41 protein-coding genes and 1 tRNA gene are annotated in these 41,649 nt (G+C 72.6%); 14 read left to right on the top strand and 28 right to left on the bottom strand.

Annotation, left to right across the window (positions count from 1 at the left end):
- A partial coding sequence (locus TR46_RS43565) for a DUF2510 domain-containing protein (protein WP_042406970.1) occupies positions 1-748 on the bottom strand: 748 nt, incomplete at its 3' end.
- Between the two features lie 239 nt (positions 749-987).
- Here TR46_RS43565 and TR46_RS28895 point away from each other — a divergent pair.
- Positions 988-1,518, top strand: coding sequence for an SsgA family sporulation/cell division regulator (locus TR46_RS28895; protein ID WP_084719018.1), 531 nt, complete (start codon positions 988-990; stop codon positions 1,516-1,518).
- 72 nt (positions 1,519-1,590) lie between these two features.
- Here the strand turns inward: TR46_RS28895 and TR46_RS28900 are convergent, their stop codons facing one another.
- The 5 genes from TR46_RS28900 to TR46_RS44640 all read right to left on the bottom strand — a co-directional run bounded on the left by TR46_RS28900 (position 1,591) and on the right by TR46_RS44640 (position 7,690).
- A complete protein-coding gene (locus tag TR46_RS28900; RefSeq protein ID WP_236655561.1) occupies positions 1,591-3,000 on the bottom strand; it encodes a glycosyltransferase 87 family protein in 1,410 nt (469 codons plus the stop codon).
- A 183-nt stretch (positions 3,001-3,183) separates the two neighbouring features.
- Positions 3,184-4,737 carry a cellulose binding domain-containing protein gene (locus TR46_RS28905; RefSeq protein WP_042406973.1) on the bottom strand — a complete coding sequence of 518 codons (1,554 nt, stop codon included), beginning with the start codon at positions 4,735-4,737 and terminating at the stop codon, positions 3,184-3,186.
- A gap of 345 nt (positions 4,738-5,082) precedes the next feature.
- Positions 5,083-6,558, bottom strand: coding sequence for a sensor histidine kinase (locus TR46_RS28910; RefSeq protein WP_042406975.1), 1,476 nt, complete (start codon positions 6,556-6,558; stop codon positions 5,083-5,085).
- Positions 6,555-7,268 (bottom strand): response regulator transcription factor, encoded by a 714-nt coding sequence (locus TR46_RS28915; protein WP_042406978.1) that lies wholly within the window; start codon positions 7,266-7,268, stop codon positions 6,555-6,557. The genes TR46_RS28910 and TR46_RS28915 overlap by 4 nt, the downstream gene beginning before the upstream one ends.
- 158 nt (positions 7,269-7,426) lie before the next feature.
- Positions 7,427-7,690 (bottom strand): hypothetical protein, encoded by a 264-nt coding sequence (locus TR46_RS44640; RefSeq protein ID WP_236655562.1) that lies wholly within the window; start codon positions 7,688-7,690, stop codon positions 7,427-7,429.
- Between TR46_RS44640 and TR46_RS44645 the strand changes: the two genes are divergently transcribed.
- Entirely contained in the window at positions 7,689-7,868 is a 180-nt protein-coding gene (locus TR46_RS44645) for a hypothetical protein (protein WP_052433176.1), read from the top strand. The genes TR46_RS44640 and TR46_RS44645 overlap by 2 nt on opposite strands.
- Before the next feature lie 66 nt (positions 7,869-7,934).
- Here TR46_RS44645 and TR46_RS28925 read toward each other — a convergent pair whose 3' ends face one another.
- From TR46_RS28925 to hppD, 3 genes are all read right to left on the bottom strand, one after another.
- Entirely contained in the window at positions 7,935-9,299 is a 1,365-nt protein-coding gene (locus TR46_RS28925) for an FAD-binding oxidoreductase (RefSeq protein ID WP_042406982.1), read from the bottom strand.
- Positions 9,300-9,322: 23 nt separating this feature from the next.
- Complete coding sequence (locus tag TR46_RS28930) at positions 9,323-10,711, bottom strand: M1 family metallopeptidase (RefSeq protein WP_042406984.1); 1,389 nt, start codon at positions 10,709-10,711, stop codon at positions 9,323-9,325.
- 63 nt (positions 10,712-10,774) lie between these two features.
- Positions 10,775-11,911, bottom strand: a complete 1,137-nt coding sequence (gene hppD, locus TR46_RS28935) for a 4-hydroxyphenylpyruvate dioxygenase (RefSeq protein WP_042406987.1) — start codon at positions 11,909-11,911, stop codon at positions 10,775-10,777.
- A gap of 148 nt (positions 11,912-12,059) precedes the next feature.
- Between hppD and TR46_RS28940 the strand changes: the two genes are divergently transcribed.
- Genes TR46_RS28940 through TR46_RS28960 form a run of 5 tightly spaced genes read left to right on the top strand, consistent with a single transcriptional unit; the run spans position 12,060 to position 16,462 of the window.
- Positions 12,060-12,539 (top strand): Lrp/AsnC family transcriptional regulator, encoded by a 480-nt coding sequence (locus TR46_RS28940; protein WP_042406989.1) that lies wholly within the window; start codon positions 12,060-12,062, stop codon positions 12,537-12,539.
- A 45-nt stretch (positions 12,540-12,584) separates the two neighbouring features.
- Positions 12,585-13,232 (top strand): ABC transporter permease, encoded by a 648-nt coding sequence (locus TR46_RS28945; RefSeq protein ID WP_042406992.1) that lies wholly within the window; start codon positions 12,585-12,587, stop codon positions 13,230-13,232.
- A 46-nt stretch (positions 13,233-13,278) separates the two neighbouring features.
- On the top strand, positions 13,279-14,652 hold the full coding sequence (locus TR46_RS28950; RefSeq protein ID WP_236655565.1) for a betaine/proline/choline family ABC transporter ATP-binding protein: 1,374 nt from the start codon (positions 13,279-13,281) through the stop codon (positions 14,650-14,652).
- Entirely contained in the window at positions 14,649-15,470 is an 822-nt protein-coding gene (locus TR46_RS28955; RefSeq protein WP_236655563.1) for an ABC transporter permease, read from the top strand. Before TR46_RS28950 ends, TR46_RS28955 begins: the two co-directional genes overlap by 4 nt.
- A complete protein-coding gene (locus TR46_RS28960; RefSeq protein WP_042406998.1) occupies positions 15,467-16,462 on the top strand; it encodes a glycine betaine ABC transporter substrate-binding protein in 996 nt (331 codons plus the stop codon). The genes TR46_RS28955 and TR46_RS28960 overlap by 4 nt, the downstream gene beginning before the upstream one ends.
- Before the next feature lie 112 nt (positions 16,463-16,574).
- Here TR46_RS28960 and TR46_RS28965 read toward each other — a convergent pair whose 3' ends face one another.
- Together TR46_RS28965 and TR46_RS28970 are read right to left on the bottom strand one after the other, a co-directional pair.
- Positions 16,575-17,396 carry a S16 family serine protease gene (locus TR46_RS28965; RefSeq protein ID WP_042407001.1) on the bottom strand — a complete coding sequence of 274 codons (822 nt, stop codon included), beginning with the start codon at positions 17,394-17,396 and terminating at the stop codon, positions 16,575-16,577.
- A 147-nt stretch (positions 17,397-17,543) separates the two neighbouring features.
- Positions 17,544-18,194 (bottom strand): IclR family transcriptional regulator, encoded by a 651-nt coding sequence (locus TR46_RS28970; protein WP_042407003.1) that lies wholly within the window; start codon positions 18,192-18,194, stop codon positions 17,544-17,546.
- A gap of 284 nt (positions 18,195-18,478) precedes the next feature.
- On the opposite strand from TR46_RS28970, the gene TR46_RS28975 reads away from it, so the two are divergent.
- Positions 18,479-19,387, top strand: coding sequence for a DUF3152 domain-containing protein (locus tag TR46_RS28975; RefSeq protein WP_042407005.1), 909 nt, complete (start codon positions 18,479-18,481; stop codon positions 19,385-19,387).
- Between the two features lie 37 nt (positions 19,388-19,424).
- Here TR46_RS28975 and TR46_RS28980 read toward each other — a convergent pair whose 3' ends face one another.
- Positions 19,425-21,209, bottom strand: a complete 1,785-nt coding sequence (locus TR46_RS28980; RefSeq protein WP_084719021.1) for a DEAD/DEAH box helicase — start codon at positions 21,207-21,209, stop codon at positions 19,425-19,427.
- Between the two features lie 178 nt (positions 21,210-21,387).
- Positions 21,388-22,881: an MFS transporter gene (locus tag TR46_RS28985; protein ID WP_084719022.1), complete on the bottom strand. Its 1,494-nt coding sequence runs from the start codon at positions 22,879-22,881 to the stop codon at positions 21,388-21,390.
- Positions 22,882-23,170: 289 nt separating this feature from the next.
- Between TR46_RS28985 and TR46_RS28990 the strand changes: the two genes are divergently transcribed.
- A tRNA-Cys gene (locus tag TR46_RS28990) sits at positions 23,171-23,242 on the top strand.
- Between the two features lie 89 nt (positions 23,243-23,331).
- On the opposite strand, the gene TR46_RS28995 is transcribed toward TR46_RS28990, so the two are convergent.
- On the bottom strand, positions 23,332-24,309 hold the full coding sequence (locus tag TR46_RS28995) for a helix-turn-helix transcriptional regulator (protein WP_042407010.1): 978 nt from the start codon (positions 24,307-24,309) through the stop codon (positions 23,332-23,334).
- A 62-nt stretch (positions 24,310-24,371) separates the two neighbouring features.
- On the opposite strand from TR46_RS28995, the gene TR46_RS29000 reads away from it, so the two are divergent.
- Entirely contained in the window at positions 24,372-24,794 is a 423-nt protein-coding gene (locus tag TR46_RS29000) for a VOC family protein (protein ID WP_042407013.1), read from the top strand.
- A gap of 3 nt (positions 24,795-24,797) precedes the next feature.
- On the opposite strand, the gene TR46_RS29005 is transcribed toward TR46_RS29000, so the two are convergent.
- The 5 genes from TR46_RS29005 to TR46_RS29025 form a co-directional block, all read right to left on the bottom strand.
- Positions 24,798-25,256, bottom strand: coding sequence for a GNAT family N-acetyltransferase (locus TR46_RS29005; RefSeq protein WP_042407016.1), 459 nt, complete (start codon positions 25,254-25,256; stop codon positions 24,798-24,800).
- Positions 25,257-25,322: 66 nt separating this feature from the next.
- Entirely contained in the window at positions 25,323-25,538 is a 216-nt protein-coding gene (locus TR46_RS29010) for a ferredoxin (RefSeq protein WP_042407019.1), read from the bottom strand.
- Positions 25,535-26,800 carry an NADH-ubiquinone oxidoreductase-F iron-sulfur binding region domain-containing protein gene (locus TR46_RS29015; protein ID WP_042407023.1) on the bottom strand — a complete coding sequence of 422 codons (1,266 nt, stop codon included), beginning with the start codon at positions 26,798-26,800 and terminating at the stop codon, positions 25,535-25,537. The genes TR46_RS29010 and TR46_RS29015 overlap by 4 nt, the downstream gene beginning before the upstream one ends.
- 1 nt (position 26,801) lies before the next feature.
- Positions 26,802-27,479 (bottom strand): ferric reductase-like transmembrane domain-containing protein, encoded by a 678-nt coding sequence (locus TR46_RS29020; RefSeq protein WP_063770695.1) that lies wholly within the window; start codon positions 27,477-27,479, stop codon positions 26,802-26,804.
- Entirely contained in the window at positions 27,476-28,480 is a 1,005-nt protein-coding gene (locus TR46_RS29025; protein WP_084719023.1) for an FAD:protein FMN transferase, read from the bottom strand. The genes TR46_RS29020 and TR46_RS29025 overlap by 4 nt, the downstream gene beginning before the upstream one ends.
- A gap of 18 nt (positions 28,481-28,498) precedes the next feature.
- Here TR46_RS29025 and TR46_RS29030 point away from each other — a divergent pair, with 18 nt between their 5' ends.
- Positions 28,499-28,954, top strand: coding sequence for a hypothetical protein (locus TR46_RS29030; RefSeq protein ID WP_152626736.1), 456 nt, complete (start codon positions 28,499-28,501; stop codon positions 28,952-28,954).
- 114 nt (positions 28,955-29,068) lie between these two features.
- Here the strand turns inward: TR46_RS29030 and TR46_RS29035 are convergent, their stop codons facing one another.
- The 6 genes from TR46_RS29035 to TR46_RS29060 form a co-directional block, all read right to left on the bottom strand.
- Positions 29,069-31,549 (bottom strand): xanthine dehydrogenase family protein molybdopterin-binding subunit, encoded by a 2,481-nt coding sequence (locus tag TR46_RS29035; protein ID WP_084719024.1) that lies wholly within the window; start codon positions 31,547-31,549, stop codon positions 29,069-29,071.
- Entirely contained in the window at positions 31,546-32,670 is a 1,125-nt protein-coding gene (locus tag TR46_RS43735) for a (2Fe-2S)-binding protein (RefSeq protein WP_084719025.1), read from the bottom strand. The genes TR46_RS29035 and TR46_RS43735 overlap by 4 nt, the downstream gene beginning before the upstream one ends.
- Entirely contained in the window at positions 32,667-33,524 is an 858-nt protein-coding gene (locus TR46_RS29045) for an FAD binding domain-containing protein (RefSeq protein ID WP_084719026.1), read from the bottom strand. Before TR46_RS29045 ends, TR46_RS43735 begins: the two co-directional genes overlap by 4 nt.
- Positions 33,525-33,773: 249 nt before the next feature.
- Complete coding sequence (locus tag TR46_RS29050; protein WP_042407031.1) at positions 33,774-35,429, bottom strand: beta-N-acetylhexosaminidase; 1,656 nt, start codon at positions 35,427-35,429, stop codon at positions 33,774-33,776.
- Between the two features lie 60 nt (positions 35,430-35,489).
- Positions 35,490-35,771, bottom strand: coding sequence for a DUF3039 domain-containing protein (locus tag TR46_RS29055; protein ID WP_042407034.1), 282 nt, complete (start codon positions 35,769-35,771; stop codon positions 35,490-35,492).
- A gap of 43 nt (positions 35,772-35,814) precedes the next feature.
- Positions 35,815-36,393, bottom strand: a complete 579-nt coding sequence (locus TR46_RS29060) for a YqgE/AlgH family protein (protein ID WP_042407037.1) — start codon at positions 36,391-36,393, stop codon at positions 35,815-35,817.
- Between TR46_RS29060 and TR46_RS29065 the strand changes: the two genes are divergently transcribed.
- The 3 genes from TR46_RS29065 to TR46_RS29075 all read left to right on the top strand — a co-directional run bounded on the left by TR46_RS29065 (position 36,383) and on the right by TR46_RS29075 (position 38,844).
- Complete coding sequence (locus TR46_RS29065) at positions 36,383-36,577, top strand: hypothetical protein (protein WP_042407039.1); 195 nt, start codon at positions 36,383-36,385, stop codon at positions 36,575-36,577. The genes TR46_RS29060 and TR46_RS29065 overlap by 11 nt on opposite strands.
- 88 nt (positions 36,578-36,665) lie before the next feature.
- Positions 36,666-37,997, top strand: a complete 1,332-nt coding sequence (gene murA, locus TR46_RS29070) for a UDP-N-acetylglucosamine 1-carboxyvinyltransferase (RefSeq protein ID WP_042407041.1) — start codon at positions 36,666-36,668, stop codon at positions 37,995-37,997.
- A gap of 91 nt (positions 37,998-38,088) precedes the next feature.
- Positions 38,089-38,844, top strand: coding sequence for a hypothetical protein (locus TR46_RS29075; RefSeq protein ID WP_052433178.1), 756 nt, complete (start codon positions 38,089-38,091; stop codon positions 38,842-38,844).
- Between the two features lie 149 nt (positions 38,845-38,993).
- Here TR46_RS29075 and TR46_RS29080 read toward each other — a convergent pair whose 3' ends face one another.
- From TR46_RS29080 to TR46_RS29090, 3 genes are all read right to left on the bottom strand, one after another.
- Entirely contained in the window at positions 38,994-39,275 is a 282-nt protein-coding gene (locus TR46_RS29080; protein ID WP_030260605.1) for an HU family DNA-binding protein, read from the bottom strand.
- Positions 39,276-39,650: 375 nt separating this feature from the next.
- Positions 39,651-41,102: an NAD-dependent malic enzyme gene (locus TR46_RS29085; protein WP_042407043.1), complete on the bottom strand. Its 1,452-nt coding sequence runs from the start codon at positions 41,100-41,102 to the stop codon at positions 39,651-39,653.
- A 335-nt stretch (positions 41,103-41,437) separates the two neighbouring features.
- Positions 41,438-41,649 (bottom strand): ATP-binding domain-containing protein (locus tag TR46_RS29090; protein WP_042407044.1); only part of this gene is annotated, 212 nt, incomplete at its 5' end.

A 41,649-nucleotide genomic window follows, 5' to 3' on the forward strand; every position in this document is an offset into this window, starting at 1 on the left:
GGGGAGCGGGCGCCGGCGTCGGCGCCGGAGTCGGCACAGGGGCTGCGGGGAGCGCCGCAGCGGGCGCGGGCGCCGGGGTGGGCTGCCGCCCGGGCGGCAGGGTCGGGGTCGGGGGGACCGGGGCGGGCGTCTCGGCGGCAGGGTGTTCGGACACGCCCCAGGAGACCCAGCGCGGGGCGGCTCCGGTCTCCATCAGCCCCCGCTGCTGTGCCGCGTCGGCGATCCAACGGCTGTCCGACACCTTCTCGGCCTCGGGCACGGCTTGGACCTCGACCTCGACCTCGACTTCGGCGTCGGCGTCGGCGTCGGCCACGGCCTTGACCTCGGCTAGGGGCCCGGCCGCCCGGGGTTCGGGCAGCGTCCCGGTCTCGTCCAGGAAGAACGGCCCGGACTGCTCCACCGCAGCGCCCAGCCGGGGCAGCGTCCGCTGCGGCACGAACGGTTCGGGTTCGGGCTCGGGTCCGGGTTCGGGTTCGGGCAGCGCCACCTCGGCGTCGTCCGGCGCCTGCCCCGTCTCCGGGCGGCCCGCCCGTACTGGCGGCGGGACAAAGCGCATCGTCGGTCCGCCCGGCCGGGCCGCCGCCCTCGGCGGCGGCAGCACCTCGCCCGGCCCGGGCGCCGGGCGGCTCGTCCCCGGCAGCCAGCCCAGCCCGTCCCAGTAGCGGACGAACCCGGGGATCGAGGGGTCGGGGTAATAGCCGGCCGAAGGGTCGGTCTCGGGGCCAGCGCTGGGTGGGACAGCCGTCATCGGGAAGGACCTGCTCCGTCTTCGTCCGGGTTGCCGGGCGGCGGCGGTGCAGGCACCAGGCACGCCACGTCGTCGAGCAGTCACAAAGCGTAGTACCACCGCAGGGCCGTAAGGGCGAGATGCCCCACAAACCGCGAAAGAAGCGCACGGAGTGGTGTAAGAGTGCGGCCGCGCACCGCTCTTCTCCACTACCGGCGACGGAGCACCGTCGCCGGTCCGGCGGAGAAGAGGAATGAGCCATGGACAGGGAGAACCCGGGAAGCACAGGACCCGCTGGGGACGCCGAGCGGAGCGCGGACACCAGCGCCGACACCAGCGCGGACACCAGCGCCGAGATCGGTGCTGACGTCGGTGCCGACGTCGGCGAGGTCAGGGAGGAGCTCCGGGTGAACCTGATCCTCTCGCCGGAGCGCAGCGTCCCGGTCCCGGCCCGGTTCTGCTACCTCACCGACGACCCCTACGCCGTGCACATCACCTTCCACCTGGGCCAGGACTCCCCGGTGACCTGGGTGTTCGCCCGGGACCTGCTGGTGGAGGGGATGTTCCGGGCCTGCGGCCACGGTGATGTGCGGATCTGGCCGACCCGGCAGGGCGGCCGCAATGTCATCTGCCTGGCGCTCAGCTCGCCGGCCGGCGACGCGCTGATCGAGGCCCCGGCCGGGGCGGTGGCCTGTTGGCTGGAGGGCGCGCTGCGGCTGGTGCCGCCGGGCCGTGAGGAGGCCGGTCTGGACATGGACGGTGCCCTGGCCGCGCTCCTGGCCGGACACTGATGCCCGGCCGTGCGCCCCCGCCCCGGGGCACCGCCGCCGCTCCGCCCCGCCGAACGGCGGGGCGCGGGTGCGTCAGCGGGCCAGCGCGTCCTGCGAGGGGGTCTGCGCCTGCCCCGGCAGCCGGCCGCTGTCCGGGCGCTGTGGGTCGGGCCTCGGCCCCGCCGCCCTCATCCGGTTCCGGTGCCGGCGCAGCCGCTCCCCCGCCAGGGCCAGGAAGGCCAGGCCGACCAGCGGGTAGAGCGCTGCGAAGGGCTGCAGCAGGTAGGAGATGTGCAGATTGCTGAGGCCCTTGTGCGGGACCAGCCACATCGCGAAGGAGCAGAACGCCAGCCCGGTCGCGATCAGCGTGCCGCGCCAGACCCTGCGCCGCTTGGGCGTCCCGGCCCGGGCCCGGGCCCGGGCCCTGGCGCGCTCCTCGGACGCCTCGGCCGCGAGCAGCACCACCATGGGCACGCACCAGATCCAGTGGTGGGTCCAGCTGATCGGGGAGACCAGCACCGCCGTGATCGCCACGCACAGCACCGACCAGGCCCGGGCCCGGGGGAAGCCGACGGCGTTGCGGTGGATGCCGACGGCGACGGCCAGTCCGGCGATCCCGACCACCGCGGTGAGCAGCAGCGCGACGATCCCGCCGTTCTGGGTGTGCAGCGCGCGCTCGACCAGTCCGCGCAGGGACTGGTTGTCGACGATGTACTCCTTGCCGACCCGGCTGGTGTCGAAGACGTACTTGGTCCAGAACTTCTCGGAGGCGCCCGGCATCAGCGCGAAGCCCAGCAGCATGGTCGCCAGGCAGGTGAGCCCGGCCGTGACGGCGGCCCTGATCCTGCCGCTGAGCAGCAGGTACACGGCGAAGAACCCGGGGGTGAGCTTGATCGCGGCGCCGAGGCCGATGGCGACGCCCTTGCTTCGCCTGCCGTCCGGACGGGTGAGGTCGTAGAGCACCAGCACGCCGAGCACCAGGTTGATCTGGCCGTAGCGCAGTGTGGTGAACACGGGTTCGAGCCACACGCCGAGGCCGACGGCGAGGAACACCAGGGCCGGGCGCATGGCCTTGCGCGGCCAGCCCGCCAGCACGGCGGAGAGGTAGCCGAACACGCCGAGGACGACCAGGTTGCCCGCGGTTACCAGGACCCGGAGCAGCCCGACCGGCAGCCACGCGGTCGGGGTGAACAGCATCGCGGCGAACGGCGGGTAAGTGGCCGGGAGCTTCCACTCGCTGACCCGGATGTCGTAGAGGTTGCCGCCGTGCGCGACCGCGGCGCCCTCGGCCCGGTAGACCACCATGTCGACCATGCTCACGCCGACCAGGTGACGGACCAGGGCATAGAGGACGAGCGAGCCCAGACCGACCAGGAAAGCGATGCGGGTCTCCCGCCGCGGGGCCTCCCGCAGCGCGTTCACGACTCCGTCGAAGGCGGCCCTGGGGGCAGAGGCTCTGCCCTTCGCGCGGGCCTTTCCGGCGTCCCAACCGAGACTCGTCACGCAATACTCCTTGTCACCAACCCTGCGTGACCCTAGCGGATCGCCGCTCCCGCCCGATGGGGCCATCGGGTAATCATGCCAGTTTGTAGACGAACCCACCCGGCCCCGGTGCGACCACCCCCGAAGAGACGGACGGGGCCCCCGGGCTGGTTCCCAGGAAGCCCCGTCACCGCCTACCCGACCTCAGCCGGTGTAAGCGCCGAATGCCTTGGCGAAGGCGTACGTGGACTGGACGATGCTGCTGCAGCTGGCGTCGGCCCAGGCCTGGGCGCCACCGGAGCACTGCTTGTCCCGGGTGGCGGACCACATGGACAGCCAGGCCAGGTGCTTGCTCGACGCGAAGGCCGCCACCTGCTGGGCGTCGGCGACGGTGAAGACCTCGGTGTTGGTGTCGTTGACGCCGATCATCGGGGTCACCGCGACGTGCTTCCAGGCGTCCGCGTCGGAGAGCCCGAAGATGCTCTTCACCTGGGCCTGGGTGGCCGTCGCCGCGTCGATCGCGTAGGTACCCATCCGGCCGCTGGGGCTGGGCGCGGCGCTGTCGCCGTAGTCCATGGCCATGATGTTGACGGCGGACACGGCCACGCCGTTGGTCTTGGCGTTCTGCAGCAGGTCGGTGCCGGACTGGACCAGGCCGGAGGGCAGCACCGGCAGGGTGAAGGAGACCTCCAGCGTCTTGCCGGCCGCCTTGGCGGTCGCCTGGAGCTGGGCGATGGCCTGGTCGCGGCGGGTGATCCCGGCGGTGTCGGTGGTCGCCGCGCCCTCGATGTCGAAGTCGACCTTGGTCAGGCCGTAGGCGCTGATGACCTTCTGGTAGGCCGCCGCCAGCGAGGAGGCCGAGGTGCAGGACTCGGCCAGCTCGGTGCCGTTGGCGCCGCCGAAGGACACCCGGACGTCGCCGCCGGCCTTGCGCAGCGCGGCTATCTGCCCGGGCACGCCGGTGTTGTCCAGCGCGCCGACCCCGCCCCACTCCGGCGTGCAGCTGCTGCCGGCGGTGATGAAGGCCAGGTTGTAGTTCTTCGCACCGCCGGCCGCGGAGGCCGCGGCGGTGTCGAAGGCGGGATACAGAGAGGTGTCGACATACGGCGAGAACCCGCTGGTGGCGGCGGTGCCGCTGCCGGACCCGCTGCCGGCCGTCGCACTGGGGGTGGGCGTGGCCGTCGCGGACCTGGACGCGCCGGCGCCGGCGCTGGCGCTGGGCTTCGCCGAGGCGGAGGCGCTGGGCTTGGCGGTGGTGGCGCCGGCGCTCGGCGCGGCACTGGCGGTGGTCGGCTGCCCGCTCGGGGTGGGGGCGCTGCCGGTGGAGCAGTCGGCCCCGTTGATGGTGCAGCCGGTCGGGGCGCCGGAGCCGCTGACGACGAAGCCGACGACCGCGTGCTGCCCGGCGGTGAGGGTGCTGTCCCAGTTCGCCGGGGTGACCGTGATGTGCTGGCCGCTCGCGGTGAAGGTGGCGTTCCACAGCGAGCTGATCTTCGCTCCGGCCGGCAGGTCGAAGCTCAGCTTCCAGTCGCTGATGGAGCCGGAACTGCTGTTGCTGACGTCGTACTGACCGCTGTAGCCGTTGCCCCAGTCACTGGTGGTCGAGTACACCGCGCCGACGGTCGCCGCACTGGCACTGGTCGCGAGGGCGACCACGGTGCCGCCGACGAGGGCCACCGCTGCGGCCGACGCACCGAGGACGGTGCTGCGGCGGGAACGGCGGCGGCGCGAGCCTGCGGGCCTGGCATGTGACGTCATACGGAAACTACCTCCGATGGGTTCCTGGAGGCCGGGCCCCGTGGGGGAAGGCGCCGTGGCATCGCCTTCCTGACACGGCGTCACCGACGGCCCTCGGACCCGGCCGCAGCCGACGCTATCTGCCGGACCCACCCGCGGAACGGCTGCTCAGACAGGGGTAGAGGTCCCTTAGGACGCCGTTAAGGAACCCGCGGCTCCGGATGCCGGCCGCGAACCGTGAATGGCTGGGCACGCAGTTCCCCGCGCCCCGACGGGGCTGCAACTGAACCGCCGTGGGCTGGTTGCACCAGGGGCGCGGGGAACTGCGCGCCCGGCCAGGCACGCGCCGAAGCCGAAGAACAAGCCCTACCGCACCAGGCGGACCCGCGGCGACGGACGACGCCGGCTCCGGCCCCCGGCAGGCCGCCCCGCGTCCACCGCGGTGTGGAGGCGGACCCGGATCTCCGTCCCGCCGAGGATCGCCGAGCGGCCGACCTCCACCTCGCCCCCGGTCGCCTCGGCGACCCTCCGCACGATGTCCAGGCCCAGCCCGGTGGAGCCGGCCCCGCCGACCCCGTGGCCACGGCGCATCGCCGCCGCCGTGTCCTCAATGCCGGGGCCGGCGTCGGAGACCAGGACGATCACCGCGTCGGCGGCCCGGTGCACATCCACGGTGAACGCGGTGCCCTCCGGCGTGTGCCGGAAGATGTTGCCGAGCAGCGAGTCCAGGGCCGCGCCCAGGTCCGCCGAGGCCACCGGCACCAGGGCCGGCGGCGCCCCGGGGTCGGCGCCGGACAGTCGCCAGCTCCGGCCCTCGTCCTCGGCCAGGGCCGACCAGAAGTCCACCCGGTCCCGGATCGCCTCGGCGGCGTCGCAGGACAGCGGCTCAGGGGCGGCGTCCTCGTCGCCCGACCCCGCTCCCTCACCGGGGAGCAGCCCCTGCCCGCGGCTGCGGGCCGTATGGATGATCTGGTCGACCTCGCGTTCCAACTGGTCGACGGCGTGCCGGGTGTGCTCGGCGGCGTCGCCCTGGCCCAGCGCGGCGGCGTTCAGCCGCAGCACGGTCAGCGGGGTGCGCAGCCGGTGCGACAGGTCGGCGGCGAGCTCGCGCTCGGCGGCGACGAGCCGCACCACCCGGTCGGCCATGGCGTTGAAGGCGGCGGCCGCGTCCCGCAGCTCCGGCGGCGAGTCGTCCGCCTGCGGGACCCGTACCGCGAGGTCCCCCGCGCCCAGCGCCCGCGCGGCGCCGGCCAGCCTGCGGGCCGAGCCGACGATCCGGGTGCCCAGCCGGTCGGCGACCAGCACCGAGATCAGCACCAGCGCCAGCGCCACCCCGGTCAGCACCAGCCAGGCGGTGACCACGCCCTGGCTGAGCGCGGCGTCGGGGATGAACACCTCGACCACGGCGACCCCGCCGCTGCCTACCGCGACCGGTTCCAGGTAGGCGAAGCCGCCGGGGACCCCGGTGCTGACCGGATGCCCGGCCGCGATGGCGCCGAGGATCTGGGCCTGAGTGGCGCGCGGCTGCCCGATCGTGGCCAGCCCGGTGGCCGTGCCGCCGGTGCTGCTGCCGCCGGCGGTGCCGCTGCCGTTCGTCCGGCCGGGGACGTGCACCGCCAGCATCCCGGCCGCGCCGGCCTGGGTGCTGGCCAGGGCCCGGGTGAGCTCGGCGGGGTCGCCGGTGATGGCCAGCGCCGGGCCGATGGCTGCCGCCTGCCGCTCCGCACCGCTGAAGGCCCGGTCGCGGGCGGTCTCCCGGACCATCAGGCCGAGCGGCAGCAGAAAGGCCAGCGCCACCATCGTGGTGACCGCGACGCAGACCTTCACCAGCGCCCACCTCACGGCGTCGGCTCCGGCCCCGCCCCGGAGTCGGCAGCGGGGACGTCCAGGCGCACGCCCACCCCGCGCACCGTGTGCAGATAGCGGGGCCGCGACGCGGTCTCGCCGAGCTTGCGGCGCAGCCATGACAGGTGCACATCGATGGTCTGGTCGGTCCCGTACGGCTGCCGCCACACCTCGGCGAGCAGCTCCCGCCGGGAGACCACCACGCCGGGGCGGCCCGCGAGGAAGGCCAGCAGGTCGAACTCGCGCCGGGTCAGATCGAGCGCGGCGCCGTCCAGCAGCACCTCGCGCCGCTGCAGGTCGATCCGCAGCCCGCCGACCTGCAGGTGCTGCCCGGATCCCGGGGCCGTCCCGGAGCGGCGCAGCACGGCGGCCATCCGGGCGCTGAGGTGCTCCCCGGAGAAGGGCTTGACCAGGTAGTCGTCGGCCCCGGCGTTGAGCAGCCGGACGATCTCGTTCTCGTCGTCGCGCGCGGTGGAGATGATCACCGGGACGTCGGTGAGGCCGCGGATCATCTTCAGCGCCTCGCTGCCGTCCAGGTCGGGCAGGCCGAGGTCGAGGATCACCACGTCACAGCCGACCTGCGCGACCTCGCGCAGCGCCTCCAAGGCGGTGCCGACGCTGCGCACGGCATGGCCCGCCCCGGTCAGGTGCCGGATCAGGGCGGAACGCACGAACGGGTCGTCCTCGACCACCAGGACAGTCGCCATGAACAGTGAAGGTAGCCCATTCGGGTCAAGCCGTGCCCGCGCGCCATACTGAGGCCCGTGCGCAGAGGACTGGTACGGGCAGCGGCATGGACCGGGGCTACCGCGGCAGCGGTGTCCGTGTCCTGGTTCGGCGTGCACCGGGTGCTGCGGGACGGCTCCTACGAGCAGCCGAGTGCGCTGGTGGTGGCGGTGGCCACCCCCACCAGCGCGTCGCCCACTCCCCCGCCGCTGCCGACCTCCATCGGCTCGGCGGTGACCATCCCGTCCCCGAGCCGGTCGCCCACGCCGAGCCGCTCCGGTTCCACGACGCCGTCCCGCAGCCCGTCGGCCCCCGCGTCCGCGAGCCCCCCGCCGACCGCTTCCGCGACCTCCGGCACCATCCAGACCTTCACCCGCCCCGGCGGCCGCATAGTCGTCGACATGGGCGCCGCCTCCGCCGGCCTGGTCTCCGTCACCCCGGACCCGGGCTGGTCCTGGCACCAGTGGACCACCAGCACCTGGCTCCGCGTGGACTTCCAACAGGACGGCAGCGGCACCGACTCGATCTTCTACGTCACCTGGAACGGCCACCCCCCGCTGGTCCAGACCGGCACCGGCTGAGCCCCGCCAGGGGCGCGAGGAACAGCGCGACAGGCCATCAATCATGGTGCGCTGTTGCGCACGCAGTCAGAAGACCTTCCCCGGGTTCAAGATCCCCAACGGATCGAACGCCGCCTTGATCCGCCGTTGCAGCTCGACCCCGACCGGCCCGATCTCCCGCGCAAGCCACTCCCGCTTCAGCAGTCCCACCCCGTGCTCCCCGGTGATCGTCCCGCCCAGTTCGAGCCCCAACCCCATGATCGCGTCGAACGACTCCCTGGCCCGCGCGGTCTCCTCCGGATCCGCCGCGTCGAACACCACCACCGGATGGGTGTTCCCGTCCCCCGCATGCGCGACCACACCGATCGTCAGGTCGAAGCGCTCCGCGATCTCGGCGACCCCGTTGATCATCTCGGCCAGCGCCGACCGGGGCACCGCCACATCGTCGACCATCGTGGTGCCCAGCGTGTCCATCGCCGTCAGCGACAGCCTCCGCGCCTGGAGCAGCAGCTCCGACTCGGCGCTGTCCGCCGCCGGGACGACCTCCGTGGCGCCGTTCGCAGAACAGATCTCCCCGGCCGCGGCCAGGTCGGCCACCGGGTCCAGGGTGTCGAAGGCGATCAGCAGCAGCGCCGCCGTGGAGTCCGGCAGGCCCATCTGCGCCATGGCGTTGACGGCCCGTACCGAGACCGTGTCCATCAGCTCCATCAGCGACGGAGTGAACCCGGCCTCCATCACCGCGCACACCGCCGCGCACGCGGCGTCGGTGCTGGGGAACTCCGCCGCCAGCGCGAGTTGCGGCGGCGGGCTGGGCCGCAGGGCCAGGGTCGCGCCGACGACCACGCCGAGGCTGCCCTCGGAGCCGACCAGCAGCCGGGTCAGGTCGTACCCGGCCACCCCCTTGGCCGTGCGGCGCCCGGTCCGCAGCAGCTCGCCGTCGGCCAGCACCACGTCCAGGCCGAGCACGTACTCGCTGGTGGTGCCGTACTTGACGCAGCACAGGCCGCCCGAGGCGGTGCCGATGTTGCCGCCGATGGTGCAGCTCTCCCAGCTGGACGGGTCGGGCGGATAGGTCAGCCCGTGCGCCCCCACGGCCTGCGACAGCGCCGCGTTGACGACGCCGGGCTCGACCACGGCGATCCGGTTCACCGGGTCGATCTCCAGGATCCGGTTCATCCGCACCAGCGACAGCAGGATGCAGCCGTCCACGGCGTTGGCCGCCCCCGAGAGCCCGGTGCGCGCCCCCTGCGGCACCACCGGCACCCGCAGCGCCGTGGCGGTCCGCATCACATGCCTGACCTGGTCGACCGTGTCCGGGAACACCAGCACCGCCGGGTTCCCGCTGGCGCAGAACCCGGCCATGTCCTGGCGGTAGGAGGCGGTCACCTCGGGGTCGATGACGACCGCGGCCTCCGGCAGGCCCTCCCTGAGCAGGTCGACCAGGTCACTCATGGCGTCTTCTCCCACCTGGAGCGTTACGGAGTTGCGGGCTTGCCCTGCCCATACAGCCAGGTCGCGAAGAGCGAGTCCAGCCTCTCACCGGAGATCTTCTCGCTGAGTGCGACGAACTGCGCGCTGTCGCCGTGACCGTAGCGGCGCTCGCCCGCCCAGGTCCGCAGGATCGCGAAGAACGCCTTGTCGCCGACGGTCTCCCGGAGCTTCTCCAGCACCATGGCGCCGCGCTCGTAGGGCGGGGTGCCGAAGATGTTCGCGGCGCTGCCCGGGTCGCCCGCCGGGAAGGACCACAGGTCGTTGGTGGCCGGCAGGGCGTAGTCGGCGGCGAGCCGCGCGGCGGTGCCGGGCCCGCCGTGCTGGGCGTCCCAGAGCCATTCGGCGTAGGTCGCGAAACCCTCGTTCAGCCAGATGTCCTTCCAGCGGTCCAGGCTGACCGAGTCGCCGAACCACTGGTGCGCCGTCTCGTGGACCAGGGTGTCGATGTCCGGCGCGCGGTCGTAGATCGGCCTGGTCTGGGTCTCCAGGGCGTAGCCGACGCCGTGGGCGTGCTCGACGATGGCGCCGGCCGCGTCGAACGGGTACCGGCCGAAGAGCGTGCTCTCCCAGGCGACCACCGCCGGGATCTGCGCCAGCACGGGTGCCGCCGCCTTGGCCTCGGCCGGGTCGACCGCGTTGTAGACGGGCAGGCCGGACGCGGTTCGGTAGCTCTGCACCTGGAACTTCCCGATGCTGGCGGTGGCCAGATAGGCCGCCATCGGGCTGGTCTCGCGCCAGTCGAAGGTGGTCCGGCCGTTGCTGGCGCACTGGCTTTCGAGGCGGCCGTTGGAGACGGCGCTCCAGCCGTCGGGGACGGTGACCGCGATCTCGTAGGTCGACTTGTCGAGCGGGTGGCTGTTGCTGGGGAACCAGGTCATCGCGCCCTGCGGCTCACCGGCGACGAACACCGAGCCGTCCTTCTGGGTGATCCAGCCGTCGGCCGAGCCGTCCGGGTCGGTGACGTCCTTCGGCACCCCCGCGTAGGTGATCACGGTGCTGAAGCTCCGGCCCCTGGGGAGCGCGTGCGCGGGCGTGACCTTGAGCTTCACGCCGCTGCGGCTGAACGCCGCCTTCCGGCCGTCGACCGTCACACTGCTGACGGTCAGTCCGGACAGGTCCAGGAAGAAGGAGCTGAGCTTCTGTGTCGCCGTCGAGGTGAGCACCGCCGTCGCGTCGAGGCGTCGGGACGCGGGTGCGTAGCCGAGGTCCAGCCGGTAGTGGACGACGTGGTAGCCGCCGTCCCCGGACTGCGGGAAGTACGGGTCACCGGCGGTGGGCGCGCCGGGCGCGGCGCCGCCCCCCTGGGAGGCACCTGCCAGGAGGGCGGCGAGTACGGGAGTCGCAGCGAGGGCGAGGAGGCGGCGAGCGATCATCCAGGCAGCCTAGGCCCGCTTAGAACTGATGACCAGTCACCGCCTCCCGGTTCGCCCGACCGGTCACAGGTTGCCGCGGCGCTCCTGCTCGCGCTCGATGGCCTCGAACAGCGCCTTGAAGTTTCCCTTGCCGAAGCCCATCGAGCCATGGCGCTCGATCAGCTCGAAGAAGACCGTCGGCCGGTCCTGCACCGGCTTGGTGAAGATCTGCAGCAGGTAGCCGTCCTCGTCCCGGTCGGCCAGGATCTTCAGCTCGCGCAGCTGCTCCAGCGGCACCCGGGTCTCACCGACCCACTCGCCGAGGGTGTCGTAGTAGGAGTCGGGCGTGTCCAGGAACTCCACCCCGGCCGCGCGCATCGCCCGGACCGTCGCCACGATGTCGTTGGTCGCCAGCGCCAGGTGCTGGACCCCGGGGCCGCCGTAGAACTCCAGGTACTCGTCGATCTGCGACTTCTTCTTGGCCGCGGCCGGCTCGTTCAGCGGGAACTTCACCTTGCGGCTGCCGTCCGCGACGACCTTGGACATCAGCGCGGAGTACTCGGTGGCGATGTCGTCGCCGACGAACTCCTTCATGTTGGTGAAGCCCATGACCCGGTTGTAGAAGGACACCCACTCGTCCATCCGCCCCAGCTCCACATTGCCCACGCAGTGGTCCACCGCCTGGAACCAGCGCATTCCGGGGGAGCCCCCCGGACCCCCGGTCCTGGCCGGCGGCTCCACCAGCGGCGTACGGGCCACGAAGCCGGGCAGGTAGGGCCCGTCGTAGCCGCTGCGGTCCACCAGGGTGTGCCGGGTCTCGCCGTAGGTGGCGATCGCGGCCAGCACCACCGTGCCGTGGTCGTCCTTCAGCTCGTACGGCTCCGCCAGACTGGTCGCGCCGTGGGCGACGGCATAGGCGTGGGCGGCGTAGACGTCGGGGACCTCGATGGCCAGGTCGACCACCCCGTCCCCGTGCGCGGCGACATGCTGGGCCAGGAACGCCCCGCGCTCGGTGGCGGGCTTCACCACCGAGGTGAGGACGAAGCGGGCCGAGCCCGACTCCAGCACGTACGAGGCGGTCTCCCGCTCGCCCGTCTCCGGACCGGAGTACGCGACCAGCCGCATTCCGAACGCCGTGGAGTAGTAGTGCGCGGCCTGCTTGGCATTGCCGACCGCGAAGACGATCGCGTCCATGCCCTTCACAGGGAACTCGTCAGTCATGGCGTCCTCCAGCTGTGGGATGCGGATGCCGGTACCGTCTCTCCCCCGCCGACACTGCGCAACTGTGCCGTGAAACGCTGAACACGGTGTACAGCTGGGCCAGCCGTACCCCATTCTCGATATACATTCTGCACACCTGGAGACCTCCGTGCCCGCAGCCCCCGGGATCGACCCGCTGGACGCCGCCCTGCTCGCCCTGCTCGCCGAGGAGCCCCGGCCCGGGGTGCTGGAGTGCTCGCGCCGCCTCGGCGTCGCGCGCGGCACCGTCCAGGCCCGACTCGATCGGCTGCGGGCCAACGGGGTGATCCGCAGCTCGGCGCCGCAGTTGGACCCGGCCGCCCTCGGCTACCCGGTCACCGCCTTCGCCACCCTGGAGATCTCCCAAGGTCAGGGGGCCGACGTCCGGGCCCATCTGGCCTCGGTGCCCGAGGTGCTGGAACTGCACACCATCACCGGCCAGGGCGACATGCTCTGCCGGATCGTGGCCCGCTCCAATGCTGATCTCCAGCGGGTGATCGACCGGGTTGTGGGGTTTGATGGCATTGTCCGGGCTTCAACCGCAATCGCCCTGGAAAATCCGGTTCCGTTCCGGGTGCTCCCGCTGGTCGAGCAGGCCGCCCGGGACTGACGGCACGAGCTGACGCCACGACAGAGAGGCTGGAGGAAGAGCCGGGTGAACTTCTGGGACTACGTCAGCAGCCGCCAGGACCAGCTGGTATCGGACACCTTCCAGCACGCCAGCGCCGTGTTCCAGTGCATGGTCGTCGCCGTCGTCCTCGGGGTCGGCATCGGCGCGCTGACCTACCGCAGCGACCGCGCCGGACGGATCGCCACCCTGGCCACCGGCACCGTCCTGACCATCCCCTCCTACGCCCTGCTCGGCCTGCTGATCCCGGTCCTGGGCCTGGGCGTGCCGCCGACCGTCACCGCCCTGGTGCTGTACGCGCTGCTGCCGATCGTGCGGAACTCCGTGGTCGGACTGCGCGGGGTGGACCCGGCACTGGTGGACGCGGCGCGCGGGATCGGGATGACCGGGGCGGCCCGGCTGCTGCGGGTGGAGCTGCCGATCGCCTGGCCCACCATCCTCACCGGCATCCGGGTGTCCACCCAGATGAGCATGGGCATCCTCGCCATCGCCGCCTACGCCTCGGGACCGGGGCTGGGCAACGAGATCTTCAGCGGGATCGCCGGCCTCGGCAGCGCCAACGCGCTCAACGAGGTGGTCGCCGGAACCGTGGGCATCGTCCTGCTCGCATTCGTCTTCGACGCCGCGCTCGTGCTGCTGGGGCGCCTGACCGTATCGGCGGGTATCCGTGCCTGACGCCTCGTCCAGTCCGTCCGCAGTCGGCTCCGCGCCTGCCCCGCTGGTGACCAACACCGCGCCGATCACCGGGGCCACCATCGAGCTGGAGAACCTGACCAAGCGCTACCCGGGCAACGCCAACCCCTCGGTGGACTCGGTCAGCATGGAGATCGGCGCCGGCGAGACGGTGATCCTGGTCGGCCCGTCCGGCTGCGGCAAGAGCACCACCCTGCGGATGATCAACCGGCTGATCGAGCCCAGCTCCGGCCGGATCCGGATCAACGGCGAGGACGTCACCGACATCGACCCCGTGAAGCTGCGCCGCCGGATCGGCTACGCCATCCAGTCCTCCGGACTGTTCCCGCACCTCACCGTCGCCGAGAACATCGCCCAGGTGCCGAAGATGATCGGCTGGGGCAGGCAGCGGATCAAGGACCGGGTCGAGGAGATGCTGGACCTGGTCGGCCTGGACCCCCGCGAGTTCCACGACCGCTACCCGCGCCGGCTCTCCGGCGGCCAGCAGCAGCGGGTCGGCGTGGCCCGGGCGCTGGCCGCCGACCCGCCGGTGCTGCTGATGGACGAGCCCTTCGGCGCGGTGGACCCGATCACCCGGGACCACCTCCAGGACGAGCTGATCCGGCTCCAGCACGAGCTGCACAAGACCATCGTCTTCGTCACCCACGACTTCGACGAGGCCATCAAGCTGGGCGACCGCATCGCGGTGCTGCGCGAGCAGTCGCACATCGCCCAGTTCGACACCCCCGAGGCCATCCTCACCAACCCCGCCGACGACTTCGTCTCCGGATTCGTCGGCGCCGGCGCGGCCCTGAAGCGGCTCAACCTGACCCGGGTCCGCGACGTCGGCGTCGCCGACTTCCCGGCCGTCGACGTCGACGAACCGCTGCAGAACCTGCTCGACCGGTTCCGCACCGGCGGCGCCAACGAGATCCTGCTGCTGGACCGCCGCTCCCGCCCGTACAAGTGGCTCCGCCGCGGCGACCTGAGTCGGGCCCGCGGCTCACTGGCCCGGGCCGGAGCGCTGGTCAGCCACACGGTCAGCGTCGACGCCACGCTGCGGGACGCGCTGGAGGCGGTGCTCACCGACAACGGCGGCCGGGTCGCGGTCACCGGACGGCGCGGCGAGTACGTCGGCGTCGTCGACATGGAGACATTGCTGAACTCGGTGCACGAGCTGCTGGAGGCGGACCGGCTCACCGCCCTGGAGCACCGCGAGGAACTGGCCGGGATCCAGGAGTCGCAGCAGCACCAGCGGGCCGTGCTGGAGGGCGACCCGGACGCGACCGGCGGCGGGGCACCGGGAGGCGGAGCATCGGGAGGGGGCGCACCGGTAGGCGGAGCCGGGGGTGAGCGCCCGTACTCCAGTGCTCCGGGGGGCGACCCCCCGGACCCCCACGGAACCACCGGGTGGCGGCCGTGAAGCCCTCGGAATCCGCTCAGCCGACCCGGACCCCGACCCCGACTCCGCCCCGGACACCGACCCGGACCCGGACCCGGTGGGACCGGATCACCAAGGGCAAACTGCTGGTCACCCCGCTGGTGCTGCTCGCGCTGCTGCTGGCGCTCTACCTGTGGATCACCAATGTCCCGCTGGACTCCATCGAGAAGAACTCGCTCAACGGCGGCCAGGTCCGGCTCTACCTGTGGCAGCAGATCGAACTGACCGCGATCTCCACCTTCTTCGTCCTGGTCATCGCGCTGCCGCTGGGCATCCTGCTCAGCCGCGGGTTCGCCCGGCCGGCCGCCCCGGTGGCCATCGCCCTGGCCAACCTGGGCCAGGCCACCCCCGCCATCGGCCTGCTGGCGCTGCTCACCTTCTGGCTGGGCATCGGCCAGCGCACCGCCCTGATCGGCATGGTCGCCTACGCGGTGCTGCCGGTGCTCAGCAACACCATGGCCGGGCTGCGGGCGATCGACCCGACCCTGCTGGACGCCGCCCGCGGCATCGGCATGTCCCCGGTCGGCGTGCTCAGCCGGGTGGAGCTGCCGCTGGCCGTGCCGCTGATCCTGGCCGGGGTCCGCACCGCGCTGATCCTCAACGTCGGCACCGGCACCCTGGCCGCCTTCGCCGGCGGCGGCGGGCTGGGCAACCTGATCACCGCAGGCATCACCACCCAGCGGACCCGGGTGCTCATCGTGGGCGCGGTGCTGACGGTGTGTCTGGCCCTGCTGGTGGACTGGCTGGCCTCACTGGCCGAGCTCCGGCTGAGCCCGCGCGGCCTGGAGGTCAGCCGGTGAGGACCCGCAGCCGCAGCCGGGCCCGGGCGCTGGCGTTCCCGCTCGCGCTGCTGCTCGCGCTCGCGCTGTCCGGCTGCGGGCTGCACAGCGGCACCGAGATCCCCGAGGACCTGCTCCCCGGCTCGCTGGGCCAGGGCCGGCCGCTGAAGGGGGTCACCCTCACCATCGCGTCCAAGAACTTCACCGAGAACGTGATCCTCGCCGAGATGATCGGCCTGGTCTGGACGGCCGCCGGGGCCCATGTCATCGACAAGACCAACATCTCCGGCTCCATCGGCGCCCGGCAGGCCATCGTCTCCGGCACCGCCGACGGCATGTACGAGTACACCGGCACCGGCTGGATCACCTACCAGGGCAACACCGAGCCGATCACCGACCCGCAGAAGCAGTGGCAGGCGGTGCACGACGCCGACCTGGGGAACGGCGTCACCTGGCTGCCGCAGTCCCGGCTCAACGACACCTACGCGCTGGCCGGCAACGCCGCCAACGTCGGCAGGCACCACCTGACGAACCTCTCCGACGTGGCCGCGCTCTCCCGGTCCGACCCGTCCGCGCTCACCCTGTGCGTCGACAACGAGTTCGCCGTCCGCGACGACGGCCTCAGCGGTATGGAGAAGGCGTACGGGATGCGCATCCCCAAGTCCAACATCAGGACCATGGACGCCGGCATCGTCTACACGACCCTCGCCGACGGCCACTCCTGCCTGCTGGGCGACGTCTACAGCACCGACGGCCGGATCCCGGCCCTGAAGCTCAAGGTCCTCGACGACGACAGGCACTTCTTCCCCAACTACAACGCCGCCCCGGTGCTCCCCACCAGGACGGTGCAGAAGTACCCGCAGATCCCGGGGCTGCTGAACCCGGTCTCGGCGAAGCTGGACAACACCGTCGCCCAGAGCCTCAACAGCAAGGTGGACGTGGACGGCCAGGACCCGCGGGCGGTGGCCCGGCAGTGGCTGATCGACCAGGGCTTCGTGAAGCCGAAGAGCTGACGGCAGCCGGCTGACACGGAGTCAGTCCAGGTCGGCCAGTCCAGGTCGGTCGGTCCAGGTCAGTCAGGTCAAGCCGGCCAGGTCAGGTCAGGTCAGGTCAGGTCAGGTCAGGTCAGCAGGAGGGCACCGCGCCGCTGCCGCTCTGCAGCGCTTTGAGTGCGTTGAGCGCCTGGTCCAGGGTGTCCACCGGGATCAGCCTCAGCCCCGACGGGGTGTCCGCGCGCGCGTCCGAGCACTCCGAGCTGGGCACCAGGAACACCGTGGCGCCGTCCCGGGCCGCCGCCTTGGTCTTCAGCGCCACCCCGCCGACCTGGGAGACCTTCCCGGCCCCGTCGATCTCGCCGGTCCCGGCGATGTCCGCGCCGTTGGTGAGGTCACCGGCCGAGCCGGCCTTACCGGTTCCGTTGCCGTCCAGCTGGTCGATGATCCCCAGGGTGAACATCAGCCCGGCGCTGGGCCCGCCCACGTCGGCGAGGTTGATGGTGACCTTCACCTTGGCGGCGTCCAGGTGCAGATACCCGAGCGCGGCCGTGGTGGCGGCCGTCTGCGACTGGGTCATCTCCTGCTGGTTGGTCGCGTTGACCTGCTGCACGTTCTGGCCGGACCCGTACACCGCGTTGTGCGGCACGACCGCCTCGCGCGGGTTCGGCCAGGCCTTGATCGCGCTCAGCAGACTGACCGAGTCCTGCGGCGCGGTCGCCTCGATCGTGGTCATCCGCAGCGCCCCGCTGGTCTGCCGGACGGCGGCGCCGGTGATGGTGATCACCTGCTGCGGCTGCTTCCCGTCCACCGCCTTCTCCGGGTAGCTCCCCAGCGTGTTGGCCGTGATCCCGGGATACATGATCGTGAACGGCAGCGGCGCGAACACCGCCACCCCGAGCAGCGCCGCGACCAGCACAGCGCACGCCGTCAGGACCACGGTCCGCCGGGACATCGATGAAGGCAGTGAGAACAACACACCGCGCATCAAAACACACCGCGGGCCTTCGACGCTCCTCAGCCACGCTCCAACCCGGGGGCGCGAGGAACTGCGCGACCAGCGATGCGCCGCCGTGGAGCCCCTCGCGGAGCCGCACCGCGCTCAGCGCAGGGCTTCCGCCACGTCGGCCGCCGCCTCCACCACCCGGGGGCCGACCCGCTCCGGAACCATCCCCCCGAGCATCACCACCCCGACGCACCCCTCGATCCCGCTCAACCCCAGCAGCGCCGCCGCCGCCCCGCACGCCCCGGACCGCTCCTCCGCCCCGCTCGCGACGAACGGCGGCTCCGGCCTCGCCCCGTACGGCAGCGCCCGCGCGGCGAGGATCGCGCGGCCTGCCGCGTTCTCGTCCAACTGGTGCCGCAGCCCGGTCCGGTAGGCCACGTGGAAGTCGGTCCAGCTCGGCTCCACCACGGCCACGACCAGCGCGTCGTTCCCGTCCACCAGGGTCAGGTGCGCGGTCGCCCCAAGGTCCTCGGCCAGGCTCCGCAACGCGGGCAGCGCGGCCTCCCGCAGCAGCGGGTGCACCCGGTGGGCCAGCCGCAGCACCCCCAGGCCGACCCGGGCCCGGCCGCCGATGTCCCGGCGGACCAGGCCGTGCTGCTCCAGGGTCGCCAGCAGCCGGTAGACCACGGTGCGGTTGACGCCGAGGCGCCCGGCGAGCTCGGTGACGGTGAGTCCCCGCTCGGAGTCGGCGAGGAGCTTGAGGACCTGGACGCCCCGGTCCAGGGTCTGCGAAGTCTCGGCGGTCACGGCCTGAGCTCCTCCTCCGCCGGGTGTGTGGTGAGGGAGGAGGCTAGTGAGGTGGCACCGCCCAGCGGAAGGGGTTGTCCAGAATTCGGTCGGCTTCTATCGCTGAGCGAGGAACCGATAGGGGCAATACGGGGCAACCGGACATCCCGCCTTACCGGATCGTAACCGAACTCTGCTTCGTGTCAGGTACCTCAGGAATATGTGCAACCATCCGCGTGACCCACACGTATCAGGTATCGGGTGGTGCACCTTGGCCCACGTCCCGTACAGAGAGTTACTGGTCCATGTCCCCTAGCTCCCGCCGCAAGTCGTCCCGCTCCGCCGCTCAGCGCCGGGGCCAAGGACAGGGTCGCCGCAAACCCAAGAAACGGAGCTCGGGCCCGAAGGCCCTGGCCGCCGTGGTGCTGGTGGCGATCCTCGGGGTCGGCGGCTACCTGCTGAGAGGCACGGGCGGGCCGACGGCCGCCGAAGCCGCCGTGCCGACGCCGTCGAACGCGAACAGCGCCGCCGGATCCCCCCGTGCCTCGTCCGGCACCCCGCCGAGCGCCTCCCCCTCGCACTCCCCCAGCGCCTCGGCCTCCGCGAGCGGTGTGCTCCCCTCCACCTATGTGGAGAAGGGCGCCGGGACCTACACGTTTGCCTCCGGCAGTACCAGGCGCTTCGGGTCCGGCACGCTCAAGCGCTACCGGGTCGCCGTGGAGGACGGGATCAAGGTCAGTCCGGACCTGTTCGCCTCCGAGGTGGACGCCATCCTGGGCAACACCGAGCAGGGGTGGAGCGCCGGCGGTCTGTGGTCGTTCCAGCGGGTCTCCTCGGGACCGGTGGCCTTCACCATCTACCTGTCCTCACCCGACACCACCTTCACCCACTGCGCCGAGGTCGGTGTGAACGGGACCGACGAGGTCCTGCCCGGCGGCGTCAACTGCAGCAACAGCGGCAACACGGTGATCGAGAACCTGGCCCGCTGGATCGACCTGACCCCCGCCTACCAGGGCAGGTCCGACCTCTACCACGCGCTGGCGATCAACCACGAGGTCGGCCACTCGCTCGGCCACAACCATGTCACCTGCCCGGGCGCAGGACAGCCGGCCCCGGTGATGATGCAGCAGCTCAAGGGCATGCAGGGCTGCGTCGACAACGGCTGGCCCTACAGCACCTCCGGAAAGTTCCTGACCGGTCCGGCCGAGAGGTGACCGGACCGGACCTGACGGACCGGGACGTGACCGGCCGTCAGGTGATCTTCGTGGCCCACTCCTGGATCTTCTTGATCCGCGCCTGCAGCTGACCCGCCGTCGCCTGGGCGGTCAGCGGCCCGCCGCAGACCCGGCGCAGCTCGTTGTGGATGGTGCCGTGCGGCTGGCCGGTGCGGTGGTGCCAGGCGCCCACCAGCCCGTTCAGCTCCTTGCGGAGCTCCTGCAGCTGCTTGTGGGTGACGATCGGGCGCTTCTCGGCCGGCAGCTCGATCAGGTCGGCCTCCTCGGCCGGCTTGGCCTTGCTGCGCTGGATCTGCCGGGTCTGCCGCTTCTGCAGCAGTATCTGCACCTGGTCGGGTTCGAGCAGGCCGGGGATGCCGAGGTACTCCTCTTCCTCCTCCGATCCGGCGTGCGCCTGCATGCCGAACTCATGGCCGTCGTAGAGCACCCGGTCGAACACGGCGTCGGACTCCAGCGCCTCCCAGGGCAGCTCGTCCATGCCCCCGTCGGCCTCGTCCTTGGTCTTCTCGGCCTCGGCGAGCAGCGCGTCCTCCTCGTCGAAGAGGCCGTCCTCCTTGCTCTTCTTCCGGTCCAGGACGTGGTCGCGCTGGAGTTCCATCTCGTTGGCGAAAGTCAGCAGCGTCGGCACCGAGGGCAGGAAGACCGAGGCGGTCTCGCCGCGCTTCCTGGCCCGGACGAAGCGGCCCACCGCCTGGGCGAAGAACAGCGGGGTGGAGATCGAGGTGGCGTAGACGCCGACCGCCAGCCGGGGCACGTCCACGCCCTCGGACACCATCCGCACCGCGACCATCCAGCGCTGGTCGCCCTCGGAGAAGTCGGAGATCCGCTGGGAGGCCTCTGCCTCGTCGGACAGCACCAGGGTGACCTTCTCGCCGGTGATCTCCCTGATCATCTTGGCGTAGGCCCGGGCCACGTTCTGGTCGGTGGCGATCACCAGCCCGCCGGCGTCCGGAATTCCCTTGCGCACCTCGGTCAGCCGCTTGTCGGCGGCCCGCAGCACATTGGGCATCCACTCGCCCTGCGGCGCCAGCGCGGTCCGCCAGGCCTGGGCGACGGCGTCCTTGGTCATCGGCTCGCCGAGCCGCGCGGCGACCTCGTCGCCGGCCTTGGTGCGCCAGCGCATGTTGCCGCTGTAGGAGAGGAAGATCACCGGACGGACCACATGGTCGGCCAGCGCGTGGCCGTAGCCGTAGGTGTAGTCGGCGACGCTCTTGCGGACGCCGTCGCTGCCGGCCTCGTAGCCGACGAACGGGATGGGGTTGGTGTCGGAGCGGAACGGCGTCCCGGTCAGCGCCAGCCGACGGGTCGCCGGTTCGAACGCCTCGGCGCAGGCCTCGCCCCAGGACTTGGAGTCGCCGGCGTGGTGGATCTCGTCCAGGATCACCAGGGTCTTGCGCTGCTCGACCCGGTTGCGGTGCAGCATGGGGTTGACCCCGACGCCGGCGTAGGTGATCACGATGCCCTGGTAGTCGGGCGAGAGCCGGCCGCTGCTGTAGGTCGGGTCCAGCCTGATCCCTATCCGCGCCGCGGCCTCGGCCCACTGCTTCTTCAGGTGCTCGGTCGGCGCGACCACGGTGATCTGCTGCACCACGTGGTTGTGCAGCAGGTACGACGCCAGCGTCAGCGCGAAGGTGGTCTTCCCGGCGCCGGGCGTGGCCACGGCCAGGAAGTCGCGCGGCTGCGCCTCGATGTAGCGCTCCATGGCGGCCTGCTGCCAGGCACGCAGCTTCCCCGCGGTACCCCAGGGGGCCCGGCCGGGGAAGGCAGGGGACAGATGGTGGGAGGCGGTTGCAGTACTCACGGTCTCCGGCAGGGTCGGCGGCGGGAAGCGCTTCTGGGGTCTGCTGCTGGGTCAGCCGGCGCTGGGTCGGCTGCTGGTGCGTCAGCGGGGTCAGCTTCAAGGGTCGTCGGACAACCCGCCTACCCTACCGGGACGACATGTCGTCCCCGCGTCTTCATTCAGCTTCGCCCGGCCGGTTTCATCCGGACGACGCCGACCGCCGGCGGGGTCCGTGGGGGTCCGGGGGGTCGCTCCCCGGGAAATTGGAGGAGCCGCGCCGTTTCGCCGTCCGCCCGCAGATCGCCGCTCCGACCAGGGCGATCGCGGCCATGGTGGCGAAGATCGCAGCGAATCCGCCACGGGTGTCCGTGCCGACGAGTGCGAAGAGCACACCGGCGAAACCGACCAGCAGGACGTTGCCCAGGGCGTCGCTGACCTGGAGCGAGGCGGAGTTCTCGCCGGTGTCGTCGGCGTCCGACAGCCCCAGCATCAGCACGCCGACGCTGGCGATGGTGAGCCCCATCCCCATGCCCCCGACGGCCCAGGCGAAGGCGACCGCGTACGCGGGGACGGCCGGGACCAGGGCCAGGCCCGCCCCGGCGATGCCTGCGGCGCACATCAGGAAGCCGGTGCGGATCAGCAGCCCGCGGTGCCGGTCGGCCCAGGAACGGCCCTGGATCCAGGAGCCCAGCGCCCAGCTCAGCCCGCCGCTGGTGAGCGAGAGCCCGGCCAGCGTCGGCGACAGCCCGCGCTGGGTGACCATCATCAGCGGGATGAACGACTCAGCGGCGAAGAAGGCCCCGGCGGCGACGCCGCGCAGCAGGATCACGGTGGGAAGGCCGCGGGCGGCCCGGAAGGTGCCGCGCGGCAGCAGCCGGCGCACGGCGGGGACCAGCAGGCCCAGTCCGGCCGCGGCCGGGATCAGCGCGTAGAGGTCCAGCAGCTGCCCCGCGTACTGCAGCAGCCCGGCGCCGACGGCCAGCGCCAGCGCGAACAGCAGCCTGCCGCGGTTCAGCGCCCAACTGCGCTGGGAGCCGTCCTGGGCCTGGAGCCGGCGGAGCTGAGGGAGCATCACCGAGACCGGCAGCACGACCAGCACCGGTATGGACAGGAACACCCAGCGCCAGCCCAGGTGCTGGGTGACCGTCCCGGAGATCACCGGGCCGACGATCGAGGGCAGCACCCAGGCCGCCGAGAAGGCGGCGAAGACCGAGGGGCGCAGCCGCTCCGGGTAGGCGCGGCCGACCACCACGTACAGCGCGACGATGACCAGCCCGCCGCCCAGCCCCTGGACCGCCCGGCCCGCGACGAAGACCCCCATGTCCTGGGCGGTGCCGGCGATCAGCAGTCCGGTCGCGAAGGCGGTGATACCGGCGCTGAGCGGTCCCAGCGGACCGCGCTTGTCGCACCACTCCCCGGAGACCACCATCGCCAGCAGGCTGGCGGTGAAGAACCCGGAGAAGGCGAACGCGTACAGGCCGAACCCGTGCAGGGCCCGGGCTGCGACCGGCATGGCGGTGTTCACTGCCATGGCCTCGAAGGCGACGAGCAGCACGGTCGACACGATGCCGAGGGTCAGGGCGCGGTAGCGGCCGCTCATGACGGTGTCGCTGCCGTTGTCCTGGCCGAGCTCGCCGTCGGTCGCTGCGGGGTGGGTGGTCTGGGTGGTCACTGAAGCGAGTGTAAGGGTCATCTGCGGCCTTGACCCCTGTCGTGCGACCGAGGGCCGCTCATCCTTCCGCCCTAGGACCCATTGAATTCCCCGGAAGGTGTTGACGAATACGGGGGTGAATACCGTAGAGTCGAATGCATCGAGCGGTACGGGAATGGCGACCTGAGGGAGGACCGATGAACACCAGCAGCCTGGTTCACATCGCCGCCCGTCGCACCCGGTTCCGCTGTACGGCGTGTTGTTGTCCCGCCATCAGCTGAAGCATCCTCGGCTTCGCCCTCGCACCACCCTGCAGCACCACCCCAGTCACGGCCGTGTGCCCGAGTGGTTCAGGGGACCGCCTGCAAAGCGGTTTACACCGGTTCGAATCCGGTCATGGCCTCCCATGGTTTGTCGCAGAAACAATTTCCGGACGGTCGGGGAATTCGACCGCCCGGAAATTCCCATGCAATTTTCCCGCGGTAATTCCGGTCATCTTGGCCCGTCCTCGCCCGCGGCGGCGGTGAGTTGTGCGGCGAGTGAGCGGACGAGCCCGCGCAGGGCGTCCGGGCGCTCGATGACGAAGGGCAGGCCCAGGGCGGCCAGGACGCCCGGCACCCAGTGCAGTTCCTCGGCCCGCAGCCGCACCCGGACCCAGCCGTCGTCGTCCGGGGCGTCCTGGACGGTGGCGATCCCGGCCGGGAAGCGGGCGGCGACCTGGTCGGCCGTGCCCTGGACCCGGAGCGAGACCTCGTGGCGGCGCGGGGCCCCGGCGATGCCGGACAGGACCCTGGCAGCGGGGTCGAAGTCGTCCGGGACGTCGAAGACACCCTCCAGCAGTCGCGCGTCGGCCACCCGGTCGAGGCGGAAGTTGCGGATCCCGCCGCTGGCCGAGTCGGCTCCGGTGACGTACCAGCGTCCGGAGTGGGCGACGATCCCGTACGGGTGGACGGTGCGCTCGGTGCGTCGGCCGTCCGCGGCGGTGTAGTCGAGGGCGACCGGGCGGCGGTCCCGCGCCGCCTCGGCGAGGAGCAGGAGCACCCCTGTCTCCGGGGTGGTCGCGGGCCGGGGCGGGAGGGTGAAGGCGGTGGTCTGCAGCAGCGCGGCGAGTCGGCGTCCGAGCGCCTGCGGCAGTACCCGCTGCAGCTTGGCGGCGGCGCTCTCGGCCGCGGCGGCGGACGCCGTCGCCAGTCCGGCCCGGCGCGCCGCGGTCAGACCCAGCAGCACCGCCAGCGCCTCCTCGTCGGTGAGCATCAGCGGCGGCATGCGGTACCCGGGCGCCAGCCGGTACCCGCCGTAGCGGCCGCGCACCGAACGGACCGGGATGTCGAGGTCGGCCAGGTGGGCGGCGTAGCGGCGGACGGTGCGCTCGTCGACGCCGAGCCGGTCCGCCAGCTCGCCGACGGTACGCGTGCCGCCGGTCTGCAGGATCTCCAGGAGGGCGAGCACTCGCACGGTCGGTCGGGTCATGGATCGATTGTCCCGCCGATACCGGGCGGATACTGTCCGGTATTCGTCCTAACGTGCAGGACATGACGACTCACACCCACACAGCCAGCCTCGTGTCCCTCCGCCTCATCACCGACGACGTCGCCCGCCTCGCCGGGTTCTACGAGCAGGTCACCGGCCTGCCCGTGCACTGGTCCACGCCCGACTTCGCCGAGCTGGAGACCCCGGCGGGCACCCTGGCGCTCGGCAGCACCCGAACCGTGGCGCTCTTCGCGCCCGGCTCGGCCCACCCGGCCGACAACCGCTCGGCGATCATCGAGTTCCTCGTCGACGACGTCGACGCCGAGTACGACAGGATCAAGCAGTTCACCGACGACTTCGTCAACGAGCCGACGACCATGCCGTGGGGCAACCGCTCCCTGCTCCTCCGCGACCCGGACGGCAACCTCGTCAACCTCTTCACTCCGGTGACCCCGGCGGCCGTCGCCAAGTCCGCCCGGCGCTGACGCTCAGGCCCGAGGGTGATGTGCGAGCTTCCCGAAGGGCCAGTCGGTGGACAGCCAGGTGATCACGGCCTCGTGCAGCGGGGCGTCCAGCTCGGCCCGGTCGGCCCGGACCCAGGAGCGCACGTCGGCGTCGTGGCCTTCGCTGCGGGAGGGGTAGATGTAGACACATCCGATCACCTCACCGCCGACGGCCTCGATGACGGTGTACGTGAAGCCGACCCGCCGGGCGAAGTCGTCCGCATGCCGCTGCAGGTCGACGAGGTTCGCCTGCGGCGTCATCCCGGCCGCCGGTGGCCATCCCCGGCCACCGAAGCCCGGTGTCGCCCGAATGTGCTCAATGCTGCCGCTCCAGGCGGCGTGGTCGTCGACGTTGTGCTGGGGCCCCAACGGCTCCAGCCGGAACTGCCGCGTCGTCAACTCCAGCGGAACCACGAAGCCGTCGGGCACAAAAGCAGGTGTCATGCCGCCGAGGCTACGAGCGGATCCCAGCTCTCGCACCCGAACGCCGATCCCCGGCACTGACAACCGTCAGCGCCCGGCGTTCCGGCGGAGCTTCAGGGCGAGGACCGGGCAGTCGGCGGCGGCTCGGCCGGCGCGGCGGACGGCTTCGCGCGGGAGCGGGGTGTCGTCCAGCAGGGGGTAGCCCCATTCGTCCAGGGTGACCCGCTCCGGGAGGAGTTCGGCGCAGAGGCCGTGGGCGGTGCAGGCGGTCCAGTCGACGGCGAGGTGCAGGTCGGGGGTCATCTCAGGGCCTCCGGGGCGGTTTCGGACGGGACCGGGAGTACGGCGGTGGGGTTGCCGGCGGTGCAGTGGCCGGACTGGTGGGCGTAGGCCTCGGCGGCGAAGACGGTGAGGGCACTGCGCACCAGCCGGACCGTGCCGTCGGGGTGGTGGCAGACGCCGCGCCCCTCGACCAGGCCGGACCAGCGGGCCAGGTCGTCCAGGAGCCCGGGCGCCCAGGCCGCGCGGGACGGGTCGGCCAGGTCGGCGAAGGCGGCGGCGATCCGGGGCAGGCCGTTGAGGCAGGGGCCGCACTGCCCGGCCGACTCCAGCGCCAGGTAGCGCAGCACCCGCGCCGTCTCGACCAGCCCGCAGCGGTCGGCGGGCAGCGCCGCCAGCACGCCCGCCCCCAGCGGGACGCCGAGGTCGGCCGCGGCGAGGCGGCGTTCCAGCGCGGCGGCCGGGAGCCAGCTGCCGTGGTAGCCGCCGACCAGCACCGCCTGGACCGGGTACGGGAGCGGACCGAACAGGCGGCGCAGCGGCGTCCCGGCCGAGGCCTCGAACACCCGGGGGGCGGTGCCGGCCGTGTGGACGGTGCACAGCATCGAGCCCGGCTCCGCCGAGGTGCCGGCGGTGCGGAACCAGCCGGGGCCGTAGCGGGCGATCAGGGCGAGTTGGGCGAGCGTCTCCACGTTCTGCACCAGGGTGGGCGCCCCGCCGACGCCGCGTTCGCGGGTCGGCGGTTGCGGGAAGCGGGGCAGGCCGTTGCCGCCGGACAGGTAGCCGGTGAGCGCGGAGGACTCCCCGGAGATGAAGCGGCGCGGCACCTCGGCCAGCGAGACCCGGTCGCCGGGGCGCTCGGACAGCGCCGCGCGCAGGCCCGGCAGCAGGCCGCTGCCCCGCTCCACGGCCAGGTGCGCGGTCCGCGCGCCGATCGCGTCGGCGGCGGTGAGCAGCCCGTCCAGGACCAGGTGCGGGGCGAGCCGCAGCAGGGTCGCGTCCTTGTGGCTGGCCGGTTCGCCCTCGCAGCCGTTGGCGACGACGACGGGGGCCCTGCCGCTGCGGCGGGCGGCCGCGGCGACGGAGTCGATCTTGCGGTGCACCGGGAAGGCGGCTCCGCCGCGCCCGGTCAGCCCGGCCTCGGCGAGCACCGCGGACAGTGCACCGGTGCCGGCACGGGGGCCGTACCGGGCGGTGTGGGCGGCCAGGTCGAGCGGGGTACGCGGCAGCAGGCGGGGCAGTACCTCGTGCGGGACGGCCGCTGCGGGCCGGGGAATTGTCGTCATGTCAGGCTCCCTTCCGGTGGGCGCCGGCGCCGGTTCCGACGCCCGTGGCGGCGTACTCGCGGTGCCGGGGCGACGGCGGCCGGGCGCCGACCGTGGTCGAACGGGCCAGCAGCTCGGCCGGGGTCCTCGGCGCGGCGGGCCGCAGCGCGGCCGTGATCCGTACGGCGACGGCGGCCGGCACGGCGACGACGCAGGCCGCGGTCAGCCACAGCGCCACGCCCGAGGCCATGCCACCGGTGCCGGAGCCCAGGGTGAGCCCGTGCACCACCGCGACCGGCCAGGACGCGTAGGCCAGCCAGTGCACGGCACGCCAGACCCGGTGGCCGGTCCTGGCCCGCAGCATGCTGGTGACGATCACGGCGAGCAGCAGGTCGAAGCCGACCGTGCCCAGGCCCAGCCACAGCGGCTGGAAGTCGCCGACGAACGGGACGACGCTGTCGACCAGGCTGATGTCGACATAGGAGTCGGCGACGGCGGTCACGATGTGGATCGCCAGGAACACCATCGCCAGCATCGACAGGGTGCGGTGCAGGGTGACCGTGCCGAACCGGGGCAGCCCCGGCACCGTGGTTCTGACCTGCACCATCACGCCCAGCACGGTGACCGCGGAGAACAGCGCCAGCGACACCATGCCGGTGGCCTGGCCCGCGTACCAGAGCACGGGTGAGGAGGAGCTCATGCCGCCACCCCCTGCGGCACCTCGGCGTCGGCGGGCCAGTCGGCCACGGTGGTGACGCTGCCGTCGGCGGCGACCAGCCGGGCCGGCAGGCTGAGCTCCGTCAGCCACTCGGGGGCCGTCGCGCCGCGCACCATCGCGGCGGTGCTGGCGGTGTTGGCGTCCAGGCAGCTGCCGGCCGCGACGCTGACGGTGCGCCAGGGCGTCTCGGCGGGGAGTCCGGTGCGCGGGTCGACCAGGTGGTGGATCGGGCGACCTCCGCGGTGCCAGCGCCGGGCGCTCACGCCCGAGCTGGCCAGGCCGCCGTCACGGATGGTGACCAGTGCGTGGGGGCCCTCGACGGCGGCCTCGACCGGGCCGGTCGCGTCCTGGACGCGTATGCGCCAACCGTCCTCCGGGGGCTCCCCCGCCACGGCGGTGTCGCCGCCCAGGCTGACCAGGACACCGCAGCCGGCGTCGGCGGCGAGCCGGGCGGCGGCCCGGTCCGCGGCCCAGGCCTTGGCGGTGGCGCCGAGGTCGAGCCGCACACCCCGCGGCATGGCGACGGTGCCGGCCGCCGGGTCCAGCACGACCTTGCGCCAGCCCGGCACCGGCCGCACCAGCAGCCGGACCGGGCGGCCCTCGCGCTCGACCAGCTGGAAGTCGCGGTCGTAGCCGATGGCCGCCATCGCCGAGCCGACGGTGGGGTCGACGTCGCCGTCGCTGAGCTCGGCCGCCCGCAGGGCGGCGGCCAGGGCCTCGGAGAGCAGCGGGACCACCGGTACGGGGTGCCCGTCGGCGTAGGCCGCCGCGGTGTTCAGGCCGACCAGGTGCGAGTCGTCACGGAAGCGGCTGCAGGCGGCGTCGACCTCGGCGAGCCACCGCTCCAGCGTGTGGCGGCAGTGGTCCAGCCGGCGCGGGTCGGTGACCACCAGGCGCACGGCGCACCCGAGCGCGCGCCAGTCGGCGGAGGCCGACGCGGACGCAGCGGCGGGAGCGGCTGGAGCGGCGGTGGCGGCGCTCATCAGGAACCCCCGGAGGTGGTGTCGGAGGTACTGCCGGAACCGCTGTTGTTGTTGCTGCTGTTGCTGGAGCCCGTGGAGCTGGACGCGCTGCTGCTGCTCGCCTTCGGGGTGGAGCTGGGCGTTGCCAGCCCGCTCGTGCTGGACGAGGTCGAGCTCGACGAGGAGTCGGAGCTCGACGCCGAGGAGGACGGCGGCGTCGAGGAGGACGCGCTCGGTGAGCTCGTCGCCGTGGTCGCGCTGCTCTTCGCGGTGGTCGAGCTCGCTGTGGTCGAGCTCGCCGGCATGGACGCCATCAGCGCCAGGGTCCCGGCCACGCTCACCACGGCGACGCCCGCGCTCACCGCCGAGGTGCGGTTCGCCCCCTTACGAGCGCTCTCAGGGGTACGCCCTGCTTTCCGTGCCATCACGCGATCCCTTCGCTTCGGATGGTGCGGACCTTGGTCCGTCGAGCACCACCCTGCGGGGGCTTTGTGAGAGGGCTATGAGCTGCACCTGAGCGTTCCGCCGTGATCGGCCCGTTATCCGCGCCGCACCGGACCGCCGCACCGGACCGCCGCACCGGACCGCCGGGACGGCGGCCCGCGCCGGCTACCCGGCGACGTCCTCGGCCGGTATCGGCAGCCGGTTGATCTGCCGCCCGGTGGCCGCCCGGACCGCCGCCGCGACCGCTGCCGGGGCGACCGTCGCGGGGGCCGCGCCGACGGCCTTGGCGCCGAAGGGGGCGACCACGTCGCGCTCCTCCAGCAGCGCGACCACCCGGATCGAGGGCGCGTCCAGCGAGGTGGGCAGCCGGTAGCGGGTGAAGGAGGCGTTGGAGATCCGGCCGCCCTCGCTGACCAGGTCCTCCATCAGCGCCAGGCCCAGGCCCTGGGTGGCCCCGGCCTCGATCCTGGCCTCGATCTGCTCGGGGTTGAGGGCCCGGCCGACGTCCTGGGCCACCGCCAGCTCGACCGCCCGCACCGTGCCCAGCTCCACGTCCACGTCCACGACCGCGCGCATCGCGCAGAAGGCCAGTCCGACGAAGGCGTCGCCCTGCCCGGTCTCCGCGTCCAGCGGCTCGGTGGGGTGCGGGCGGCACTGCGCCGTCGCCCACAGGTCCTTGCCCTCCAGCGCCTGGAGCACTGGCATGCCCAGCACCCCGTCGTAGGAGGTGATCTTGCCGTCGCTGATGGTCAGCAGCTCCGGGGACATCCCGAACTGCATGGCCAGCGGCTGCAGCAACTGGTGCCGCACCATCAGCGCGGCCCGCTCGACCGCGCCGCCGGAGACCCAGGTCTGCCGTCCGCGCGCGGAGGGTCCGGCCGGGGGCTGGTCGGTGTCGACCGGGGCGATGTAGACGTCGGTGATGCCGAGCACGTCCTGGACGATCTGCCGGGCCAGGGTGGAGAACCCGGTGCCGGTGTCCACGGCCGTGCACATCACCGAGGCCTGCGAGCCGCTGACCCGGACCGAGGCGGTGGAGACCTCGTCCGTGCCCTCGGCGCCCAGGATGTGCACCATGCCGACGGCGTAGCCGATGCCGCGCCGCACGGCGGCCGGGTCGCCCGCGCCGCCGGGGCCGCCGGGCAGCAGCCACTCGTCGTCGGGCTGGTCCACCGGCAGCGGCGGCAGCGGTTCGGCGGCCAGGGCGTCCAGCAGTTCGGCCACCGGGGCCGGGCAGGTGACGGCCTGGCCGGTCGGCAGCTGGTCGCCGGTCGACATGGCGTTGCGCCGACGGATCTCCAAGGGGTCCAGGTCCAGCGCCGCCGCCAGCCGGTCCAGCTGGGACTCGTAGGCGAAGCAGGTCTGCAGCGCGCCCTCGCCGCGCATCCGGCCGGCCGGCGGGTTGTTGGTGCGCACCGCCCAGGCGTCCACGAAGACGTGCGGGACCACATACGGTCCGGCCGCCATCGCGGCGGCCGCCGCCAGCGCCTCGCTGGACACCTCGGCATAGGCGCCGCCGTCCAGCAGCAGCTGGGCCTCGACCTTGACCAGCCGGCCCTCGGCGTCGGCGTGGTGCCGGTAGCGGAGCAGCGCGGGGTGCCGGTGAGGGTGCGTCAGGAAGGACTCCTCCCTGGTCAGCGCCATCTTCACCGGGTGCCCGGTACGGATCGCGAGCAGCCCGAGGGCGACCTGGAAGCCGACGTCCTCACGGTCCGCGGTGGCGCCGGGGACGCCGCTGACGACCAGTCGGACCCGGTCCGGGTCCAGTCCCAGGCAGTGCGCGGCCCGGTCCCGGTCCCCGTGCGGGTCAGTGCTGGCGACGTGCAGCTCCACGCCGCCGTCCGGGCGCGGCACGGCCAGGCCGGCCTCGGCGCCGATCGGAGCGGGATCCTGGCGGCCGACCTTGTAGAGGCCCTCGACCACCACGTCGCCGGTCGCCTCCGGGTCGCCGAAGCGCACCGGCTGGTGCCGGAAGAGGTTGCCGTCGGGGTGGATCGGCGGGGCGGTGAACGCCGCCTCCGGGTCGGTCAGCGGCTCCATCGGCTCGTAGGCGACGGTGATCGCGGCGGCGGCGAGCCGGGCGGTGTCCGGGTGGTCGGCGGCGACGGCGGCCACCGGCTCGCCGAAGTGCCGCACCACGTCGGCGGCGAAGACCGGGCGGTCCTGGACGATCGGCCCGCTGGGCGCGCCGTCCGCCAGCCCGGTCGGGCCCAGCCGCAGGTCCGCGGCGGTGACCACGGCGTAGACGCCGGGGATGGCCAGGGCCGGGCCGTAGTCGATGGAGAGGATCCGGGCGTGGGCGTACGGGGAGCGGGCGACCGCGCCCCAGAGCAGGCCCTCGGCCCAGAGGTCGGCGGCGTAGGGGAAGGTGCCCATGGCCTTGGCCAGCGCGTCGGCGCGGACCGGCGAGGTGCCGAGGCCGATCGGCTCGGCGGTGTCGGTCCCGTCGGCGCGCTCGCCGTGCTCGGCGGCCTGCGCGGGGATCCGCGGCTGGGTGAGCGTGCCGCCGCCCACCGTGGTGGCGGTCCCGGCCCCGGCCGGGCCCCCGCCCAGCGCGGCGCCGGTGGCGCTGCCGGGGTCGCCCTGCCGGACACCGGGGCCCGGCGCGACCAGGTTGTCGTCGCCGGAGCTGGAGGGGGTGGTCATGCTCCGGCCTCCGGGGCGTGGGTGTTCTGGTGCATGCCCTGCGGCGTGCCCTGGTGCGGCAGGACGTAGACGCCGGGCTCGGCCCCCTCGGGCGGCGTGCCGGGACCGGGGTACTCCGGCTGCGGGTGGCCCGGCTGCGGGTAGCCGGCCTGGTACGGCTCGGGCTGCGGCGCCTGGGCGTAGCCCGGGTACGCGTACTGCGGCTGGGCCTGCGGCTGGGTGAACTGCTGCTCGGCGCCCAGTCCGTCCATGGGGCCGAACAGCGGGTCGTAGTTCTCCGGCTCGCCCTGCTGCTGCCCGGGGATCTCCACATCGGCGTAGACCGGGTACTCGTCCTGGACCGCCTGCCCGACCGGCTCCGCGACGGGAGCCTCAGCCGCCTGGGCCGCCTCAGCCGCAACGACCGCGCCGGCGGCCTGTTCCGCGCCCCCGGTTCCGTCGTCGGGGTCATCGGCGGCGTCGGCTGCGTCCTCCGCGGCCTCGGCCGCCTCCGCCCGCGACCTGGCCACCGCCTCGACCGCGGCCAGCGCGCCCTGGTACCCGGTGCAGCGGCACAGGTTGCCGCACAGCGCCTCGCGCGCCTGCAGCTCGGTCGGCTGGTGGTTGCGCTCCAGCAGGTCGTGGACGGCCATCGCCATCCCGGGGACGCAGTAGCCGCACTGCACCGCACCGCTCCCGGCCAGCGCCCGCTGCACGTCGGAGGCGGTGCCGTCGGCGGCCAGCCCCTCGACGGTACGGATCTCGCTGTCGGCCGCCAGCGCCGCCGGCACCAGGCAGGCCGCCGTCAGCTGGCCGTCCAGTTGCACCGAGCAGGCACCGCACTCGCCCTGGTCGCAGCCGCCCTTGGCGCCGGCCAGGCCGAGCCGCTCGCGGAGCACATAGAGCAGGCTCTCGCCGATCCAGGCACCGTTCACCGGGCGTTCGACACCGTTGACCCGGAGCAGGTAGGAGACCCGGGGCGAACCGTCAGCGCCGCCGAAGCCGGACAGCCCGGAGGCCGGATCCAGCGGATCCGTGCCGTAGCCGGTCGTCGCCGCGTCGGCCGTCGCCGCGTGGGTCCTCGCGGTGTTGGTCGTTGCAGCATTGGTCGTTGCAGCGTTGGTGGTTCCAGCGTCCGTCACTTCAACGCCCTCCCGAGTGCGCGGCGGGCCAGTACGGACACGGTACGACGCAGTCGCACCGCGGCCGCAGCCGGGCCCCCTTCCAGGCCCTCCGGGTCGGCCTGCGGCGGTTCGGGCACGCAGGCCGCGGCCACGTACTCGCCGAAGGCCGCCGCGGCGGCGGGGTCTATGGCCCGGTCACCGTCCCAGTCGATGCAGCCGGACACCCACTGCTCGGCCTCCAGCGGCCGCAGCGGCACCGGCGCGACCGCGCCGACCGCGCAGCGCACCGCGCGCCGGGCCGGGTCGAGCACCAGTGCGACGGAGGCGGCGGCCCGGGAGGGGCCGGTGCGTCCGGTGGCCTTCAGGAACACCTGCGGTGCGTGCAGCAGCGGCACCCTGACGTAGCCGAGGAGTTCGCCGCCGCGCATCGGGTCCAGCCCGGTGAGCAGGTGGCTGACCGGCACCTCGCGGCCGCCCTCCGGGCCGACCAGGGTGACCGTGGCCTCCAGCGCGGCCAGCACCGGGAGGGTGTCCCCGGCCGGGTCGGCGGTCACGATGTTGCCTCCGAGCGTGCCGGCGTTGCGCACCTGCGGCGGTCCGGCGCTGCGGGCGGCCTCCGCCAGCGCGGGCATCAGCGCGGCGAAGTCGGGACGGCCCATCCGGGCGTGGGTCAGTCCGGCGCCCAACTGCGCCGTGCCGTCCTGGTACTGCCAACCGCGCAGTTCGTTGATGCGGCCCAGGCCGATCAGCGCCATCGGGCGCAGCAGACCGGCGTTGACCGCCCCCATGAGGTCGGTGCCGCCGGCCACCGGAACAGCGGCCGGGGAGGCCGCCAGCGCCGTGACAGCCTCGTCCAGCGAGGCCGGGAGCATGATCGTTTGGTTCACCTGTGTCCCACCGTGCTCGGGTTCCGCACACCGCCGCTGCGTTTTCGGCCGCCGACCTTTTTCAAGCCCGCGCCCGTACGGTACGTGCAAACGGGTGGCCTGCGCACCCTCCCGCTCCCCCGACTGCGTGGTGACAGCCGAAGGAGGCCACCAGTCGCCCTTATTGCCCGAATTGATGCTTTTTATGGAACCCTTGGACCACTGACGGCAACTCCCGCAACGGCCGAACCGCGCTCACACCTCCGGCGGAGCGCCCTCGATGGGACGGCCCTGCACCCCGGGCCGCCGCTGCCACGGCCGCGGGCCGGACTCCGGGCGGTACTCCACACCGAGCGCGTCCAGCCGGGCCCGGTGCACGGCCATCCGGGCCGCGAACCCGGCCCAGTCCCGCTCCGCCGGCTCCTGCGGCAGCCGCGACCAGGCGACCTCGGCGAACGCCGCCAGCCTGGGGAAGGCGTGGTAGTCCACCTCGCGGACGTCGTCCATGAACTCGGTCCACAGGTTCGCCTGAGTCCCGATCACATGCGCGGCCGCCGCCGGGTCCTGACGCAGTACCGGGGGCACCGGCTCGAACCGGTACACGTCCTCCAGGGTCCGCACCCAGCCCACCGGGACGGGCTCGTCGTCGCCCGGCGCCTGCCGGTGGTCCAGGTAGACCTGCTGCTCCGGGCACATCACCACGTCGTGGCCGGCCTGGGCCGCGGCCACCCCGCCGGCGTAGCCGCGCCAGGACGACACGGCGGCCCCCGGCGCCAGTCCGCCCTCCCGTCGCCCACCACCGCCCTTGTCCGAATGCTCTTCGAGCATGCCCCCCTCGAGAATCTCGTCCCACCCGATCAGCCGGCGCCCGCGCGCCGCCAGCCAGCTGTCGAAGTGCCGCAGGAACCAGCTCTGCAGCTCGTCCTCGTCGGAGAGGCCCTGCTCCTTGATCCGGGCCTGGGCGGAGGGGCTGGCCCTCCACTGCTCCTTGGGGCACTCGTCGCCGCCCAGGTGGACGAAGGTCGACGGGAAGACCTCCAGCACCTCGTCCAGCACGTTCTCGTAGAAGCGCAGCGTGCCGTCGTCGACGTTCAGCACATTGGGGTTGACGCCCCAGTCGGTCCAGGTGGCCAGGGCCGCGGTGTCGACGACGTCGTGGTTGCCCAGCTCGGGGTAGGCGGCGATGGCGGCCTGGGCGTGGCCGGGGATGTCGATCTCGGGGACCACGGTGATCCGCCGCTCGGCGGCGTAGGCGACGATCTCGCGCAGGTCGTCCTGGGTGTAGAAGCCGCCGTGCGGCCGGTTGTCCCGGTTGCCCCCGGAGCGGTAGCCGACCATGGAGCGCTCCCGCGCGGCGCCGACGTCGGTCAGCCGCGGGTAGCGCTTGATCTCGACGCGCCAGCCCTGGTCGTCGGTGAGGTGCAGATGCAGCACGTTGAGCTTGTGCGCCGCCAGCAGGTCCAGGTAGCGCAGCACGTCCGCCTTGGGCAGGAAGTGCCGGGAGACGTCCAGCAGCACCCCGCGCCAGCCGAAGCGGGGCGCGTCCTCGACGGTCAGCCAGGGCAGCCGCCAGCCCTCGCGCTTCAGCGGGGCGCGCCGGAACGCCTCCGGGCCGAGCAGCTGGCGCAGCGTCTGCGCCCCCCAGAACAGCCCGGCCGGGCCGCCGACCAGTTCCACGCCCTCGGCGCCGACCGTGAGCCGGTACTCCTCGTCCGCCAGCTCGGGCGCCACCCGCAGCACGATGCCCGCGCCGGGCGGCAGCGGCAGCCCGGTCGCCGCCCCGACGGTGTCGCGCAACCACCTCTGCACGCCCTCGGTGCCCGGACCGCCGTCCAGCCCCGTCCCGGCGTCGAGCAGGAAGTGCTGGTCAGCGTCGGCGCGCAGGCCGAGCGGGGCAGGTATGAGGTCCATGAGGACTCATCCTGCCCCGCCGAACCGCATTGGTCCAGACCAAGCCGGCGAGCGGCGCTGCTACTTCTTGCCCTTGTCGTCCCCGCCGCCGTCGAGCCCCTCGAAGATCTCCTTGCACATGGGGCAGACGGGGTACTTCTTCGGATCGCGCCCGGGTACCCAGACCTTGCCGCAGAGCGCGACGACCGGCGACCCGGACAGCGCGCTGTCCATGATCTTGTCGCGCTTCACATAGTGCGCGAAGCGCTCGTGGTCGCCGTCCCCGTGGGACGTCTGCGGTACCGGCTCGACGAGGGTGCCAAGGCCGCCTACACGCTCGGGTTCAGGTTCAAGGGTGCTCATAGCACTCCAGTCTAGAACCGCGCACCCCAGGACATGCAGGGGTCTAGTTCATCGAAGGGTCGTCGGGGTAGGTCGCCACCATGGCCAGCTCCCCGCGCTGCCGCCGCAGCACCGACCGCCACAGCCGGGCCGGGTCGGGGACGGAGACGTCCCCCGGTTCGGACTCGACCACGTACCAGGCGCCCTCCAGCAGCTCGTCCTCCAGCTGCCCCGGGCCCCAGCCCGCGTACCCGGCGAAGACCCGCAGCGAGCCCAGCTCCGAGGCCAGCAGCTCCGGCGGGGCCTCCAGGTCGACCAGGCCGATCGCGCCGTGCACCCGGCGCCAGCCGAGCATCTCCTCGATCGGCTGGTCCCCCGGGACCACCGCGAGGGCCAGCGCCGAGTCCAGCGCGACCGGGCCGCCCTGGAAGACCACGGCGGGGACGCCCGCCAGCTCCGCCCAGGGCTCCAGCACCGCTTCCACGTCGACCGGCGTCGGCCGGTTCAGCACCACCCCGAGGGTCCCCTCCTCGTCGTGGTCCAGCAGCAGCACGACCGCGCGGTCGAAGTTGGGGTCGGTGAGCGCGGGCGTCGCCACGAGCAGCCTGCCCGCGAGTGAGACGGCCTCGGTCATGGTCGACATGATCCCGCAGTCCTCGCGGGCGGGCAACGAATTCACCGTCGCGGACCGGGTGCGGGCGGCACAGCCGTCCCCCGTACGTGTGTTGTTCGACACACTGCCCTTCGCCGACCTGCGGTTTATGTCCCCCTATACCAAGGTCCTGGGCCGGTGGGGAACCGAGGCCAACCCGATTACCATCTCCTGAGGTGACGGACCGGCATCAACTCACAGGCCCGCACGGGCAGACGACTGCCCACCCAAGCTCTTCTCCCTCTCCCCTGGATCGCGAGAACATGACCGACGATGTCCTGCTTGTCCACGGCGGCAACCCGCTCGAGGGCGAGATCCGTGTCCGCGGCGCGAAGAACCTCGTGCCCAAGGCCATGGTGGCCGCGCTGCTCGGACACGAACCCAGTCGGCTCCGCAACGTCCCCGACATCCGCGACGTCAAGGTCGTCCGGGGACTGCTGCAGCTGCACGGCGTCCTGGTCCACGAGGGCGACGAGCCGGGCGAGTTGATCCTGGATCCGTCGCACGTCGAGAGCGCCAACGTCGCCGACATCGACGCGCACGCGGGCAGTTCGCGGATCCCGATCCTGTTCTGCGGCCCGCTGCTGCACCGCCTCGGCCACGCCTTCATCCCCGGCCTCGGCGGCTGCGACATCGGCGGCCGCCCGGTCGACTTCCACTTCGACGTGCTGCGGCAGTTCGGCGCGGTCATCGAGAAGCACCCGCAGGGCACCGTGCTCACCGCCCCGCAGCGGCTGCGCGGCACCAAGATCGAGCTGCCCTACCCCTCGGTCGGCGCGACCGAGCAGGTGCTGCTCACGGCTGTGCTCGCGGAGGGCGTCACCGAGCTGCGCAACGCGGCGATCGAGCCGGAGATCGTCGACCTCATCTGCGTGCTGCAGAAGATGGGCGCGATCATCTCGATGGGCACCGACCGCACCATCCTGGTCACCGGCGTCGACCGGCTCACCGGCTACAACCACCGCGCCCTGCCGGACCGGCTGGAGTCCGCCTCCTGGGCCTGCGCGGCGCTCGCCACCGGCGGCAACATCTATGTGCACGGCGCGCGCCAGCTGGAGATGATGACCTTCCTCAACACCTTCAGGAAGGTCGGCGGCGCCTTCGAGGTGGACGACGAGGGCATCCGCTTCTGGCACCCGGGCGGGGAGCTCAACGCCATCGCCCTGGAGACCGACGTCCACCCCGGCTTCCAGACCGACTGGCAGCAGCCCCTGGTCGTGGCGCTCACCCAGGCCGACGGCCTGTCCATCGTCCACGAGACGGTGTACGAGTCCCGGCTGGGCTTCACCTCGGCGCTGAACCAGATGGGCGCCCACATCCAGCTCTACCGCGAGTGCCTGGGCAGCACGCCCTGCCGCTTCGGCCAGCGCAACTTCCTGCACTCCGCGGTCGTCTCCGGCCCCTCCAAGCTCCAGGGCGGCGAGCTGGTCATCCCCGACCTCCGCGGCGGCTTCTCCTACCTGATCGCGGCCCTGGCCGCACAGGGGACCTCGAAGGTGCACGGCATCGACCTGATCAACCGCGGCTACGAGAACTTCATGGAGAAGCTGCGGGCGCTGGGCGCGCACGTGGAACTCCCGGGCGAAGCGGAGTAGTACCCGGCAGCGGGGGGCAGCAGCGGGGTCGGCGCCGACGGTATTGGTTAATCCTTTGCCATCGGGCGTCCCCGCTGGTTGACTCCAACGAGTGATCAGGACAGCTACCGACCGCCGTACCTGGATACGGGCAGCGGCCTGGAACAACGCGGAATGGTGCGCCGCCGTCTGCCGGACGCACCGTCGGAGCACCGGCCCGGCCGCCGGGGGCGGGACCTTCGCCGACGGCCTCTGGAGCAGCGACTGCACCCCGCCCCCGCTCCACCCCGACGTGGTGACGCTGGACCACGCGGCCACCGGGGCGCAGGCGGTGGGGCGGATCGAGCTCACCCCGGCCACCGCGTCGGTGAAGGACTCCTTCGACTGCCTGGACCTGACCGGTGCCGGGTTCTCACCGCTGTTCGAGGCCCAGTGGATCATCCGCGCCCCGGACCAGCGGCCACAGGCCGCCCCGGGCTGGTCGGTCGTCCGCGACACCGCCGGGCTCGCCGCCTGGGCGGCGGCCTGGGACGGAGGGCAGGGGTACGGGGAGATCTTCCGGGACGGGCTGCTGGTCGAGCCGGACGTGGCCCTGCTGCAGGCGCGCGACCTCGACGGACAGCTGATCGCCGGCGCCGTGGCCAACCGCAGCGCCGTCGTCGCCGGCGTGGTCGGCCTCACCAATGTCTTCGCCACCGACGCCGCCACCGGCGGCCTCGCCGAGGCCTGGGCCGGAGCACCCGCCGCCGCCGCACACCACTGGCCGGGACTCCCCGTGGTCGGCTACGAACACGGCGAGGACCTCACCGCCGCCCTCGCCCAGGGCTTCGACCCGCTGGGCCCGCTCAGCGTCTGGATCCGCTGGTAACCCCCGTCCGCCCCACCGCGGGCCGCAGGGCCGGGCCGCAGGGCGTCGAAACGCACAGCGCCGGGTTCCCCGGCCCCTGTGAGGGGGACCGCGGGACCCGGCGCTGTGCCTTGCTTCCTGTTGCCGTACTGCGTGCGGCTGCCAGGGGCTTACTTGCCCTTGGCGGCTTCCTTGAGCTTGGAGCCCGCGGAGACCTTGACGCTGTAGCCGGCGGCGATCTGGATCGGGTCGCCGGTCTGCGGGTTGCGCGCGGTGCGAGCGGCACGGTGGGTGCGCTCGAAGGTCAGGAAGCCGGGGATGGTGACCTTCTCGTCACCCTTGGCGACGACGTCGCCGACGACCTCGGCGAGCGCGGCCAGGACGGCGTCGGCGTCCTTGCGGGTCACCTCGGCGCGCTCGGAGAGGGCGGCCACCAGCTCACTGCGGTTCATGTGTACTCCATTGTGGTCTGTCGCGTTGCGATCCTCGGCTGCCCCGGAGGACCGCCGCCTCGACTGCCGTACCGACAGGCGATGGGGGTTCCGCTGGACGCCCCAGGCTGCGCAAATCTCTTGCCTTGGGACGAATCCTGCCCCCACCACCGCCGGGAAAGCGAATCCGGCTTCAGCGGGCGTCACACGAACAGCGCCACGCTGTACGCGCAGTGACGGTTCGTTGACTCCCGCGGCACACTCTAGGGCGGCGTGCCACGTCAGGACGGCGCGCCACGCCGGTGCAGGGCCTACCGTACGCCCTGGGGCCAGATGGCCCCAAATGGCCCCCAAACGGCACTCGGCGACCCGTGCGGGTCAGAGCTGGACGGCGGGTCAGAGCTGGACGGCGGGGAAGGTCCCGGTGTCCGCGACCGGGTTGGTCGGCGCCTGCGCCGTGCCGGCCGCGTGCGCGGCGTCGCGGACGGCGGCCGCGACGGTCTTGGCGACGTCCGGGTGGAACACGCTGGGGACGATGTAGTTGGCGTTGCGCTCGTCCGCGCTGACGGTGGCTGCCAGGGCGCGGGCCGCGGCGATCATCATCTCGCTGTTGACGGTGCGGCTCTGGGCGTCCAGCAGGCCGCGGAAGACGCCCGGGAAGACCAGCACGTTGTTGATCTGGTTGGGGAAGTCGCTGCGGCCGGTGGCGACCACGGCGGCGGTCTGCCGGGCCACCGCCGGGTCGACCTCGGGGTCCGGGTTGGCGAGCGCGAAGACGATGGCGTTGTCGGCCATGGCCGCGATGTCGTCGCCGTCCAGTACGTTGGGCGCGGAGACGCCGATGAAGACGTCGGCGCCGCGGACGGCGTCCTTCAGGCTGCCGGTGCGCCCGCTGCGGTTGGTGTTGTCGGCGATCCAGCGCAGCGAGTCGTTGAGGTCCTCGCGGCCGTTGTGGACCACGCCGTGCACATCGGCGACGGTGGCGTGCCGCACACCGGCGTCCAGCAGCAGCTTGAGAATGGCCGTACCGGCCGCGCCCGCACCGGACATGACGACCCGTACGTCGCCCATCTCCTTGCCGACCACCTGCAGCGCGTTGGTGAGCGCGGCGAGCACCACGATGGCGGTGCCGTGCTGGTCGTCGTGGAAGACCGGGATGTCCAGCGCCTCGCGCAGCCGGGCCTCGATCTCGAAGCAGCGCGGCGCCGAGATGTCCTCCAGGTTGATGCCGGCGAAGCCGGGCGCGATGGCCTTGACGATGGCGACGATCTCGTCGGTGTCCTGGGTGTCCAGGCAGAGCGGCCAGGCGTCGATGCCGGCGAAGCGCTTGAACAGGGCCGCCTTGCCCTCCATCACCGGCAGCGCGGCCTTGGGGCCGATGTTGCCGAGGCCGAGCACGGCGGAGCCGTCGGTGACCACGGCGACGCTGTTGCGCTTGATGGTGAGCCGGCGGGCGTCGTCGGGGTTCTCCGCGATGGCCATGCAGACCCGTGCCACGCCCGGCGTGTAGATCATGCTCAGGTCGTCGCGGTTGCGGATCGGCAGCTTGGAGGACATCTCGATCTTGCCGCCGAGGTGCATCAGGAAGGTGCGGTCGGAGACCTTGCCGATGCTCACGCCCTCGATGGTGCGGAGCTTGTCGACGATCTCCTCCGCGTGCGCGACCGAGGCCGCGGCGATGGTGACGTCGATGCGCAGGGCCTCCAGCCCTGACGCGGTCACGTCGAGGCCGGTCACGGTCCCGCCACAGGACTCCACGATGGTGGTGACCTGGCTCACAGCGTTGCCGCGGGCCGGGACCTCCATCCGCACCGTGATCGAGTTCGACACACTGGGCACCGTCGCCATCGACGTTCCTTCTCTCGTACGCGCGCTCATTCAGACTTCTGACTTGGTGGTCTGATCGTCGCACCTACTACCGCGTAACTGGAAATGTTGTTCCACACAGCGGAGCCGAAGAGAGTTTGTTGCGGGAAGGGAATGCGTTCCCGGGAGGCTTTGTTAGTCTGGGTGTACGGCACCGGCTCGATCCAAGCCCCCGGGCCCAACCTTAGTCGCTTCGAGCGACCACTTGCCGCGAGGCGAGCATGGCGGGTCGGTGCCGTACATACGTCAGAAAGGGCCTCCCAACGGTGAGTTGGGGGGCCCTTTCGCGGAGTTGGGAGTCCCTTTCGCGTTCCTGACTACTCGTGCAGCAGCGCCGGGACGCCCCCGGCGTCCGGCAGGTCCAGCGGTCCGGAGAGCACCGTGAGCCGCTGGGTGGCCCGGGTCAGCGCCACGTAGAGGACCCGCAGCCCGGCCTCGGACTCGCCGGCGATGCCGGACGGATCGGCGACCACGGTCGCGTCGTACTCCAGTCCCTTGGCCTCCAGGCTGCCCAGCGCGACCGCCCGCC

Origin of the sequence: Streptacidiphilus carbonis, assembly GCF_000787775.1 — a bacterium.
GTDB classification, from domain to species: Bacteria; Actinomycetota; Actinomycetes; order Streptomycetales; family Streptomycetaceae; genus Streptacidiphilus; species Streptacidiphilus carbonis.

Coding starts and splice junctions, on each gene's coding strand:
- TR46_RS28895 (WP_084719018.1), top strand. CDS start 988: ATGGACAGGGAGAACCCGGGAAGCACAGGACCCGCTGGGGACGCCGAG.
- TR46_RS28905 (WP_042406973.1), bottom strand. CDS start 4,737: ATGACGTCACATGCCAGGCCCGCAGGCTCGCGCCGCCGCCGTTCCCGC.
- TR46_RS28915 (WP_042406978.1), bottom strand. CDS start 7,268: ATGGCGACTGTCCTGGTGGTCGAGGACGACCCGTTCGTGCGTTCCGCC.
- TR46_RS44645 (WP_052433176.1), top strand. CDS start 7,689: ATGGGCGCCGCCTCCGCCGGCCTGGTCTCCGTCACCCCGGACCCGGGC.
- TR46_RS44640 (WP_236655562.1), bottom strand. CDS start 7,690: ATGTCGACGACTATGCGGCCGCCGGGGCGGGTGAAGGTCTGGATGGTG.
- TR46_RS28925 (WP_042406982.1), bottom strand. CDS start 9,299: ATGAGTGACCTGGTCGACCTGCTCAGGGAGGGCCTGCCGGAGGCCGCG.
- TR46_RS28930 (WP_042406984.1), bottom strand. CDS start 10,711: ATGATCGCTCGCCGCCTCCTCGCCCTCGCTGCGACTCCCGTACTCGCC.
- hppD (WP_042406987.1), bottom strand. CDS start 11,911: ATGACTGACGAGTTCCCTGTGAAGGGCATGGACGCGATCGTCTTCGCG.
- TR46_RS28965 (WP_042407001.1), bottom strand. CDS start 17,396: ATGTCCCGGCGGACCGTGGTCCTGACGGCGTGCGCTGTGCTGGTCGCG.
- TR46_RS28975 (WP_042407005.1), top strand. CDS start 18,479: ATGTCCCCTAGCTCCCGCCGCAAGTCGTCCCGCTCCGCCGCTCAGCGC.
- TR46_RS28985 (WP_084719022.1), bottom strand. CDS start 22,881: ATGACCCTTACACTCGCTTCAGTGACCACCCAGACCACCCACCCCGCA.
- TR46_RS28995 (WP_042407010.1), bottom strand. CDS start 24,309: ATGACCCGACCGACCGTGCGAGTGCTCGCCCTCCTGGAGATCCTGCAG.
- TR46_RS29000 (WP_042407013.1), top strand. CDS start 24,372: ATGACGACTCACACCCACACAGCCAGCCTCGTGTCCCTCCGCCTCATC.
- TR46_RS29005 (WP_042407016.1), bottom strand. CDS start 25,256: ATGACACCTGCTTTTGTGCCCGACGGCTTCGTGGTTCCGCTGGAGTTG.
- TR46_RS29010 (WP_042407019.1), bottom strand. CDS start 25,538: ATGACCCCCGACCTGCACCTCGCCGTCGACTGGACCGCCTGCACCGCC.
- TR46_RS29015 (WP_042407023.1), bottom strand. CDS start 26,800: ATGACGACAATTCCCCGGCCCGCAGCGGCCGTCCCGCACGAGGTACTG.
- TR46_RS29020 (WP_063770695.1), bottom strand. CDS start 27,479: ATGAGCTCCTCCTCACCCGTGCTCTGGTACGCGGGCCAGGCCACCGGC.
- TR46_RS29025 (WP_084719023.1), bottom strand. CDS start 28,480: ATGAGCGCCGCCACCGCCGCTCCAGCCGCTCCCGCCGCTGCGTCCGCG.
- TR46_RS29035 (WP_084719024.1), bottom strand. CDS start 31,549: ATGACCACCCCCTCCAGCTCCGGCGACGACAACCTGGTCGCGCCGGGC.
- TR46_RS29045 (WP_084719026.1), bottom strand. CDS start 33,524: ATGCTCCCGGCCTCGCTGGACGAGGCTGTCACGGCGCTGGCGGCCTCC.
- TR46_RS29050 (WP_042407031.1), bottom strand. CDS start 35,429: ATGGACCTCATACCTGCCCCGCTCGGCCTGCGCGCCGACGCTGACCAG.
- TR46_RS29055 (WP_042407034.1), bottom strand. CDS start 35,771: ATGAGCACCCTTGAACCTGAACCCGAGCGTGTAGGCGGCCTTGGCACC.
- TR46_RS29065 (WP_042407039.1), top strand. CDS start 36,383: ATGGTCGACATGATCCCGCAGTCCTCGCGGGCGGGCAACGAATTCACC.
- TR46_RS29060 (WP_042407037.1), bottom strand. CDS start 36,393: ATGTCGACCATGACCGAGGCCGTCTCACTCGCGGGCAGGCTGCTCGTG.
- murA (WP_042407041.1), top strand. CDS start 36,666: ATGACCGACGATGTCCTGCTTGTCCACGGCGGCAACCCGCTCGAGGGC.
- TR46_RS29080 (WP_030260605.1), bottom strand. CDS start 39,275: ATGAACCGCAGTGAGCTGGTGGCCGCCCTCTCCGAGCGCGCCGAGGTG.
- TR46_RS29085 (WP_042407043.1), bottom strand. CDS start 41,102: ATGGCGACGGTGCCCAGTGTGTCGAACTCGATCACGGTGCGGATGGAG.